Annotated in this window: 58 protein-coding genes (2 of these 58 running past the window's edge); 30 read left to right on the forward strand and 28 right to left on the reverse strand. The window is 67.6% G+C overall.

Annotation, left to right across the window (positions count from 1 at the left end; genetic code table 11):
- The 3 genes from FVP33_RS14150 to FVP33_RS14160 form a co-directional block, all read right to left on the reverse strand.
- On the reverse strand, positions 1-152 hold the start of the coding sequence (locus tag FVP33_RS14150; RefSeq protein ID WP_147784334.1) for a hypothetical protein. 244 nt of this gene lie to the left of the window's left edge; the window shows 152 of its 396 coding nt (coding positions 1-152); the start codon lies at positions 150-152; its stop codon lies off the left edge, out of view.
- 351 nt (positions 153-503) lie between these two features.
- Complete coding sequence (locus FVP33_RS14155; protein ID WP_187270725.1) at positions 504-1,220, reverse strand: DUF3800 domain-containing protein; 717 nt, start codon at positions 1,218-1,220, stop codon at positions 504-506.
- A 108-nt stretch (positions 1,221-1,328) separates the two neighbouring features.
- Positions 1,329-2,258 (reverse strand): SEC-C domain-containing protein, encoded by a 930-nt coding sequence (locus tag FVP33_RS14160; RefSeq protein WP_147784336.1) that lies wholly within the window; start codon positions 2,256-2,258, stop codon positions 1,329-1,331.
- A gap of 282 nt (positions 2,259-2,540) precedes the next feature.
- Here FVP33_RS14160 and FVP33_RS14165 point away from each other — a divergent pair, with 282 nt between their 5' ends.
- A complete protein-coding gene (locus FVP33_RS14165; RefSeq protein ID WP_187270726.1) occupies positions 2,541-2,870 on the forward strand; it encodes a helix-turn-helix domain-containing protein in 330 nt (109 codons plus the stop codon).
- On the opposite strand, the gene FVP33_RS19560 is transcribed toward FVP33_RS14165, so the two are convergent.
- The 6 genes from FVP33_RS19560 to FVP33_RS14190 all read right to left on the reverse strand — a co-directional run bounded on the left by FVP33_RS19560 (position 2,871) and on the right by FVP33_RS14190 (position 5,990).
- Positions 2,871-3,044 carry a hypothetical protein gene (locus FVP33_RS19560; protein ID WP_187270727.1) on the reverse strand — a complete coding sequence of 58 codons (174 nt, stop codon included), beginning with the start codon at positions 3,042-3,044 and terminating at the stop codon, positions 2,871-2,873.
- Positions 3,045-3,473: 429 nt separating this feature from the next.
- Entirely contained in the window at positions 3,474-4,448 is a 975-nt protein-coding gene (locus FVP33_RS14170; protein WP_147784338.1) for a tyrosine-type recombinase/integrase, read from the reverse strand.
- Between the two features lie 61 nt (positions 4,449-4,509).
- A complete protein-coding gene (locus FVP33_RS14175) occupies positions 4,510-4,854 on the reverse strand; it encodes a hypothetical protein (protein ID WP_147784339.1) in 345 nt (114 codons plus the stop codon).
- Positions 4,854-5,285: a hypothetical protein gene (locus FVP33_RS14180; RefSeq protein ID WP_147784340.1), complete on the reverse strand. Its 432-nt coding sequence runs from the start codon at positions 5,283-5,285 to the stop codon at positions 4,854-4,856. Before FVP33_RS14180 ends, FVP33_RS14175 begins: the two co-directional genes overlap by 1 nt.
- Before the next feature lie 97 nt (positions 5,286-5,382).
- The gene (locus tag FVP33_RS14185) at positions 5,383-5,628 is read right to left on the reverse strand and encodes a hypothetical protein (protein ID WP_147784341.1); all 246 of its coding nucleotides are present in this window, start codon (positions 5,626-5,628) and stop codon (positions 5,383-5,385) included.
- On the reverse strand, positions 5,625-5,990 hold the full coding sequence (locus FVP33_RS14190; protein ID WP_147784342.1) for a hypothetical protein: 366 nt from the start codon (positions 5,988-5,990) through the stop codon (positions 5,625-5,627). The genes FVP33_RS14185 and FVP33_RS14190 overlap by 4 nt, the downstream gene beginning before the upstream one ends.
- 742 nt (positions 5,991-6,732) lie before the next feature.
- Between FVP33_RS14190 and FVP33_RS14195 the strand changes: the two genes are divergently transcribed.
- The gene (locus FVP33_RS14195; protein ID WP_147784343.1) at positions 6,733-7,719 is read left to right on the forward strand and encodes an MIP/aquaporin family protein; all 987 of its coding nucleotides are present in this window, start codon (positions 6,733-6,735) and stop codon (positions 7,717-7,719) included.
- A 121-nt stretch (positions 7,720-7,840) separates the two neighbouring features.
- Here the strand turns inward: FVP33_RS14195 and FVP33_RS14200 are convergent, their stop codons facing one another.
- Positions 7,841-8,869 (reverse strand): LacI family DNA-binding transcriptional regulator, encoded by a 1,029-nt coding sequence (locus tag FVP33_RS14200; protein ID WP_147784344.1) that lies wholly within the window; start codon positions 8,867-8,869, stop codon positions 7,841-7,843.
- Positions 8,870-9,135: 266 nt separating this feature from the next.
- Here FVP33_RS14200 and FVP33_RS14205 point away from each other — a divergent pair, with 266 nt between their 5' ends.
- The 5 genes from FVP33_RS14205 (at position 9,136) to FVP33_RS14225 (ending at position 14,446) form a co-directional block, all read left to right on the forward strand.
- Positions 9,136-10,482, forward strand: coding sequence for an ABC transporter substrate-binding protein (locus tag FVP33_RS14205; protein WP_147784345.1), 1,347 nt, complete (start codon positions 9,136-9,138; stop codon positions 10,480-10,482).
- Positions 10,483-10,562: 80 nt separating this feature from the next.
- A complete protein-coding gene (locus tag FVP33_RS14210; RefSeq protein ID WP_246142346.1) occupies positions 10,563-11,396 on the forward strand; it encodes a carbohydrate ABC transporter permease in 834 nt (277 codons plus the stop codon).
- A complete protein-coding gene (locus FVP33_RS14215) occupies positions 11,396-12,220 on the forward strand; it encodes a carbohydrate ABC transporter permease (protein WP_147784347.1) in 825 nt (274 codons plus the stop codon). The genes FVP33_RS14210 and FVP33_RS14215 overlap by 1 nt, the downstream gene beginning before the upstream one ends.
- 70 nt (positions 12,221-12,290) lie before the next feature.
- Positions 12,291-13,268, forward strand: coding sequence for a glycoside hydrolase family protein (locus tag FVP33_RS14220; RefSeq protein WP_147784348.1), 978 nt, complete (start codon positions 12,291-12,293; stop codon positions 13,266-13,268).
- A complete protein-coding gene (locus FVP33_RS14225) occupies positions 13,265-14,446 on the forward strand; it encodes a serine hydrolase domain-containing protein (RefSeq protein WP_147784349.1) in 1,182 nt (393 codons plus the stop codon). The genes FVP33_RS14220 and FVP33_RS14225 overlap by 4 nt, the downstream gene beginning before the upstream one ends.
- 32 nt (positions 14,447-14,478) lie before the next feature.
- On the opposite strand, the gene FVP33_RS14230 is transcribed toward FVP33_RS14225, so the two are convergent.
- Positions 14,479-15,468, reverse strand: coding sequence for a LacI family DNA-binding transcriptional regulator (locus FVP33_RS14230; protein WP_246142347.1), 990 nt, complete (start codon positions 15,466-15,468; stop codon positions 14,479-14,481).
- A gap of 224 nt (positions 15,469-15,692) precedes the next feature.
- On the opposite strand from FVP33_RS14230, the gene FVP33_RS14240 reads away from it, so the two are divergent.
- From FVP33_RS14240 to FVP33_RS14250, 3 genes are all read left to right on the forward strand, one after another.
- On the forward strand, positions 15,693-17,567 hold the full coding sequence (locus tag FVP33_RS14240) for a glycoside hydrolase family 2 protein (protein WP_187270728.1): 1,875 nt from the start codon (positions 15,693-15,695) through the stop codon (positions 17,565-17,567).
- The gene (locus tag FVP33_RS14245) at positions 17,564-20,134 is read left to right on the forward strand and encodes a family 78 glycoside hydrolase catalytic domain (RefSeq protein WP_147784351.1); all 2,571 of its coding nucleotides are present in this window, start codon (positions 17,564-17,566) and stop codon (positions 20,132-20,134) included. The genes FVP33_RS14240 and FVP33_RS14245 overlap by 4 nt, the downstream gene beginning before the upstream one ends.
- A gap of 258 nt (positions 20,135-20,392) precedes the next feature.
- Positions 20,393-21,982, forward strand: coding sequence for an FAD-dependent monooxygenase (locus tag FVP33_RS14250; protein WP_147784352.1), 1,590 nt, complete (start codon positions 20,393-20,395; stop codon positions 21,980-21,982).
- 4 nt (positions 21,983-21,986) lie between these two features.
- Here FVP33_RS14250 and FVP33_RS14255 read toward each other — a convergent pair whose 3' ends face one another.
- Positions 21,987-24,548, reverse strand: a complete 2,562-nt coding sequence (locus FVP33_RS14255) for a cation-translocating P-type ATPase (RefSeq protein WP_222706729.1) — start codon at positions 24,546-24,548, stop codon at positions 21,987-21,989.
- A 219-nt stretch (positions 24,549-24,767) separates the two neighbouring features.
- On the opposite strand from FVP33_RS14255, the gene FVP33_RS14260 reads away from it, so the two are divergent.
- Genes FVP33_RS14260 through FVP33_RS14270 form a run of 3 tightly spaced genes read left to right on the forward strand, consistent with a single transcriptional unit; the run spans position 24,768 to position 25,949 of the window.
- Positions 24,768-25,163 carry a DUF302 domain-containing protein gene (locus FVP33_RS14260; RefSeq protein WP_187270729.1) on the forward strand — a complete coding sequence of 132 codons (396 nt, stop codon included), beginning with the start codon at positions 24,768-24,770 and terminating at the stop codon, positions 25,161-25,163.
- Positions 25,164-25,206: 43 nt separating this feature from the next.
- Positions 25,207-25,410 carry a hypothetical protein gene (locus tag FVP33_RS14265; RefSeq protein ID WP_147784353.1) on the forward strand — a complete coding sequence of 68 codons (204 nt, stop codon included), beginning with the start codon at positions 25,207-25,209 and terminating at the stop codon, positions 25,408-25,410.
- Positions 25,407-25,949 (forward strand): cysteine hydrolase family protein, encoded by a 543-nt coding sequence (locus tag FVP33_RS14270; protein WP_147784354.1) that lies wholly within the window; start codon positions 25,407-25,409, stop codon positions 25,947-25,949. Before FVP33_RS14265 ends, FVP33_RS14270 begins: the two co-directional genes overlap by 4 nt.
- Before the next feature lie 32 nt (positions 25,950-25,981).
- On the opposite strand, the gene FVP33_RS14275 is transcribed toward FVP33_RS14270, so the two are convergent.
- Together FVP33_RS14275 and FVP33_RS19565 are read right to left on the reverse strand one after the other, a co-directional pair.
- On the reverse strand, positions 25,982-26,458 hold the full coding sequence (locus tag FVP33_RS14275) for a MaoC/PaaZ C-terminal domain-containing protein (protein ID WP_147784355.1): 477 nt from the start codon (positions 26,456-26,458) through the stop codon (positions 25,982-25,984).
- Positions 26,451-26,618, reverse strand: a complete 168-nt coding sequence (locus tag FVP33_RS19565; protein ID WP_187270748.1) for a hypothetical protein — start codon at positions 26,616-26,618, stop codon at positions 26,451-26,453. The genes FVP33_RS14275 and FVP33_RS19565 overlap by 8 nt, the downstream gene beginning before the upstream one ends.
- A 357-nt stretch (positions 26,619-26,975) precedes the next feature.
- Here FVP33_RS19565 and cysK point away from each other — a divergent pair, with 357 nt between their 5' ends.
- Complete coding sequence (gene cysK / locus FVP33_RS14285) at positions 26,976-27,914, forward strand: cysteine synthase A (protein WP_147784356.1); 939 nt, start codon at positions 26,976-26,978, stop codon at positions 27,912-27,914.
- A 4-nt stretch (positions 27,915-27,918) separates the two neighbouring features.
- Complete coding sequence (gene epsC / locus FVP33_RS14290; protein ID WP_147784357.1) at positions 27,919-28,497, forward strand: serine O-acetyltransferase EpsC; 579 nt, start codon at positions 27,919-27,921, stop codon at positions 28,495-28,497.
- A gap of 8 nt (positions 28,498-28,505) precedes the next feature.
- Here epsC and FVP33_RS14295 read toward each other — a convergent pair whose 3' ends face one another.
- On the reverse strand, positions 28,506-29,411 hold the full coding sequence (locus tag FVP33_RS14295) for an EamA family transporter (RefSeq protein ID WP_246142348.1): 906 nt from the start codon (positions 29,409-29,411) through the stop codon (positions 28,506-28,508).
- Between the two features lie 73 nt (positions 29,412-29,484).
- Here FVP33_RS14295 and FVP33_RS14300 point away from each other — a divergent pair, with 73 nt between their 5' ends.
- Genes FVP33_RS14300 through FVP33_RS14310 form a run of 3 tightly spaced genes read left to right on the forward strand, consistent with a single transcriptional unit; the run spans position 29,485 to position 32,113 of the window.
- Positions 29,485-30,555 (forward strand): type III polyketide synthase, encoded by a 1,071-nt coding sequence (locus tag FVP33_RS14300; RefSeq protein WP_147784358.1) that lies wholly within the window; start codon positions 29,485-29,487, stop codon positions 30,553-30,555.
- Positions 30,552-31,088: an isoprenylcysteine carboxyl methyltransferase family protein gene (locus tag FVP33_RS14305; RefSeq protein WP_147784359.1), complete on the forward strand. Its 537-nt coding sequence runs from the start codon at positions 30,552-30,554 to the stop codon at positions 31,086-31,088. The genes FVP33_RS14300 and FVP33_RS14305 overlap by 4 nt, the downstream gene beginning before the upstream one ends.
- The gene (locus FVP33_RS14310) at positions 31,085-32,113 is read left to right on the forward strand and encodes an NAD(P)/FAD-dependent oxidoreductase (RefSeq protein WP_147784360.1); all 1,029 of its coding nucleotides are present in this window, start codon (positions 31,085-31,087) and stop codon (positions 32,111-32,113) included. Before FVP33_RS14305 ends, FVP33_RS14310 begins: the two co-directional genes overlap by 4 nt.
- Positions 32,114-32,153: 40 nt before the next feature.
- Here FVP33_RS14310 and FVP33_RS14315 read toward each other — a convergent pair whose 3' ends face one another.
- Positions 32,154-32,969: a DeoR/GlpR family DNA-binding transcription regulator gene (locus tag FVP33_RS14315; protein WP_147784361.1), complete on the reverse strand. Its 816-nt coding sequence runs from the start codon at positions 32,967-32,969 to the stop codon at positions 32,154-32,156.
- A gap of 126 nt (positions 32,970-33,095) precedes the next feature.
- Between FVP33_RS14315 and melA the strand changes: the two genes are divergently transcribed.
- Positions 33,096-34,412 (forward strand): alpha-glucosidase/alpha-galactosidase, encoded by a 1,317-nt coding sequence (gene melA, locus FVP33_RS14320; RefSeq protein WP_147784362.1) that lies wholly within the window; start codon positions 33,096-33,098, stop codon positions 34,410-34,412.
- The gene (locus tag FVP33_RS14325) at positions 34,409-35,269 is read left to right on the forward strand and encodes a class II fructose-bisphosphate aldolase (RefSeq protein WP_147784363.1); all 861 of its coding nucleotides are present in this window, start codon (positions 34,409-34,411) and stop codon (positions 35,267-35,269) included. Before melA ends, FVP33_RS14325 begins: the two co-directional genes overlap by 4 nt.
- A gap of 103 nt (positions 35,270-35,372) precedes the next feature.
- Here the strand turns inward: FVP33_RS14325 and FVP33_RS14330 are convergent, their stop codons facing one another.
- The 7 genes from FVP33_RS14330 to FVP33_RS14360 all read right to left on the reverse strand — a co-directional run bounded on the left by FVP33_RS14330 (position 35,373) and on the right by FVP33_RS14360 (position 41,805).
- The gene (locus FVP33_RS14330) at positions 35,373-36,806 is read right to left on the reverse strand and encodes an HNH endonuclease signature motif containing protein (protein ID WP_187270730.1); all 1,434 of its coding nucleotides are present in this window, start codon (positions 36,804-36,806) and stop codon (positions 35,373-35,375) included.
- Positions 36,807-36,951: 145 nt separating this feature from the next.
- On the reverse strand, positions 36,952-37,425 hold the full coding sequence (locus FVP33_RS14335) for a hypothetical protein (RefSeq protein WP_147784365.1): 474 nt from the start codon (positions 37,423-37,425) through the stop codon (positions 36,952-36,954).
- A 27-nt stretch (positions 37,426-37,452) separates the two neighbouring features.
- The gene (locus tag FVP33_RS19570; RefSeq protein ID WP_187270731.1) at positions 37,453-37,854 is read right to left on the reverse strand and encodes a type II toxin-antitoxin system VapC family toxin; all 402 of its coding nucleotides are present in this window, start codon (positions 37,852-37,854) and stop codon (positions 37,453-37,455) included.
- A gap of 92 nt (positions 37,855-37,946) precedes the next feature.
- Positions 37,947-39,125, reverse strand: coding sequence for an RNA polymerase sigma factor (locus FVP33_RS14345; protein WP_246142349.1), 1,179 nt, complete (start codon positions 39,123-39,125; stop codon positions 37,947-37,949).
- The gene (locus FVP33_RS14350; RefSeq protein ID WP_147784541.1) at positions 39,122-39,499 is read right to left on the reverse strand and encodes a YciI family protein; all 378 of its coding nucleotides are present in this window, start codon (positions 39,497-39,499) and stop codon (positions 39,122-39,124) included. The genes FVP33_RS14345 and FVP33_RS14350 overlap by 4 nt, the downstream gene beginning before the upstream one ends.
- 55 nt (positions 39,500-39,554) lie before the next feature.
- Complete coding sequence (locus tag FVP33_RS14355) at positions 39,555-40,643, reverse strand: DNA glycosylase AlkZ-like family protein (protein ID WP_147784367.1); 1,089 nt, start codon at positions 40,641-40,643, stop codon at positions 39,555-39,557.
- A gap of 94 nt (positions 40,644-40,737) precedes the next feature.
- A complete protein-coding gene (locus FVP33_RS14360; RefSeq protein WP_147784368.1) occupies positions 40,738-41,805 on the reverse strand; it encodes an amidohydrolase family protein in 1,068 nt (355 codons plus the stop codon).
- Positions 41,806-41,972: 167 nt separating this feature from the next.
- On the opposite strand from FVP33_RS14360, the gene FVP33_RS14365 reads away from it, so the two are divergent.
- Genes FVP33_RS14365 through FVP33_RS14390 form a run of 6 tightly spaced genes read left to right on the forward strand, consistent with a single transcriptional unit; the run spans position 41,973 to position 47,925 of the window.
- Positions 41,973-42,845 (forward strand): SIS domain-containing protein, encoded by an 873-nt coding sequence (locus FVP33_RS14365; RefSeq protein WP_147784369.1) that lies wholly within the window; start codon positions 41,973-41,975, stop codon positions 42,843-42,845.
- Positions 42,846-42,889: 44 nt separating this feature from the next.
- The gene (locus FVP33_RS14370; protein ID WP_147784370.1) at positions 42,890-44,224 is read left to right on the forward strand and encodes an extracellular solute-binding protein; all 1,335 of its coding nucleotides are present in this window, start codon (positions 42,890-42,892) and stop codon (positions 44,222-44,224) included.
- Entirely contained in the window at positions 44,224-45,177 is a 954-nt protein-coding gene (locus tag FVP33_RS14375; protein WP_147784371.1) for a carbohydrate ABC transporter permease, read from the forward strand. Before FVP33_RS14370 ends, FVP33_RS14375 begins: the two co-directional genes overlap by 1 nt.
- Positions 45,177-46,040 carry a carbohydrate ABC transporter permease gene (locus FVP33_RS14380; RefSeq protein ID WP_147784372.1) on the forward strand — a complete coding sequence of 288 codons (864 nt, stop codon included), beginning with the start codon at positions 45,177-45,179 and terminating at the stop codon, positions 46,038-46,040. Before FVP33_RS14375 ends, FVP33_RS14380 begins: the two co-directional genes overlap by 1 nt.
- Entirely contained in the window at positions 46,037-46,996 is a 960-nt protein-coding gene (locus tag FVP33_RS14385) for a carbohydrate kinase family protein (RefSeq protein ID WP_147784373.1), read from the forward strand. The genes FVP33_RS14380 and FVP33_RS14385 overlap by 4 nt, the downstream gene beginning before the upstream one ends.
- Complete coding sequence (locus tag FVP33_RS14390; protein WP_187270732.1) at positions 46,993-47,925, forward strand: 1-phosphofructokinase family hexose kinase; 933 nt, start codon at positions 46,993-46,995, stop codon at positions 47,923-47,925. The genes FVP33_RS14385 and FVP33_RS14390 overlap by 4 nt, the downstream gene beginning before the upstream one ends.
- Here the strand turns inward: FVP33_RS14390 and FVP33_RS14395 are convergent.
- Both FVP33_RS14395 and FVP33_RS14400 read right to left on the reverse strand, forming a co-directional pair.
- Positions 47,922-48,908, reverse strand: a complete 987-nt coding sequence (locus FVP33_RS14395; protein ID WP_147784375.1) for an NAD-dependent epimerase/dehydratase family protein — start codon at positions 48,906-48,908, stop codon at positions 47,922-47,924. The two genes, FVP33_RS14390 and FVP33_RS14395, sit on opposite strands and share 4 nt — an antisense overlap.
- Before the next feature lie 2 nt (positions 48,909-48,910).
- Positions 48,911-49,345, reverse strand: a complete 435-nt coding sequence (locus FVP33_RS14400; RefSeq protein ID WP_147784376.1) for a MarR family winged helix-turn-helix transcriptional regulator — start codon at positions 49,343-49,345, stop codon at positions 48,911-48,913.
- Positions 49,346-49,408: 63 nt separating this feature from the next.
- Here FVP33_RS14400 and FVP33_RS14405 point away from each other — a divergent pair, with 63 nt between their 5' ends.
- Complete coding sequence (locus FVP33_RS14405; protein ID WP_147784377.1) at positions 49,409-49,615, forward strand: hypothetical protein; 207 nt, start codon at positions 49,409-49,411, stop codon at positions 49,613-49,615.
- Between the two features lie 30 nt (positions 49,616-49,645).
- Here FVP33_RS14405 and FVP33_RS14410 read toward each other — a convergent pair whose 3' ends face one another.
- From FVP33_RS14410 to FVP33_RS14420, 3 genes are all read right to left on the reverse strand, one after another.
- A complete protein-coding gene (locus FVP33_RS14410) occupies positions 49,646-50,302 on the reverse strand; it encodes an HAD hydrolase-like protein (protein WP_147784378.1) in 657 nt (218 codons plus the stop codon).
- Positions 50,303-50,764: 462 nt separating this feature from the next.
- Positions 50,765-51,460: an endonuclease NucS gene (nucS, locus tag FVP33_RS14415; RefSeq protein ID WP_147784379.1), complete on the reverse strand. Its 696-nt coding sequence runs from the start codon at positions 51,458-51,460 to the stop codon at positions 50,765-50,767.
- Positions 51,461-51,469: 9 nt separating this feature from the next.
- On the reverse strand, positions 51,470-52,726 hold the full coding sequence (locus FVP33_RS14420) for an MFS transporter (protein ID WP_147784380.1): 1,257 nt from the start codon (positions 52,724-52,726) through the stop codon (positions 51,470-51,472).
- An 89-nt stretch (positions 52,727-52,815) separates the two neighbouring features.
- Between FVP33_RS14420 and FVP33_RS14425 the strand changes: the two genes are divergently transcribed.
- The 3 genes in view from FVP33_RS14425 to FVP33_RS14435 are tightly spaced (at most 52 nt apart) and all read left to right on the forward strand, a layout consistent with a single transcriptional unit that may run on beyond the window.
- A complete protein-coding gene (locus FVP33_RS14425) occupies positions 52,816-53,886 on the forward strand; it encodes a LacI family DNA-binding transcriptional regulator (protein ID WP_147784381.1) in 1,071 nt (356 codons plus the stop codon).
- A 52-nt stretch (positions 53,887-53,938) separates the two neighbouring features.
- Positions 53,939-54,844: an ABC transporter ATP-binding protein gene (locus tag FVP33_RS14430; RefSeq protein ID WP_147784382.1), complete on the forward strand. Its 906-nt coding sequence runs from the start codon at positions 53,939-53,941 to the stop codon at positions 54,842-54,844.
- Positions 54,844-55,074, forward strand: partial view of an ABC transporter permease gene (locus FVP33_RS14435; protein WP_147784383.1) — the 5' portion only. The gene runs 1,377 nt beyond the window's last position; only the first 231 of its 1,608 coding nucleotides appear in the window; it begins with the start codon at positions 54,844-54,846; its stop codon lies off the right edge, out of view. The genes FVP33_RS14430 and FVP33_RS14435 overlap by 1 nt, the downstream gene beginning before the upstream one ends.

Raw genomic sequence — 55,074 nt, forward strand, 5'->3', positions numbered from 1 at the left:
TCTTCCGACCAGGTGACCGCGCGAAACCACACGTCGGGCTTGATGCCGAACTCGAGCCGGCGCACGACCCCGATCGGGGGCACGCTCACCGGGTACCGGATGTACCACTCCACGGGATCCGCGAGCCTGAACGGATGCCAGTCGCCCACCATGCTCCAATCGATCGGAGCAGCCGGCCTCTGCAAATTCAGTCTAGGAACGAACTCCGACAGCGGACTACCCTCAATCCATGGACGACGTCGAGGTGCCAAACTGCTTCGAGTGCTTGACGCCGCTCGAAGTTGCTGGGACGGTCGAGCATCCCTACTGGTGGTGCCCGGTATGCAAGGTCGCGCACGTATCTTGACCATGTGCTCGGAAAAAGAGCACAGCGTGGGTCTAGGTTTGCTATGAACGAGGGCCCACCATGTAGCGATTTGTCAGGGGCGTCTGCTACGTTGCCAGTGCAGGAAGGAAACTTCCCGCCTTGCCGATACCCCGCCTTGTGCGGGGTATTCGTGCGTTTACGGCCAAGTGCGGGCCCGGCCGCGAGGCCACACCATGGCTGGATCGATGGCCGCCCACATCGAATCTCTCGCGAGCACAGCGCGTGGATCGCTCTCGGTTACCGTCGAACGTCGGTTGTAAAGGTAAGTCACAAGGTCTGCGGCCTGCAGCGCTCGCACCGTATGGGACTGGACGAAATCGATCGTCTGATGGATGTGGGGGAGATAGCTGCTTCGGTAGCCGTATGTACCAACGTTTCGGTACTTCGCGAAGTTACTACGGCTGACCTCTGACGTGTGGTGCTCGTCGGCAACCACCTGGATCTGTGGCTCGTCTTGGCCGCAGCACGCATCAATCCTTTCGAAGAGATGGCTGAAGGCCAGCTCGCGGGCCGGTGTGGGATTAGGGTAGCCGCGGGCTCGCTGTCCGTGAATATCGACACCCTCGACGTACACCCGCGTCCCCACCGCCTCGATCGCTAATAGAGCATCTCTGTAGATAGCAATACGGGCACGCAGAGGAATCGAGCGCCATGGCTCTTCCTGCGCGCGCATCATTGTGCTTCCGTGGAATTCGACGTCAGGGGTGAGCGACGGGAATGCTTGACGATGTTTCTCCATCACTGCATCCATCTCGCGAGTGAGTAGATCGCGCTGCCGCTCCGTACACACCGTTGCCCCGAGGAAGTAATGCGTATCGTCACGTTCAGACTCGTCGACGAAGGCGTATAGCACTCGGTAAGCATGACGCAGGTGTGGCGGAATCCCCATAGGCTGCTGTCAACACTCGCGGGCGACTCCGCCAACCGGAGCTCCTGTGCTCAAGCGCGCGCGAGCCTGAAGTCACGGGCAAGCGCGTCGGCCGTGGCAGCTATCGAAGCGCTTTCCGCTGCCGCACCAGCATCGGCTCTTCTTCGACTGCTTGGGCCGGACCATAATGCCAACGGGATGATTCGGGTCGGTCCCCTGGGAGAGCGTTGCGCCAGATGCGGCGATGCAGTTGTGCTGCTCATCGAACCCGACGTGGTCAGGAAACGACATCACACCAGTTGGATCCGTTACGTGATAGTCGGTTGTGATCTCGAACGAGCGATCGATTGTCACGCTGTGAACATCGCCGCTTATCGTCGGGTGGGTGAGCGCGGTAGACGCCATATCCGCGACAACGCGGTCGCGAACGAACCGAGCAGGCTTGCCCTGTGCGACCAACTCGAGAAGATCATCCAGTCGGGGACCGAATGAGGCGTCGTCACCAACGGTGATAATCACGCCCGGGTTTGGGGCACCGGGGGAGGGTTCGAGTGAGTCGTACCTCGAACTGAACGCGGGCGCCGCAATGAGGGCATCGGGGGCAGTCCCGTGAAGGTCTCGATAATTGCTGAATGTGCTGCACGAGACTAAGGGATTGACTCTGGTCCCTCTGCCGATTGCCGTCACGATGAGAGAAAATCGTTTGTCTCGCGGGTTGAGTCGCGCAATGTCGAGTTCCGAGAACCGGCTATCGAGAGCACCGCGGATGCCTTTCAAGAACTCGGTGATGTCACCCTCGACCGTTCTGTAGAGTTCGCAAAAAAGCCGCATCAGCTCTTGGTTCATGGGTTTGTGTGCGAAGTGCGCGAGGCCGGCATAGCCCACGACCATGGTGAGGTCCGAGGGCATGTGCAGGATGATCGTCTTGTTCTGCTCGTTTGGGAGTGACGCGGGACCCGTAAGTCTCCGGTCTGCAACATGCACAAAATATGTCGACGTGGCTACGACGGTGACGAGGGTCATAGACCGAATCTAACCGTGATCGACTGCTCAGCGGCGGCGCTGTATGCAGCGGACACATCATGCAGAGAAGGAGGCGGATTCAATCCACACCCTTCGCGGTGGGACCGGTAAAACCGGCTTCACAGACGCGATGACCTCATTGGTACTGAGGTCACCCCGAGGAGTGCGTGCACAGCTCGCGCACCTCGGCCGCCAAGGGCGTCATTCTGGCTGACACCCATCGCACAACCCGCAGGGGCCTAAGGATTGCTGAGACCCCACGAGACTGTCGGGATGGAATCTATGGAAGACATCGTCCGCAGGATCGTCCGCGAAGAGATCGAGGCCGCCTTCGACACGTCGGCGGTGCGTGTGGAACGGCAGGTGATCGCCATCAACCCGCAGGCGCACTACTCAGTTGCGAAAGCTGCAGAGCTGCTGGACGTGTCGAGGGCCTGGGTCTACACGCGCATCCAGAGCGGCGAGATTCGCGTTGTCGAGCTTGGCGGCGGCCAGGCGAAGCAGCGCATCAGTACGGTCGAACTGCAGCGATACCTCGATCGGCGAGCGTATGGCGGAGTGAAGCACGTCGGCGATCCGCTCGACGCCTTCCGGGAAATCAGGGTGCCGTAGCTATCGGTTGCGCGCTTCGATCACGCGTTGCTCGAGCTCGTCTACGGATGGGCCGCCGGCGCGATGCGCGGCTTCGGCTTGGGCGCGGGGTGTGAGCTTCCGTGCGTCGCGGAGCCCTGCGGTGAGGATCCGGCGCGCTTCGGCCATGTGGGGGTCCATCACGATGTTTGTCATGGCTGCACTCTAGGAATACCCATCGACGAGGGCCACACCCCAGTGCGGGTGTGACCCTTCGCTTGCCCTCGGGATACATGAGTTTCTCGGTCGGGTGCCAAGGCTCACTATGCTCCTGCACATGACATCGAATTCGAGAAGCGCGTCGTTCGACGGCGGACCGCTGGACGGCCAAGAGCGATCCGTGAGAGTCGACGGCAACGGCAACGCCCCCGTCACGCAGGAGGGCGCCCGGCCCGGGTACGTGTACAGACTGATTGTCTCTTCGGGTGGTTCTCTGAGCTACTCCCACGATCGCGACCGCAGGGGGCGTTGAGCTAGACGACTCTCGATTTCGGCGGACGGGCCGCCAGCGAGGTGCGCGGCTTCGACCCGTGAGCGTGGCCGCGTCGAGGAGCCCCTGCGCGCCCGATTGCGGTTTCATAGGGCTCAGGGGGCATTTAGTGTCACCCCGTCCGGCAGGGTCCGCTTTGCCCGGTTCGAATGGGTGCGAACCGCAATGGTCGAGAGCATGCCAACGGTGTCGGTCATTTGCTGATCGGTCACCTCCAGGTACAGCTGCGTGGTCGCGAGGGACGCGTGGCCGAGCATCTCCTGAATGATTCGGATCGATGCGCCCTTCTCAAGGAGTTGGGTGGCGTAGAAATGCCTCAGCGAATGGCCCGTGATTCGTGGGTCGCTGATGCCGGCGCGTCGAATTGCTTTCGAGATGGCGTCCGACGCGGATGCCATCAGCAAATGCCCTTGACCGTTCGGGAATTTGTTGTTCTTGTAGGGCGAGGGGAACCACCACCCTGACTTCGGATACCGGTCAGCGAGGGCCAGCAAAGCAGGATGCAGAGCGACGGTGTGCTCTACGCCGCCCTTTCGAAGCGAGTACAAGGTCCCGGCTTCCCAGTCGATGTTCTCGCCCTTGATCTTGACGATCTCGCCCAGGCGCAGGCCTGACAGGGCGGCGATCATGATGAGGTCGCGGGTGCGGGAGTAGGCGCCTGAGTCCAGGATGGCCTCGACCTGCGCCGGTCGAAATGGGCGAGCTTTTCTGCGCGGCAGTTTCACCTTCGGGACGGTCGCCGCGGGGTTGTCAGGTCGGTATCCCTCGTCCTGCATCCACGCGAAGAACCCTTGGAAGTAGGAACGCTCGCTCTGCTTGGTCCCCCCGGCCAAGGGGGCACCCGTCCTGAAGTGCGGTCGGGTCATCATCTGGAGGATCTCGCCCTTCGTGACGCGCAGGGGTGAACTCCCAGAGCGCGCAGCAAGCATCAGCAGACACTCTTCTCGGTTCGCGATTGTCTTCTCCGACATGTTCGCTGCTCGTTGGTGCATGGCAAACTCGCGAAGGATCTCGCGCCAGTCCTGTGCGCGCTCCATGCCGTGGGTGCCTTCCTGCAATTGGATCGTCATCGGTCAGTCCTCACTTGACGCTGTGGGCCCGGCCTGTTTGCAGACCGGGCCCTGTGGATTGCTACTCGGCGATCCGAGTGGCGAGAGCGGTCGGGGGCACGATCGCCTTATTGAGTTCGTTCACGTAGAGAGCGTTCAGGTTCAGCTCGGCGGCCATGTAGCCCGCCTGGATCGGGGTGAGCTCGTCCCCTCGACCTAAGTCGACGCTCAGGGCCCAGAACGGGTAGGTTGCCGCGCTGATCACGAGGTCGATCCACATCGGCCATTCGACGCTGGTCGGCTCGGGCCAGGATCTCGACGCTCTGGTGTGAAGGTTCGCTTCGACTGACCCCTCAGCATGGGTGTCAGCGATCCCGTCGCAGCCATCGATCGGGCAGGTGATGCGAGGGCGCTCGAGTTCGGCCATCACTTCGCCGCCTTGTTGAGGAGCTCGGCCACGTTGAGGGCAGTGATGATCTCCTGAATCATCACGCGCGCCTGGTCGAGTCCGATCGATCCTCCGGAACCAACGAAATCGATTTGCCATGAGCCGTCTGCGCTGTCGTCGTCGAGGAGGATGCTCGGCGCACCGGACCACGGCATCGTCACCTCGCTGTACGACTCGGGACTACCGTCGATTGCGTCAGTGCCGCGAACGGGCGCGTGGGCCTCGCCGACGCCGTTAGCGGCATCGAGCGCATCCGCGGCGGCAAACAGGGTGAACGCCGCCCCTCGCGCCGTGTCGGCCGCCTCGATGAGGACTCCGTCCTCGTTTCCGATCCAGAGATTGATGGCTGGCGATCCCGTCGCGCTGTCATCGATCTCGAAGGTCGCGGGGGTGGTTGATACTATCGACATGTTTCTATTCCTTTGTGTAGGGATGTGAACTACCGCCCTCGACCTGTTGACGCAGGTCGGGGGCTTCTTTCTTAGGGCCGGCCGGAGGGCCGAACAATTACCGGGGATTGATATGTCCGCGATCCGGATCTTCATCAAGTTCAGGATCAAACTCGCAGAGCTTCGCGTAATCAATCAACTCCATCGCGAGCTCAAGGGCTGCAAGGGCCGTCAATGAGACAGTGGTTTCCTTGCGATCGCGTTGGACTGTCTGAAGGTAGACCACGCGCACCACCTGGCCAGAAACGGATTCAGCACCGACGGCGACATGCGCAACTCCGTCGATGGCTGCGATCGCACTCACTGCGCTGCACTACCTGTCGTGTCTGCCGTCGACGCGACCCACATGTCGCCATCCCTGACGAGTCGCATCTTGTTGCCAGGCTCGATCTCGTTCTCAGTGATGAATGACTTCGACGTGATGATGCCCTGACTTGGGGCATCTGCGACACGGAAAGCCGCGGGGTCATCCTGACTGGATTCTCGGAGGCCGATCCGCTTCGTTTCCGGGTCCCAGAGCAGCTGCACGAATTTGGTATCCATGTCGGCCAGCATGCGTTTCGCAGCCGCGTTGAGGATGAGCCGGCCGCCGCTGACCACGCGGAGAGTGGCTATGCCGCGACCGTCTTGGTTCGAGCGGGTGGGTTCGTGCAATTCGAAGATCATGAGTTCACACTAATACACACAGATCGTGTGTCAAGCATTTGAATTATGTTTCTGAATTCTTGGGGCGGGCATGACTCCCCTGATACTTCGGGTGATACTGCCGCCACTGCACATGTGTGCGCTCACGGTCCTTAGATGCCCTTCGGCCCACACGATCGCCGCGATGCTTGGCCGCGAATGCACTGCGATGCACCCATGTGCTCGTGTGTCGGGGAGAGTTCAAGTCCCCCCTCGCGCACAACAGGAACAACAGGGCTCGTTGCGAAACTGAAGTGATTTGGTTGCGGAACTGGTCCGAAAATGAAAGGCCACCGGTTTTCCGGTGGCCTTTCGTCGTTGAAGATGCCGTTCTTGAACGGTGGGTCGCGGTTTTGCACCTGTCTATGCGTGAAGATTCGCCGAAACCGTCAGCATCGTCGCAATGAACTGGTGGGCGGCCAGGCCGCGGGGACGACGGGTGGTCGGATCGCCGCCACACGCGAAAGTGCCAATCGCGTTGGTCCCCGGCGTCAATCCGGTGTGTGACCCACATCGGGGCACGTCAACGAGTCAATCAGACCGACAGCAGTCCGCTGCAGAAGCTACCTTTCGGCTCGGATTCTTCGGTCGACATCGACAGCCATTGCGTGTGCGCAAAGATTGCGGTACGCCTTGCGTTTTGCTGGGAGGCGGCCTAGCATTCGAGATCAAAAGGACACGCTTTGCATGCGTGCCCGTACCTGTTCACTAGTGGAGGTGCGGCATGACTGACGAATCGATCCCCGTCCTATTCCGGGGTTCCCGCTTGAAGAGGCGGGGTGGTCTCTGGGGCGAGTGTCTGGCCGAGTTCCTCGGGACCTTTGTGCTTATCAGCTTCGGCGACGGTGTTGTAGCGATGGCGGTCGCCGCGCTGCCAGGGTCGGGGCGGACGCAGGGTCCGACAACGTTCTTCCTCGGTACCGGCGACTGGCTGTTGATCACCTGGGGGTGGGCGTTCGCGGTTGTGTTCGGCGTGTACATCGCTGGCGGTGTCAGCGGCGCCCACCTGAATCCCGCGATCACACTCGCGTTCGCGATCAGGCGGAAGTTCGCCTGGGTGAAGGTCCTGCCGTATATGGCGTCCCAGCTGATCGGGGCGTTCGCCGGTGCTGCGCTGGTGCTGCTGGTGTACATCAGCGCGATCAACGCGTTCGACACGGCGAGCAAGGGGGCGAAGGTGAACGGACACACCCTGGCGTCGTTCTCGATCTTCGCGACCTTCCCCGCGCCGTACTTTAACGGCAACATGTGGTGGCCACTGATCGACCAGATCGTGGGAACCATGTTCCTGGTGCTGATTGTGGTCGCTGTCATCGATTTGCGGAATACGGCGGTGCAATCAAATCTTGGCCCGCTCATCATCGGATTTGCGGTTGCCGCGATCGGGATCTCGTTTGGCGCGAACGCCGGCTACGCCATCAACCCGGCGCGTGACCTCGGGCCTCGGCTTCTCGCGTGGATCGCAGGGTGGGGAAACCTCGCGGTGCCAGGAGACGGCACATGGTTCAGTGCCTACATGTGGGTGCCGATCCTTGGCCCGCTGATCGGCGGCATCATCGGCGTCCTCGTCTACGACCTGTTCATCGGTGACGTGCTGCACGCGCGACAACTGCGTGCTCTGGCCGACGGCGGCGGACACGCGGCTGAGCGGCAGGAGCCGGTCGATGCCCGCCCGCCGGGCCCGGACACGCCGGAGAGAGCCAGCCGGTGACGGACGCACTCGCTGGCCCTACGGGGCCTCGGCAGGTGTTTCGTGGCCCGGCCCCAGACCTCTGGACATAGAGCGTTGGGTGTCGGGCGAACGACGGCACTCGATAGTGCGCCGCCTCGTGTCACCCCTGCGGGACCTCCGCAATGGAACGTCGTCTCACTACCGGCATGGGAATGAGCACCTGCCCCGCGTCCTGACCGGACAGCAGCAGTTCCACTGCGCGTCGCCCCATCTCTTCGTGAGGAAGCCCGACCGTGGTGAGCCCGGGTCGAAGGTACGCCGCCAGTTCGTCATTGTCGAACGAGACGATCGACACATCATCGGGGACCGAGAGCCCTGCCTCGCCCAGAGCCTGGTAGGCGCCAAAGGCGATCCGGTCGTTCATACACACCAGCGCGCGCACGTCGTTGCCTCGTTCGAGCAGGGCCTTCGTCGAGCGGTATCCGTCTTCCGGCTCCCAGAGCCAGATTGATTCCTCGGCGAAGAATTCAAGGTCATTCGCGGCCATCGCGCTGCGAATTCCCGCGACGCGCCTGGCCACGGTTGCGGAGCGAAAGACTTCACGCTCGACCTCATCGTTCTGCCCGATGAGGGCAATCCCAGATCGATGTCCGGCATCGACGAGCAGTTGAACGGCGCTGCGCCCGCCTTCCTCCTCATCGGGGAGGACCGAGGTGTGATAGCGCGCGTTCGTCGCGTTCAACATGACGACCGAGGTGCCAGCGGGGAGATCCGGGATGAAAAGTTCGCGCGCGCGCATCGTCGCGAAGATTATGCCGTCAACCTGGCGATCGAGCACGGCAGCGATCGCCTCTGCCTCCCGGGCGGGCTCGCCGCCAGTTTCCAGCACGAGCATCACATGGCCGGCCTCTTCCGCTGCCTCTAGCGCGCCCTTGATGAGCCCGGACGCGAATCGGGTCGTCGCCACGACGTCCGAGATGAAGCCAATCGTGAGGGTCTTGTCGGTGCGCAAGCCGCGAGCGGCCACGTTGGGGCGGTAGCCGAGCTGTTGGGCCGCGGCGTTCACCCGGTCGTGGGCATCTTGCGACAGCCTGGTGTCGGGCCGCCCGTTGAGAATCATCGAAGCTGCAGTTTGCGACAGCCCCGCGAGGCGCGCGACATCCGCCAAGGTCACCCGCTTGGCCGCCATTGGCCCCCTCTTTCTGTGCGACGGTAGCCACCGCGCTGATCGTCTGCCTGCCCGGTGACCTACTAGAGAACGATTCCGCCCGTTAGCGATAATGCTAAACCGTTTAAGCGTTCGCAGTTACCCAGTGCAGGATCCATAACAAAACTTGACAAGCAGGGACCGTTGGGGAGAGCATACAGTTGCTAAACCCATTTAGCACGCCACGTTCTCCCTCCGGGAAGTTGGCACAGCATCCCTGCATCAACAGACGACAAAGGAGTCAACCTATGAGCACATTCATTCGCGCCCCGCGCGCAGTCGTGCTAGCGGCCGCCGCGGCGGTGACGCTGCTCGCACTGGCGGGCTGCGCTCCAGGAAGTTCAAACGCCTCCCAGGGTCAGAGTGGGAGCGTCAGTACTGCGCTCACGACGAAGAAGGTCACACTCAAGATTCAGGACGAGACGGGCTTCCCCGTCACGTCGAATCTGGCGGCGGAGTTCACGAAGCAGCATCCCAACGTGAAGTTCAAGATCGTGCGCGACAGTTTCCAGAACCTGTTGGCGAACTCGCCCCGACTCATGGCAAGCGCCGACGCCCCCGACCTCATCCGGCTCTCGACCCTGGGTTCGACGGTGAAGGACGGCCTGGTGACGAATCTCGATCCGTATTTCAAAGCGTATGGATGGGACAAGTTCTCTGCCGGGCAGCTGGCCTCCGCCCGGATGACCACGGCCGGGGTGCGAGGCGAGGGTTCCCTTTGGCAGTTCGGCCTCGGCTATAGCGTGACCGGTATCTACATGAACCAGAAGCTCGCGGATAAGGTCGGAATCACCTCCGTGCCTGCCACCATCGACGAGCTCGAGGCCGACCTGCAGAAGGCGAAGACCGCGGGGGTGCTCCCCGTGCAGACCGGCATGCAGGATGGCGTCGGGACCTTCGTGCTGCAGGCGTTGATCAATCAGTACGGCGACAAGGCGAAACTCATCGACTGGATGTTCAACAAGCCCGGCGCCACGTTCGACACTCCGGCCTCGCTCAAGGGCGCGACCAAATTCCAGGACTGGGCGACCAAGGGCTACCTGCCGACCGACGTCAACGCCATCAACTACACGACGATGGTGGCGAACTTCACGGCCGGTCAAGGGCTCTTCATGTGGGACGGTAACTGGGATGCTGCCAACGTGCAGAAGGCCCTCGGCAAGGGCGGTGCACAGTTCTTCCTGATGCCGCCGACAACCAAGGGTGGCAAGTACGTGGCCATGGGTGCCGGCAACACATTCGCCATTCCGTCGAAATCGAAGAATCACGACACCACGGCGTACTTCCTCAACTGGATCGCGACCAACAGCAAAGCACGGCAGATCGTGGTCGACATCACCGGCGCCTCACCGGGCGGCGACCCGGCCCAGAAGCTGCCGACGGTGGAAAAGGGTTCGCTAATCGAGACCGCGCTCGCGATGTCGGCCTCCGTCGGAAAGGACGACGGATTCACTGACTTCATCGCCAACACGACGTCGGGCATCTACCAGGGCGCCTTGCAGCCGGACGAGCAGCTCCTACTCACGGACAAGATCACTCCGGACGCGTTCACGAAGGCAATTCAGGCCTTCTACGAGAAGGACCTGGCGGGCTAGTGACTCTCGCCAGACCGCGCCGCGCTACCCGGGGGACCTCTCGGGTGGCGCGGCGCGCGCTACTGACCGGTTGGCTGTTCTTGCTCCCGGCAGTTGTCGCCTATTGCCTCTTTGTGCTCTACCCGTTGCTGACGGCCGTGCAGTACTCGTTCTACAAATGGAACGGCATCGGGGCCTCCACCTGGGTCGGCTTGTACAACTACCTGCAGATCTTCACTGACCCGACGCTCCTCGCCCCCATCGGGAATGCATTAGTACTCATCATCTATTTCACGATCATTCCGGTCGTCAGCGGCCTCATCCTCGCCACGTTGATCCGAAACATGCGGCAGAACGCGTTCTCGAGTGCCGCTCGCACCATCCTCTTTCTTCCCCAGATCGTTCCTCTGGTGGCGGCGGGAATCGCTTGGTCATGGATGTATGCACAAACCGGAACCATCAACTCGATCCTCAACACGGTGGGCCTCGGCTTCCTGTCCCGCTCGTGGCTCGCCGACTTCGGCACGGCCCTGCCGGCAGTTGGCCTCATCGGCTCGTGGGTTCTCACCGGACTGTGCACGGTCTTGCTGCTGACCGGCATGGGAAAGATCGATCCGTCGCTCTACGAAGCGGCACGGATTGACGGAGCCGGATGGTTTCGAATGTTCGGCGCAGTCACCCTGCCCGGCGTTCGCCAGGAGATCGTCGTTCTGGTGACGATCACGATCATCTCAGCGCTGAGCAGCTTCGACATCATTTACACGACAACCAAGGGCGGACCAGGCACGACCACGCTCGTTCCCGGCATTTCCATCTTCCGACTCGCGTTCGTGCAGGGCCAGGTGGGGCTCGCGTCGGCGCTGGGAATCGTTCTGCTCATTCTCGTCCTCGCGGTCGTCCTCCCCGTTCAGCGAATAGCCCGAGAGAGGGACTGATGGTTACCAGCAAATCCGAGGTCCTTGTGGGACGCATCATCTTGATCGTCGTCCTCGTCCTCACGCTACTGCCCCTCCTCGGCATGCTTTCCGCAGCGCTTCAATCACCGGATCGGCTCCCAACGGGCCTCGCCTGGCCGACCAACCCTCACTGGGAGAACTTCGTCACCGCCTTCACCGTGGGCCACGTCTGGGTCTTGCTGGGATCGAGCCTTCTGATCGTGGTCGTCGTGGTTCCGGTCAGCTTGCTTTTCGCAACGCTCGCCGGCTACGCCCTGGGCAATCTTCGAGTTCGCGGCGGGCGGGTTGTGCTTGTCGCGATGGTGCTCGGATTGACGATCCCCTTCGAGGCGATCATCATTCCGCTCTACTACCAGATCACGTCATACGGCCTGCTGAACACTCAGTGGGCGATCATTCTTCCCCTGATCGGGCTCTACATGCCATTCGGCGTGTTTTGGATGCGCGCCCACTTCATCGGCGTTCCCCGCGAATTGTCTGAGGCGGCCCGGGTTGATGGGGCAGGAGTTCTGCAGGAGTTCCGACGCATCCAAATCCCGCTTGCACGACCGGCCCTGTCCGCGCTTGGGATCCTGCTCTTCCTCTGGACCTGGAACCAGTTTCTCTTGCCGCTGGTTCTCGTCGACGATCCGGACAAGCGCACCATGGCGGGAGCCTTGGGGGCGTTCCAGGGGCAATACATCGACGCCCTGCCGCTGCTGTTCGCAGCGGCGCTGATCGTGATGTTGCCGACGATCATCATCTACGTGATCTTCCAGCGCCAGTTCATCGGAGCACTGCTGCAGGGTGCCGTCAAAGGCTAGGCACCGGCAGCGGCAGCGTCCGTCAGATACGAGGCCTGCATTCTCAATCACACGACCCGAGAAGGACGGCATGACATTTTCGTTGGAACATCATTGGGTGTGGGACTTCTGGCTCGCCGACGACGGCGAGCGGTTCCACATGTACTACCTTCATGCACCCAAGTCGCTCGGTGACCAGCAATTGCGTCACCGTAACGCCCAGATCGGTCACGCCACGTCGCTCGACCTGGCGACCTGGACCGACCACGGCGTGGTGATTCGGGCAGGCGGGCCCGGGGAGTTCGACGAGACGGCGACGTGGACCGGAAGCGTCGTCCATGGCCCCGACGGCGTCTGGCGCATGTTCTATACGGGCGCTCGATTCCTCTCAGAGACTTCCAACGCGAACGTGGAGACCGTCGGCGTCGCCACCTCTGCCGATCTGCACACCTGGGTGAAGTCTCCTGGCCCGATCGCCAAGGCAGACCCGCGCTGGTACGAGACCCTTGGCACGTCCGACTGGCCCGAAGAGGCCTGGCGGGACCCGTGGGTGTTCGCCGATCCGAACGGGGACGGCTGGCACATGCTCGTCACGGCACGCGCGAATCGCGGCGACGTCGATGAGCGCGGCGTAGTCGGTCACGCCACATCGTCGGACCTGGAGCGGTGGGAGGTCCAACCGCCGATGAGCGAGCCCGGGGCGGGGTTCGCACACCTCGAGGTTCCCCAGATCGCGACCGTCGACGACCGCCTCCTTCTTCTCTTTTCCTGCGACAGCGGCGCACTCTCCAGTGTGCGCAGGAAGAAGGGTGACACGGGCGGCATTTGGGCGCTGGCGCCCGATTCGCTTCTGGGGCCATACGCGGTGGGACGCGCCGAACTCATAGCACCGGAGTCGCTCTACAGCGGGCGAGTCATTCGGGACCGTCACGGTGAGTGGGTTCTGCTCGCCTTCGAGAACACCTCTGAAGGCGGCGACTTCGTCGGAACACTCGGGGATCCCCTCCGTTTTGCGTGGCGAAACGGCGGCCCGTCCATCCAACTCGCAGCAAAGGCAGGCACCTCGTGATCACGACTGTATTCGGCACGGCCGCGCCCGGTTTCGAGTCCGTTCGGTCGGCGTTCGAATCCGCCTTCGACGGGAAGCCCGACATGGGAGCGGCACTCAGCATTCGGCATCGAGGCCGGACTGTCGTAGACCTCTGGGGCGGCGTGGCTGACGAGCGTACCGGCGAGGCCTGGACAGGCGACACTCCGAGTGTCATCTTCTCCTGCACCAAGGGTCTTTCCGCCATCCTCGCGGCACGGCTGGTGCAAGAGGGGCGCCTCGACTACCAGGCCGCCGTGACCGACTACTGGCCCGAGTTCGGTGCAGCAGGAAAAGAAGCGGTGAGGGTGAAAGACCTGCTGGCCCATCGCTCCGGCCTCTCGGCGCCGCGGGAGATACTCACGACGGCCGACGTCGTCGATTGGTCGACGGTGACCTCTTATCTTGCGGCTCAGGCGCCGCTCTGGGAGCCGGATTCCGGCTGGGCGTACCATGCGATCACCCACGGCTGGCTGATCGGCGAAGTGGTCCGGCGAATCACCGGGCTGACTGTTGGCGAGTACTTCGAACAGTCCGTTGCGGGCCCCCTCGACGCAGACGCCTGGATCGGTCTGCCCGCCGCGCTGTCGATCAGTGTCGCGCACATGCAGGTCGGATCGACCCTCGCTGAGTTGGTCCTGAACCAGGCCGAGGCCCGACGGCCGGGCCGTGTCGATTGGTCGGAGCGGGCCATGACCCTGGGCGAGGCCTTCCCTGCGGCCCTCGTGGGTGATGCCGTCGGCTTCAACGATCCTCGAGTACAGGAAGCGGAGATTCCCGGGGCCGGAGGAATCTCGAGCGCGCGCGCTCTGGCGAAAATCTGGTCCGCGACAGTCCACGAGACCGAAGGAGTCCGCCTTCTGGATGACCCCACTCTGAGAGAAGCCACCCAGGTGCAGAGCGAGGGACCTCCGGTCCTGGATGTTCCAGGACCCTGGCCGCGGTGGGGCATGGGCTTCCAGCTCGACTCAGAGGCGCGGCGGTATCTCACTCCATCCGGATTCGGCCATGACGGCGCCGGTGGACAGGTCGCTTTCGCCGACCCGGCCCTGGGTGTCGGCTTCGCGTTCCTCACCAATCTGATGGAGGGGATCGATGATTTCCGCGGGACGGCCATCATCGATGCCCTTCGCGCCGTGTTGCGGCCCGGGTCCGACTGAGGGGGCCGTCGGCTCTGCGGGTTCCTGCGCATTCACGGTCTCGAGGGCGCGCTGCTCTCCCGAAGGATCAACGCGTGGGGGGCGATCACCAGGGCGGCGGACTCCGCCGTGCCCGAGAGCTTGCGTTCGACGAGCCCCAGGGCCGTGCGTGCGATGAAACGCTTGTCGGGGCTGATGGTGGTCAGTGATGGTGTGCTGAACGCGCCGTCCTCGATGTCGTCGAAGCCGACGACGGCCACGTCGTGCGGCACCCGTACGCCGCGGGTGGCGAGGGTGCGCAGCGCGCCGAGGGCCAGAGGGTCGGAGAAGCAGAACACGGCATCCGGCGGATCCGGGCGGTCGAGCAGGCGCGCCATCGCCGCCGCCCCGTCGGCACGGCGGAACCTGTCGACGTGCTCCACGATTGACTCCGATTCGCCCAGCCCGGCATCCCGGAGCGCGTCGTGGTAACCGGCGAGGCGCTGCGAGCTCGAGCCGTGGTCGGTGCCCTTCGTGCCGATGGCGGCGATGCGGCGCCTGCCGGACTCGAAGAGGTGCCTCACCGCTTGCCGTGACGCCAGGCGGTTGTCGATCATGACGTGGTCGAAGCGCGGGAACGGATTCTCGCCCAGGAAGACGAGGGGGCGATCGTCCGAAATCGCGTCGAGATGCGCCGGCGTGAGCGCGAGCGGACTGATGACGAGGGCGTCGAAGAGTGAACCGTACTCGGTGCGGTCGATGAGGTAGCGCTCTCGCTCCAGATCGCCGTCGGTCTGGTCGATGACCACGGTGAGGCCGCGCGAGGCTCCCTCTTCGACGAAGGCCCGAGTCAGCTCGGCAAAGTACGGGGTGTCGAGCTCCGGCAGAACGAGCCCGATCAACCCGGACCGGCCGCGCTTGAGGCTGCGGGCCAGTTCGCTCGGCCGATAATCCAGATCGGCGATCGCCTGCAGCACCCGGGCCCTCGTCGCTTCGGCGACGTGGGCGTAACCGTTGACCACATTGCTGACCGTGCGCACGGACACGCCTGCTGCCCTGGCCACGTCTCGCCGACTGCCCATCACGCCCTCCGGTACAACTCTATATTGCATCGAGGCAAACGCCGCGCTACCGTGGAGTCACAGTTTGCCTCGAGGCAAAGAGGATTCGGGAGAACTCCACCGTGCAGCTGACCCTGTGCAACTTCCAGAGCACGGCGGTCAACCAGTACGACCTCCTGTTCATGGACATCCTCCTCATCACCATCCCCCCGCTCGTGCTCTAGGGGATGACCAGCTCCACCCCAACGAAAGGCAACTCCGTGGCTCTGCCCATTCCGAAGCCGGAATACCCCCGACCGCAGCTCGTCCGCCCGGACTGGCTGAACCTCAACGGACTCTGGCAGTTCGAGATCGACCACGGAGACTCCGGGATCGATCGCGGACTTCGGGGGCGCGAACTGGACGGCCAGATCGTGGTTCCATTCGCCCCGGAGTCCCGCGCCTCCGGGGTCGAGAACACCGACTTCCTGCACGCGGTCTGGTACCGCCGCCAGGTGCGCATCCCCGAACACTGGGCGGGGCGTGACGTTCTGCTCCACTTCGGGGCGGTCGACCACGACGCGACGGTCTGGGTGAACGACATCGAGGTGACGCGCCATCGGGGCGGATTCAGCTCCTTCACCGCGACGCTCGCCGGAATCGCGATCGCCGGCGACGAGATCACGATCGTCGTGCGCGCGCGCGACACCCCGACGGATGCGCAGGCCCGAGGCAAGCAGTCCACCTGGTACAAGAACACCGGCTGCAACTACACGCGCACCACCGGGATCTGGCAGACGGTGTGGCTGGAGCCGGTGGCGCCGGCCCACATCCGATCGCTCAACATCGTTCCGCAGCGCGCAGACAGCAGCTTCCTCGTCACCGCCGACGTCGCCCACCTGGCGGACGGCCTGCGGCTCGAGGCGACGCTGACGGACGACCGCGGAGAGGTCGCCTCCGCGAGCGTGGCCGCCGACGACCTTGCGCCGCATCTCACCCTGGCGGTGCCGGCAGATCGCGTGCGGCTCTGGGGACCGGAGGACCCGCACCTCTACGGCCTCACGGTTCGGCTCGTCTCCGACGAGGGGGTGGTCGACGAGGTCGAGTCGTACGCGGGGTTGCGCTCCGTCGCCATCAGCGGCAACCGCATCCTGCTGAACGGCGAGCCCGTGTTCCAGCGACTCGTGCTCGACCAGGGCTATTGGCCGGACACCCTGATGACCTCGCCCGACGACGCGGCCCTGCTGCGCGACATCCAACTGTCGATGGCGGCCGGCTTCAACGGCGCCCGGCTGCACCAGAAGGTGTTCGAGGAGCGCTTCTACTACCACGCCGATCGGCTCGGCTACCTCGTCTGGGGCGAGTTCGGCGACTGGGGAGTCTCGGGCCGCGGGCCGGAGGGCGACAACCAGCAGCCGACGGCCTCGTTCATCGGCCAGTGGCTCGAGGTGGTCACCCGGGACCGCAGCCACCCGTCCATCATCGGCTGGTGCCCGCTCAACGAGACACACCAGCTGCTGCACGACAGGGTGACCCAGCTCGACGACGTGACGGAGGCCATGTACCTGGCCACCAAGGCCGCCGATCCCACCCGCCCGGTGATCGACGCCTCCGGCTACTCGCATCGGGTGCGGGGAGCGGACGTCTACGACTCCCATTCCTACGAGCAGGACCCCGACGCCTTTCGCGCCCAGCAGTCCGGGCTCGGGGACGGCCGCCCGTACCTCAACGACCACGACGGGGTCCCGATCTCCTACGGCTACTCCGGGCAACCGTATTTCGTCTCGGAGTACGGCGGCATCTGGTGGAACGCCGCCCGCCTGGCCGAGGAGCAGGAGTATTCCGACGATCCCCACCGCGACACGTCGTGGGGCTACGGGCAGCGAGTCGACAGTCTCGAGGCCTGGCACGAGAGATTCGCGGGACTCACCCGCGTGCTGCTCGACGACGCCGGGATGTTCGGCTACTGCTACACGCAGCTCACCGACACGTTCCAGGAGGAGAACGGAATCTACGACTTCGACCGCAACCCCAAGTTCGACATCGAGCGCATCCGCGCCGTGCAGATCGCGCCGGCCGCGTACGAAAGCACCGCCGACACCAGTCAGGTGGGAGAAGCATGACCGCCACCGTCACGTCCGTCACGGTCGAGCTGCGAACGGACAGCGACGATGTCGCGATCTCGACGCCGCGTCTGAGCTGGACCACCGCCTCGACCACCGGCGAGTGGACCCAGGTCGGTGCCGAGATCGAACTCGACGGCGAGCACCTCTCGGCCGTCGACGGTCGCGATTCCGTGCTCGTCGCGTGGCCGTTCGCGCCGATCGTGCCGCGGTCCCGGCACGCCGTGCGCGTGCGAGTCACCGGAAACGACGGGGTGGTGTCCGAATGGAGCGAACCGCGCGAGTTTGTCGCCGCGTTCCTGGCCGACGGCGAGTGGGTGGCACCCCTGGTCGGTCTGGCCTCGCCGGAGCGTGTCGCTCAGCCTGCCCTGTTGCGCACCGAGTTCATGATCGCGGCCCCGCTCGTGCGGGCGACGCTGTACGCGACCGCGCACGGTGCGTACCAGGTGCAGATCAACGGCCGGGAGGTCGACGACCAGATCCTCAAGCCGGGCTGGACGCCGTATCCGCGTCGCCTCATCCACGAGAGCACCGACGTCACCGCGCTGATCGCGGTCGGCGCGAACGCGATCGGCGTGCAGATCGCCGGTGCCTGGTACACCGAGCGCTACGGCTTCCGCGTGACATCGCCCCCGTTCTATGGCGAGCAACCCGCGGCGGCGCTGCAGTTGGCGATCGAGTACGCCGACGGGTCCACCGACAGGATCGTGACCGGGCCGGACTGGCGGGCGACCGGAGAGGGACCCATCGTCGCGTCCGGCATCTACGACGGCGAGTCCCACGACGCACGTCGCGAGCAGGATGGATGGGCGCAGGCCGGCTTCGATGACGGCGGCTGGCACGCGGTCCGTCTCGACTCCGACCCGATGCCGGTGCCCACGGCCAGGACCTCGCCGGCGGTTCGCGCGATCGAGGAACGCGCGGTCGAGGAGGAGCTCGTCTCGGCGTCTGGCCAGCGCATCCTCGACTTCGGACAGAATCTCGTCGGACGGCTGCGCATCCGCGTCCGCGGAGAGGCCGGGACCGTCGTGACACTGCGACACGCCGAGGTGCTCGAGCACGGAGAACTCGGCGTTCGACCGCTTCGCCTTGCCAAGGCCACCGACACGTACACCCTCCGGGGTGTGGACGAGGAGGTCTGGGAACCGGCCTTCACCTTCCACGGTTTCCGCTACGCGCAGGTGACCGGCCTGCCAGAGCCGATCGACGGCGACGACGTGACCGCTGTCGTGATCCACAGCGACATGCGTCGCACCGGATGGTTCGAGAGTTCGCACGAGATGCTCAACCGCCTGCACGAGAACGTGGTCTGGGGCATACGAGGCAACTTCCTCTATCTGCCCACCGACTGTCCCCAGCGGGACGAGCGCCTGGGCTGGACTGGCGACATCCAGGTCTTCGCTCCCACGGCCAGCTTCGTCTACGACACGAACGCGTTCCTCACGTCGTGGTCGGTCGATCTCGCGATGGAGCAGGACGCGGCCGGCGGGGGCATCGTGCCGTTCGTCATCCCCGACGTGCTGCACGACGCCGCCACGCCAGCCGCGGCCTGGGGCGATGCGGCGACGGTCGTGCCGACCGTGCTGCACGAGCGGTTCGGCGACATCGGAGTGCTGGAGACGCAGTTCGACAGCATGCGAGGGTGGGCGGACTGCCTCCTCGCGCTCGCCGGAGACCGGATGCTGTGGGAGGGCGGCTTCCAATTCGGAGACTGGCTCGATCCCACCGCGCCGCCGCACGACGCGGCCCTGGCCAAGACCGACCCGCACATCGTCGCGAGCGCCTACCTGTACCGGTCGGTCGATTTCACCGCCCGGGCAGCTGCGATCCTGGGCCGGCACGCCGACGCCGAACGCTACGCGGCGCTCGCCGAGAGGGTGCGTGCGGCGTTCCTGAGCGAGTACGTCACCGAGACCGGGCGCATGATGTCCGACGCGCAGACGGCGTACGCCCTGGCGATCGTCTTCGGGCTGTCCGGATCGAGCGCACAGCGCGCCGGGATGGGGCAACGGCTCGCCGAACTGGTCAGCGAGAACGGGTACCGCATTGGAACCGGTTTCGTCGGGACCCCGCTGATCGCCGATGCGCTGACCGCGACCGGCCACCTGGACGTCGCCGGGCGGCTGCTCACCCAGACGGAGAACCCGTCCTGGCTGTACCCGGTGACCATGGGGGCGACCACCATCTGGGAGCGCTGGGACAGCATGCTCGAGGACGGTTCGATCAACCCCGGCGAGATGACGTCGTTCAACCACTACGCGCTGGGCGCCGTGGCCGACTGGCTCCATCGCACCGTTGCGGGCCTCGCGCCGGCCGCACCGGGTTACCGCGTCATCCGCATCGCGCCCCAGCCGCTCGCCGAGCTCGACCACGCGACCGCGAGCCTCGACACCCCGTATGGTCCGGCTCGCGTGGCCTGGCGTCGTGAGGGCGACCGCGTGGTGGTGGAGGCCGAGGTGCCGGCCAACACCACGGCAGAGGTCATTCTGCCGGGGCGCGAGCCGATCGCGGTGGGCTCGGGCGCCCATACCTGGACGGTGGACTCCGCGCCGCCGTCAGGGTCGTAGCTGCTCGGATGCGTACCGACTCGGGGGAATGTCGTGCACGGAGGTGAACACTCGAGGGGCACGACCGGAACCGAGAAGTCGTGCCACGGAATGAGGTGGATGGTGCCGATGTGAAACGGGACTGATCGTCGGGCCGATAGTCGACGTCGTGGTGGATGTGCTCGTCGGAGTAGACCTCACTCGCCCGCTGACCGGTCGGATCGCCGGGCCGTCGGGACGGGCGTGTCCATCCATGCCCTGGCGGTCTAGGGTGACGGAATGGCAAAGCTCGACGAGGCGACTGTTGACGTGCTGATCGTGGGCGCCGGCCCCACGGGACTGGCGCTCGCCGGCGAGCTTCACGCCCGTGGCGTGAGCTTCCGGATCATCGACCGGGCGCCCACCGCGGTGCACGAGTCGCGCGCTCTCGCGATCCAGGCCCGCACGCTCGAGGTACTCGCCCGTCACGGCGCGAGCGAAGAGCTCGTCGCCGCCGGCGACACCGCCGCCGTTCTCGTGATGCACTTCTCGAACCGCACGACCGAGCTGAAGCTCTTCGGCGAGGGGGCGGGCGAGACCGCCTTCCCGTACCTGCTCTTTCTCTCGCAGGCCGAGACGGAGAGGATTCTCGCCCGTCGCCTCACCGAGTCCGGGGTCGTGATCGAGCGTGGTGTGGAGCTGGTCGGGCTCGACCAGAGTGGGGGCGACGTCACCTGCACGCTTCGCGGTGAGTCCGGCGAATGGCGAGTGCGAAGCCGCTACGTGGTGGGATGCGACGGCGCCCACAGCGTCGTGCGGCACGCGAGCGGGATCGGTTTTTCCGGCTCGGCCTTTCCGCAGACCTTTGTTCTCGCCGATGTCGAGGCGGACGGACTTCCGGTCGGACTCCTGCACGCGTTCCCGGCCCGGGAGGGGATGCTCTTCCTCTTTCCGCTGGGCTCGCCGGCCACCTGGCGGATCCTGGTCATGGTGCCGCCGGGCCTCAAGCTCGGAGAGCCGTCGCTGGCGTCCGTTCAGGCGATGGTCGACCCGTACACCGGCGGTCGGGTGAGGCTCCACGATCCCGTCTGGCTGACGAACTTCTCCGTGCAGAGCCGTCGGGCCGACCGCTTTCGAGCGGGCCGGGTGTTCCTCGCGGGTGATGCCGCCCACATCCACAGCCCGGCCGGGGCGCAGGGGATGAACACCGGGATCCAGGATGCCGTGAACCTCGGCTGGAAACTCGCCCTCGTGACGTCGGGGCTCGCGCGCGACGACCTCCTCGACAGCTACGAGGCCGAACGGCTGCCGGTCGCCAGGTCGGTTCTTCGAACGACCAACCGCGCCTTCCGGGTGGCCACGTCGACGAACGGGCTCATGCGGTTCTTCCGACCGCGGGTGGCGGCCGTGGCTGTGCCCCTCGTCATTCGGATACCCGCCTTGCGCCGGCTCGGCTTTCGAGCGATCTCGCAGTTGGGCATTCGATACCCTGGGAGCCCGCTCTCCGTCGCGGGGCGTCCGCCGCTCAGAGGCGGACCGCGCCCCGGTGATCGTCTGCCTGACTCGGGCATCGTCGTCAACGGCGTCCCCACGACGATTCAGCGGAGCCTGTCCTCGACGCACTTCCAGCTGGTGCTCTGCGGCCCGCTGACGGGATGGGGCGATCGACGGGAATTCGATGCGCTCTGGGGGCGGGTGGTGCGCACCGCCCGGCTGAGTGCCGGAGCCGAGCGGGACGTGTGGGTGGATTCGACCAGGGGGGCGCTGCGCCGGCTGGGCCTCGGCGAGGGGGAGACTGCGCACTACCTCGTGCGGCCGGACGGGTACATCGGCTACGGCGCGCGGGGCACGGACCTCCGCGGGCTCGAGGCATACCTCCGCGCCCTGTAGCTGGCTACGTCGCGCGCGAGCGGCCCGCAACGACCTTGTAGATCTCGAACCAGACGACCCCGGCGACGCCGGCGCCGATGGCGACGGCCCAGTCGCTCGGTCCGATCGGTCCGAGGTTGAAGGCCGCCCGAAACGGCGGGACGAGCAGCACTGTCAGGAGCAGGGCGCTCCCTCCCAGCAGAATCCACTTCAGGGTGCGATTGAGGCGCTCCCGGAACGTGCGCCAGACGGGGAGCGTCCATGACCGGTTCACCAGGATGAGCGCGAGGTTGCCGGTGACCAGCGTGGCGAAGGTCACCGAGCGCACGACATCATCCGGTCGGTTCCCCAGCACCGCCCACAGGTACACGGCCAGCACGGCGAGCAGGGCGAACACGCCCTGCAGCACGGCGATCGTGAGTACGCGACGGCCGAAGAGCGGTTCGCCGAGGCCCCGTGGTTTCTGCTCCATCACCATCGGGTCGATCTGCTCGGATTCGAACACGACGGAACACGCCGGGTCGATGATCAGTTCGAGGAAGGCGATGAGAACGGGAAGGAGCACGAGCGGCCAGTCCGCGACGAACACCGGAATGAGCGACATTCCCACGATGGGCAGGTGCACCGCGATGGTGTACGACATCGCCTTGCGGAGGTTGTCGAAGATGCCGCGTCCCTGGCGGATGCCGCCCACGATCGAGGCGAAGTCGTCGTCGGTGATGACGAGCGCTGCCGACTCCCTGGCGACATCCGTACCGCGGGCACCCATGGCGATCCCGATGTCCGCCGCACGCAGGGCCGGCGCGTCATTCACGCCGTCGCCGGTCATGCCGACGACCTCCCCGTTGGACTTGAGTGCCCGGATGAGTTGCAGCTTCTGTTGCGGAACCATGCGGGCGAAGACGCTGACGGTGCGAATGCGGTGAGCGAGTTCCGTGTCGCTCATCGTGCGCAGTTCGGGGCCGGTGATGCAGCCGCCTTCGGCGTCGAGACCGATCTCGCGCGCGATCGCCAACGCGGTGCCGGGAAAGTCGCCCGTGATCATCACCGTGCGCACCCCGGCCCGCGCGCACTCGGCGACCGCCTGTGCGACTCCCGGCCGCACCGGATCGTGCAGTGCGGCGAGCCCGATGAACTCGAAGTCGAAATCGTGCTGATCGGAGGGAAGGCCGCCCTCGGCGCGGAGGGCCGCCCGGGCGACGGCGAGCACGCGTTGCCCCTGGGCCGTCGCGGCGTCGACGAGGGTGGTGAGCCTGGCCACCGCGGTCTCATCGAAGTGGCACAGGTCGGCGATCGACTCCGGAGCGCCCTTCGCCGCGACGACGAAGTCGGAGCCGGACGGGGAACGCCAGACGTGGGAGAGAGCGAGCAGCTCCTCGGAGAGGGGGTACTCCCGCACCAGCTCCCAGCCCGCATGGGAGCGCTCGGTGGCGGGCAGGTAGGTGTCTGCCAGATCCTCGAAAGCCTGGTCCATGGGATCGAACGGATCGAGAGGAGAGGCGAGTCGTCCGAACTCGACGATCGGATGGAACTCCGCGGGCAGGGGCCGCCCATCGAGCGCGTGAGTGGAGCCGTCGACCAGGAGTTCCCGAACGGTCATGCTGTTCATGGTGAGCGTGCCGGTCTTGTCGACACAGACCACGGTCGCCGAACCGAGAGTCTCGATGACCGGCGTGCGCCGGGTGAGCACGTGCTTCTGGGACATCCGCCAGGCACCGAGCGCCAGGAAGATGGTGAGGACGACGGGGAATTCCTCGGGGAGAATCGCCATGGCGGTGGCGATTCCCGCGAGGATGCCCTGAAGCCAGACCCCGCGAGTGAGGCCGTAGATCACGGCGACGGCAACCGCGACGACGAGACCCAGCACGGCGATCACCCGCACGAGTCGATCGACCTCCCGCTGGAGGGGGGTGCGTTCCTGCGGGATCGTTCGCAGCGCCGAGCCGATTCGGCCCAGCTCGGTGTTCGCCGCCGTGCCCTTCACGAGCGCAATCGCCCGCCCCTTCACCACTAGCGTCCCCGAGAAGACCCATGGCGTAGCGTCCCCGCCCGGCTCCCCCATCGCTTCGTCGTCCGGGTCCCCGCTGCCGACCGTCTTGCGCACCGGAACGGATTCACCGGTAAGTGCGGACTCGTCGACGGACACGTTGACGCCGTCCACGAGCACGGCATCCGCGGGCACCCGATCGCCCTCCACCAACAGCACGACATCGCCGCGCACGACGTCGCGGCCGGCGATGCGTACCTGCTGGCCGTCGCGGATGACGAGCGCCCGCGGAGAGGAGAGGTCACGCAGGGCCGCCAGCGCGTTCTCGGTCTTGTGCTCCTGATAGATCGAGATCCCGATGACCACCACCACGAAGGACATCAGGATCGCACCGTCGAGGGGCTCGGCCAGGACAAAGTTGAGCGTGCCCGCTCCGAGCAGCAGCAGCAGCATGGGCTGCCGCACGATTTCCCAGGCCTGCTGCAGGAGGTTTCGAGGCTTCGCGGTGGGAAGTTCGTTGGGGCCATCGGTGCGAAGGCGTTCAAGCGCCTCCGCCTGCGAGAGACCCGTCGGACGCACCTGCGGCACCGATTGCGACACGATGCCCTCCTCAGCGGTCTGCGCGTCACCGGCCGGAGGGCGGGCGCGCCTCGACTACAAGGCCAGTATCACCCATGAGGGAGCGGGGCGTCGGGTCACGGGACGGGAAGACATGCGCTCGACCGCTGGGACCCAGTCTGGCCGCCGCCCGAGTCGACCGCGTACTGTGGCAGCGTGTCCCGTTGGGCGCGTGCTTTCGTGCTTTCGAAGGAGAAGATCTTGGGTTACGGAATGAGCCTCACCCTCGCGGGGACGTTCGACGACGCCGTGGCGTCGGTGCGCGAGGCGCTCGCGCGGCAGGGCTTCGGCATTGTCAGCGAGATCGACATGCAGCAGACGCTGCGCAACAAGCTCGGCGTGGAGATCGGTCGCAACCTGATCCTCGGCGCCTGCAACCCGAGCCTCGCCCACCTCGCACTCGAGGCGGAGCCATCGATCGGGCTGCTGCTGCCCTGCAACGTTGTCGTCCGCAGCGCCGAGGGGGGAATCGTGGTCGAGATGATCGACCCGCGGATCATGGCGGAACTCGCGGAGAACCCCGAGATGACGCGGGTGGCCGGTGATGTCCGGGAGAAGCTTTCGGCGGCACTCGAGTCCCTGCGCTCGAAGGCATAGCGCCGTGAGTCCGGCGGTGTCCGTGTCCCGGGAGCAGCGTCGGATGGATCGAGGCGCGGGCGGTGCCGCGCCGGTCGATCCGAGCGTCCAGCGCCTCGTCGGATTCACCAACGGTGTCGTGGCGATCGCGATAACCCTTGTCGCCCTGATCGTGACGGTGCTCTTCCCCGCCACCAGCCTCTACCCGCTGGTGCTGATCGTGCTCGCGCGCCCGATCAAGTGGCTCGCGCTGAGGGGGGCTCCGTGACGACGGCGCTACTCGTCATCGACATCCAGAACGACTACTTTCCGGGCGGCGCATACCCGCTCGTGGGGAGCGAGGCGGCCGCCGAGGTCGGCCACCGCATCCTCGCCGACGCCCGGTCGGCCGGGATGCCCGTCGTGCACTTCCGGCACGTCTCGCGCGAAGCGGATGCGACGTTCTTTCTGCCGGGCACGAGCGGGGCGGAGATCCATCCCCTCCTGGCGCCCGCGCCGGGGGAACGCGTGCTCACCAAGTCGCTGCCCAACGCCTTCGTCGACACCGCCCTGGAGTCACTCCTGCGGGAGGGTGGCATCGACGGCCTGGTGGTCGTGGGGATGATGAGCAGCATGTGCGTGGACGCCACGACGAGGGCGGCGCTCGACCTGGGCCTCGACGTCACGGTCGTGCACGACGCGTGCGCGGCACCCGACCTCGAATTCGAGGGAATCGGCCTGCCGGGCAGCGTGGTGCACGCGGCGTTCATGGCCGCGCTGCGGGACGCGGGGGCCGTGGTCGTCGCATCGACCGAACTCCGGGCGTAGTTTCTCCGGCGCGGTTTCTCGGGCGCGCGCCCTCAGCGCGGTGTCAGGGTTGCGTCGCGGCGGAACACGACCATGCAGGCCACAAGACGCTGCCTCTCCTCACCGTCGGCGGTCAGGGTGCGGCTCTCCACCGTGACGATGCCCCGATCGGGTCGCGACCGGCTCGGCGTGATCTGGGTGATCGCCGCCTCGGCATGGAGCACGTCCCCGGGGCGCGTCGCCGTCGGCCAGGAGAGCTCGGCACCGGCGCCGATCAGCCCGTCGGCGAACGGCAGGCCGCTCGTCACGAGCAGGTTCATCGTGATGGCGGCCGTGTGCCAGCCGCTCGCCGCCAACCCTCCGAAGAACGTGCCGGTGGCCGCCTCGGCGTCGAGGTGGAAGACCTGCGGGTCGAACTGCGCGCCGAAGGCCAGGATCGCCGGCTCACTGACGACGTAGTCGGCCGTGCGATACGAGTCCCCGACGTGGAGATCGTCGAGGTACAGGCCGCGCGCCTCGGTGTCAGCCATGCGCCGCCGCCTCGTCCCGTCCCTCGGCCAACCACTCCAACGCGGCAACGGTGAGGTGGGAGACCCCGCGCTCGACGGTGCCGGCCGTTCGATGTTCGGCGAAGCCGAGTTCCGGGTGGGCGTGCAGGTCTCGATAGAGACTCTCAAGATCGGTAGTCATGGCCAGATGATAACGCCGGGGTGACGCACGAACCTATGGGCGTGGACCGCCTCGGCGAGCGAGCGCCCACACCATCGCCGGTGCGGCGCCCGCCCGCCCGCCCGACTCGCGCTTCTCCGGAGGTTTCGGCCACGGCATCCGAAATTCGCCCCGACACGCCGCCCGGCCCGCATCACGGCGCGAAAGCTCCGGAGATACGCGGGGTGCTGGCGAGTGAGACGCCGGCAAATGCAGGGCCGACCGGCGGGCCGACCGGCAGGCCCGACCGGCAGGGCCGACCATCAGGGGCCGGGACCGCATGACACCGCTCCGGGCAAGGCCGAGTACCGTATACCTGTACCCGAGAAGGAGCGAAAAATGGCGACCCGCATCTACAACGACATCACCGAGATCTTCGGCAACACGCCCCTCGTGCGACTCAACCGAGTGGCCGACGGCCTCGGCGCGACTGTGCTCGCCAAGCTCGAGTTCTACAACCCCTCCGCGAGTGTGAAGGACCGTCTCGGGGTGGCCATCGTCGACGCCGCCGAGGCCTCCGGTGCCCTCGCGCCCGGCGGAACGATAGTGGAGAGCACGAGCGGCAACACCGGCATCGCCCTCGCGATGATCGGGGCCGCCCGCGGCTACCGGGTCATCCTCACGATGCCCGAGACGATGAGCCGGGAGCGCCGGATGCTGCTGCGCGCGTACGGCGCGGAGCTCGTTCTCACCCCGGGGGCCGGTGGCATGAGCGCCGCGGTCGTCGCGGCGCGGGACATCGTCGCCAACACGCCGGGGGCCGTCTTCGCCGACCAGTTCGCCAATCCGGCCAACCCGGCCATCCATCACGCCACCACGGGGCCCGAGATCTGGCGGGACACCGAGGGCGCGGTCGACATCTTCGTCGCCGGCATCGGAACGGGCGGAACCCTCACCGGCGCCGGCGAGTTCCTCAAGGAGCAGAAGGCCGACCTGCAGGTGATCGGCGTCGAACCGCGGGAATCGGCCATCCTCAACGGCGGGGCACCTGGGCCGCACAAGATCCAGGGCATCGGGGCCAACTTCGTGCCCGAGATTCTCGACCGCGACGTCTACGACGAGATCATCGACGTGAACATCGCCCAGTCGGTGGCGATGGCTCGTCGTCTCGCGGCGGAGGAGGGCATCCTGGCCGGCATTTCGTCCGGAGCGACCGTGCAGGCGGCGCTCGAGGTTGCCGCTCGCCCCGCGAACGCGGGCAAGACCATCGTGGTGATCGTGGCGAGCTTCGGTGAGAGGTACCTCTCCACCGTGCTCTACGAAGACCTCGCGGACTGACCGGGTGGCCTTCTCTCGACTGCGGGAGGACATCGCCGCGGCTCGAGCGCACGATCCGGCGGCGGATTCGAACGCCGAGGTGTTCCTCGCCTATTCCGGCCTGCACGCCATCTGGGGCCACCGCGTCGCGAACTGGCTCTGGCGACGGCGGCTCCGCCTGGCGGCGCGGGTCTACTCGCAGCTGGTGCGCTTCGCCACGGGGGTGGAGATCCACCCGGGCGCGACCCTGGGGCGCCGGCTGTTCATCGACCACGGAATGGGCGTGGTGATCGGCGAGACCGCGGTGGTCGGCGACGACGTGGTGATCTACCACGGCGTCACGCTCGGCGGCACGAGTTCCCGACGCGAGATCCGTCACCCCCGCATCGGCGACGGCGTCGTCATCGGTGCCGGTGCGAGCGTGCTCGGCGCGATCAGCATCGGCGATCGTTCGATCGTGGGGGCCAACGCCGTCGTCGTCCGGGATGCCCCCGCCGACTCGGTGATCACCGGCATTCCCGCCCGCGCGCGGCCCAGGGTCGCCACCTCGCCGGCCGGTCCGCTGCACCCGGACACCTATACCGACCCCGCGATCTACATCTAGAGCCGCGCCTAGAGCTCGTCGACCGGGTTCGGCAGGGTGTCGCCTCCCGGTGTGCGGGAGGCGGTGCGCACCGCCCCGATGCTCGCCGCGATCACCAGCGCGATCGCGACGACGCCGACCACCGTGAGCGTCTGCCCGAGAAGCAGGAGGCCGGCGATCGTCGCCATCGCCGGCGACAGGCTCATGAGGATGGCGAAGGTCGCCGACGGCAGCCGACGAAGTGCCACCAGCTCGAGGGCGTATGGGATGGTGGAGGAGAGCATGGCCACGGCCGCGCCGAGCAGCAGGATGTCCGGCCGGAACATGGCCGGACCCGCCGAGGCGATGCCGAGCGGCAGGGCCAGAATCGCTCCGATGGTCATCGCGATCGCGAGCCCGTCGAGTCGCGGGAACCGCCCGCCGGTGCGCGCGGAGAGCAGGATGTAGCCGGCCCACACGGCGGCGGCGGTGAACGCGAAGACGAGCCCGAGCGGGTCGAGCGATCCGAAGCTGCCCTGCCCGAGCAGGGCCACCCCCGCGAAGGCCAGCACCGCCCAGAGCCAGCTCACCGCGCGGCGACTCATCACCACCGAGAGCACGAGCGGACCGAGCACCTCGATCGTGACCGTCGCGCCGAGCGGGATGCGGGCGATCGCCTCGTAGAAGAGGGCATTCATGCTGGCGAGGGCCACGCCGAAGGCGATCGCCGTGAGCCAGTCGTTGCGGCCGTGGCCGCGAAACCGCGGACGGGCGACGGCCAGCAGCACGATCGCGGAGAAGCCGAGCCGCAGGGCCACCATGCCGAGCGCTCCGGTGGTGGGGAAGAGCAGCACGGCGAGGGAGGCGCCCACGTCCTGGCAGACGAGGCCGATCACCACGAGTCCGACGGCGCCGATCGGGCGCGCGGCCGGTCGACTCGTGGATGCGGGGGTCACACTGCAACGTTAGGGGCGAAATCGATTCGGGCCGACACTCGGGACGACGCTCGGAACGTGTTACCGTCGCGGGATGGCCCGCATCGCTGCTGTAGCCCCGGCGCTCCCGGCTCACCTGTACACGCAGGCGGAGATCACCGACACGATCGTGCCGATGGTCACCTCCGACCCGGGCAAGCAGGCGGTGATGCGTCGGCTGCACGGCGCGAGCAGGGTCGACACCCGCCATCTCGTGATGCCGATCGAGCGCTACCTCGATCCGACCACCTTCACCCAGTCGAACGGTATGTTCATCGAGGTCGCCGCCGACCTGACCGAGCGCGCGCTTCGGGACGCCCTCGACCTCGCCGGGCTCGCGCCGGCCGACATCGACTACGTCATGTTCACCTCGGTCACCGGCATCTCGGCGCCGTCCATCGACGCGCTGCTCGTGGCCAGGCTGGGCCTGCGCACCGACGTGAAACGGGTGCCCATGTACGGCCTCGGATGCGTGGCCGGTGCCGCGGGAATCGCCCGCGTCAACGACTACCTGGTCGGGCATCCGAACGACGTCGGCGTCCTGCTCGCCGTCGAGCTCTGCTCGCTCACCTTCCAGCGCGACGACGACTCGATGGCCAACCTCGTGGCGACCGGGTTGTTCGGCGACGGCGCGGCTGCCGTGGTGATGGTGGGCGACGAACGGGCGAAGCGGATGCCCGTGACCGGCCCGGACGTGATCGACGCGAGGAGCCAGCTCTACCCGGACACCGAATCCGTGATCGGCTTCAACGCCAGCGAGACGGGCTTCCGCATCATCCTGACCGCGCAGGTGTCCGAGGTGATCGAGGCGAACTTCGGCCGGGACGTCGCCGGGTTCCTCGGCGACAACGACCTGACGGTGGCCGACATCGACAGCTGGATCGCCCACCCGGGCGGGCCCCGGGTGCTCGAGCAGTTCCAGTCGTCGCTGGGGCTCGCGGATGGCGCGTTCGACAACAGCTGGAGCTCGCTCTCCCGGGTGGGCAACCTCTCGTCGGCGTCGGTGCTGCACATCCTCTCGGAGGAGCTCGCCGCCGGGACGCAGATCGCGGGCGACGACACCGTCGTGTTCGCGCTCGGCCCAGGGGTGAGCGCCGAACTCGTGCTGCTGAGGTGGCCGTCATGATCTGGTTCCTCGTGCTGATTCTCGCCACCGGCGCCGAGCGCATCGCCGAGGTGGTGATCTCGAACCGCAACGCTGCGTGGGCGTTCGCGCGCGGCGGCCGGGAGTACGGCCAGCGTCACTACCCGTACATGGTCGTGCTGCACACCGGCTTCCTGCTCGCCTGTCTTGCCGAGGTGTTCCTCGGCCACCGGCCGTTCATTCTCTGGCTCGGCTGGCCGATGCTCGCGATCGCACTCGCCTGTCAGGGCCTGCGGTACTGGTGCATCGGCACGCTCGGCCGGCAGTGGAACTCGCGCATCGTGGTGGTTCCGGGCCTCGGCCGGGTCACCCGCGGCCCGTACCGGTTCCTCAGTCACCCCAACTACGTGGTCGTGATCGCGGAGGGCATCGCGCTGCCGCTCGTGCACACGGCCTGGATCACGGCCGCCGCGTTCACGGTGCTCAACGCGATCCTGCTGTTCGGGTTCCGCATCCCGACCGAGGAGCGCGCACTCGCCGCCCTCGAGAAGATCAGCGTGACGCCTCCGTCATGACCGAGGACTTCGACGTCACAGTGGTCGGTGCCGGTCCGGTCGGACTGGCGGCGGCGATCGAGGCGCGGATGCTGGGGCTCACGGTGGCGGTGATCGAACCGCGTGCCCCCGCGATCGACAAGGCCTGCGGCGAGGGACTCATGCCGGGGGCGCTGCCGGCGCTCGCGCGGCTCGGGGTCGACCCGGCCGGCCATCCGCTCAGCGGGGTGAGCTATCGCAGCGGCACGACCCGGGTCGACCATCTCTTCGGCGGCGCCGGGGGCAGGGGCGTGCGGCGGACGATTCTGCACTCCGCCCTGTCGGCGCGGGCGGCGGAGCTCGGCGTCCTCGTCGTGTCCGGCCGGGTGGATTCCCTCGAGCAGGACGACACCGGCGTCACGGCCGGCGGAATCCGGTCCCGCTATCTGCTCGGGGCGGATGGACTGCACTCCACGGTGCGGAGGCTCACCCGGCTGGAGCGGCCGGTCGCCCAGAAGACTCGCCGGTTCGGACTGCGGCGGCACTATTCGATGGCCCCGGAGGGCGACCTCATCGAGGTCTATTGGACCAAGACCGTGGAGGCGTACGTCACCCCGGTGGGCGACGACCTGGTCGGCATCGCGATGCTCGGCCCGCAGGGTACCAACTTCGAGCGGGCGCTCGCCGAGATCCCCGAACTCGCGGCGCGGGTGGCCGGTCGGCGCCCGGCGAGCGACCTGCGCGGCGCTGGCCCGTTCCGCCAGCGCACCACCGCGCGCTCCCTCGGCCGGGTGATGCTGGTCGGCGACGCGTCCGGCTATGTCGACGCGATCACGGGGGAGGGCATCCGGGTGGGCCTGGCCCAGGCCCGGGCGGCGATCGACTGCGTGGATGCGGATGACCCGGGCCGGTATGAGAGGGAGTGGTCGAGGCGCACGCGTGACTTCCGGCTTCTCACCGCGGGGCTCGTCGCTGCGGCCAACTCCCCGCTGCGGGCCGGGATCGTTCCGACGGCCGCAGCCCTGCCCGGGCTCTTCGGGGCCGTGGTGGACCGGCTCGCCCGCTGACGGTTCGGTCGGCCATGGTCGGGACAAGCCCGAGAAGGGGTCAGTCCACCTCGACCACGTGGATCACGACCCCCGTCGCTGCGATGCGTTCCAGCTCCTCCGGGTCCGCGCTTGAATCGGTGATGAGCTCGTGGATCTGGTCGAGTCCGGCCACCTTCGCCAGCGTGATGCGTCCCACCTTCGACCCGTCGGCCACCACGAGCACGCGCTCGGCATGCGTGACCATGGCGAGGTTGGTCTTCGCCTCGGTCTCGTCGTGGGTGGTCGCGCCGACCAGGGCGCTGATGCCGTCGGTGCCGAGGATCGCCGTGCCGACATTGATTGCGTTGAAGGTGTTCTCGGCGAGCGAGCCCACAAGCTCGAAGGAGTTGGAGCGGATGAGCCCACCGGTCATGAGCACCTTGAGGTTGGGGCGCGAGGCGAACTCCATGGCCGTGGTGAGCGAGTTGGTCACGATGGTGAGCTCGGACCGGTTGGCGAGAGCCTTGGCGACCTCCGCCGTGGTGGATCCCCCGCTCAGCGCGATCGCGTAGCGTCCGGTCGGGATGAGCTGGGCGGCCTTGAGGGCGATCAGTTGCTTGGCGCGCCGAAACTGGGAGTCCTTGAGCCGCACCGGCAGCTCGGACTGGCTGCCGATGGCCCGGGCGCCGCCATGGGTGCGGGCGAGCAGTCCCTGCGCTTCGAGGTCGGCGAGGTCGCGGCGGATGGTGGCGGCCGAGGCGCCGAGCGCCTCGGAGAGCGCGGAGAGCGACACCGTGTCGTCGCGGCCCAGCAGTTCGAGGATCGAGACCATGCGCTGCGACCGCTTGGACGAGGCGGCTCGCGGAACGAGGAAACCCGGTGCTGCGAGACTCATCCGTTGTCCTTCATCGGCTGTTCTACATCGGCTGATTTGCGTCAATCGCTCAGGAATTCTGACCACTTCGACGAAAAAGAGATCGAAAACTTGCGCGGTTTGATCATACAAGTCGATGATCGCTCTATGACAACGGTTACCTTCATTGGCGCGGGAAGCGTCGTTTTCACCCGCCAACTGGTTGCCGATCTGCTCGGATTCGCCGAACTCGCCGACGCGACGCTCGTGCTGCACGACGTGGATGCTGCGCGGCTCGCGGTGGCGGAGGGCACCGCCCGCCAGGTCAATGAGAGGCTCGGTGCCCGCGCCACGATCTCCTCCACCCTCGACCGCCGGGCTGCCCTCGAGGGCGCGGACTTCGTGATCAACACCATCCAGGTGGGCGGCATCGACGCCACCCGCAAGGACCTCGAGATCCCGGCTCGCTACGGCCTCAACCAGACCATCGGTGACACCACCGGAATCGGCGGCGTGTTCCGGGGCCTGCGCACCTTCCCCGTGCTGAGCGAGCTCACCGCGGACATCCGCCGCTACTGCCCGGACGCCTGGCTGCTCAACTACACCAACCCGATGGCGATGAACATCTGGTGGGCCTCCGTGGCGGCCCCCGAGGTGAAGGCCGTCGGTCTCTGCCACAGCGTCTACTGGACCGTGCACGACCTCGGCGAGTTGATCGGGGTGCCGATCGAGGAGACCCGCTATCGCGCGGCCGGAGTGAACCACCAGGCCTGGCTCCTCGAGTGGACGCGCGACGGTGAGGACCTGTATCCGCTGCTGCGCGAGAAGATCCTGAGCGATGATGGCCTGTCGCGCCGCGTTCGGGTGGAGATCTTCCGTCGGCTGGGCTTCTACCCGACCGAGACGAGCGAGCACTCGTCCGAGTACCTGCCCTGGTTCCTGCGTTCGGCCGAGCAGATTGAGCGCTATCGCCTGCGGCCGCTCGAGTACATCGGCATCAGCGAGGAGAACGTGGCCGAGTTCGAGCAGGCCAAGCGGTCCCTCGCCGACGGCACCCCCCTCGTGCTCGAGCAGAACGCGGTTGAATATGCCCCGCAGGTGATCCACTCGATGGTCACCGGCACGCCGAGGGTCATCCACGCGAACGTGGTCAATGACGGCCTGATCGACAACCTCCCACAGGGCGCCGTGGTGGAGGTGCCGACCACGGTGGATGCCTCGGGCCTCGCGCCGCACGCGATCGGGGCGTTGCCCGTGCAGTGCGCCGCCCTCAACCGCCCGTACCTCTCGGTGGCGGAGCTCACGATCGAGGCCGCACGCACCGGCGATCCCCGGCTGATCCGGCAGGCCGTGCTCATGGACCCGAACGCCAACTCCAGCCTCACCCCCGAGCAGATCTGGGAACTCTGCAACGACCTCGTCACGGCCCACGGCGCTCTGCTGCCCGAGCCCCTGCGGGAGCTCATCCCCGCGGACGCGCTGTGACGCTCGCACCCACCGCCACTCTCATGGCCGCTGCGGTCGCGCGCCGCGGTGCGGTGCCGAGCTTCAACGTGATCTCGCTCGAGCACGCGGAGGCCATCGTCGCCGGAGCCGACCTGGCCGGCGTGGGGGTGTTGCTGCAGCTGAGCGAGAACGCGGTGCGCTACCACGGCGGGCTGCGACCGATGGTGGCGGCCTGCCGGGAGCTCGCGGCCTGTGCGCGGTCACCCATCGGCATCCACCTCGACCACTTCGAGTCGGCGGCACTCATCGACGAGGCGATCTCGCTCGGGCCACGGTCCGGCTCGGGCTTCGGCCTCGGATCCCTCATGGTGGACGCGTCGACCGAGCCGTATGAGCAGAATGTCGCCCTCACGGCATCCGCGGTCGCTCGCGGTCACGCCGCCGGTTACTGGATCGAGGCCGAGCTGGGCGAGGTGGGAGGCAAGGACGGCGCACACGCGCCGGGGGCGCGCACCGACCCGCTCGAGGCGAGCCGGTTCGTCTCGGCCACGGGCGTCGATGGTCTCGCCGTGGCGGTCGGGAGTTCGCACGCGATGACGGAGCAGACCGCATCGCTCGATCTCGACCTCATCGCGAGGCTCGCCGACGCCGTATCGGTGCCGCTCGTGCTGCACGGCTCGTCCGGTGTGCCGGATGCGGTGCTGCGGGGGGCGATCGCCGCTGGCATCCGCAAGGTGAATGTGGGCACCGGACTCAATGTCGCGTTCACCGCCGAGGTGCGCGCCGTGCTCGCCGCCCAGCCGAACCTGACCGACCCGCGACGCTACCTCGCCCCGGCCCGTGATCGGGTGAGCGAGCTGGTTGCCCACCTGTGCGAGGTCATCGCCGGCCAGTGATGGCGGCGCCGCGCCGGAGGGCTGCGAGCTCGATGATTGCGTGCCCGGCGCCCACCGGAGGCTGGCGAGGGTGCTCCGAGGGGGGAATGCACGCGCGCTGCCGCTACGCGAGCCGGGAGGCATAGAGGTCTCGAAGGGCGGCGCTCTTGGAGGGCATCGGCCGTGGCGTCTGCTCGGGGTCGACGCTCGCGGGCGGGATGAGCCAGTAGCCGGCTTCGTCGTGCGCGATCTCCCACCCGTTGTTGTGCACGAGCATGTGGTGATGTCGGCACAGCAGCACCCCGCGTTCGAGATCGGTCTGGCCGTGGTCGCGATGCCAGTGGTCGATGTGGTGCGCTTCGCACCAGCTTGGTGGTCGGTCGCAGCCGTGGAAGCGGCATCCGCCATCGCGAGCGGCAAGCGCGACTCGTTGTCGGGCGGTGTAGAGCCGCTGTTCGCGGCCGACGTCGAGGGCGTTGCCGGCGGAGTCGAAGGAGATGGCTACCGCGCCGTGCGCGCACGCGAGTCGTTCGACCGTGGCGAGGGAGACCGGGGAGGCGATGCCTTCGAGGTGACCTGCTCCGACGCCGGTTTCGAGCGCCCGGGCGGTGACGAGCACTCGCACCGAGGGCGAACGGGATCCGACGATTCGGCGGCCGGCGGGGGTGTCGCCGTCACAGGCGAGGCGCAACAGGTCGGTGAAGGTGTCGTGCACGTACTGGTCGACCGTCCGGCCGTCGCCCCGGGCGCCACCGGAGGCGGCATCCGCCCAGGCGCGGTCCTCGGCGCCGAGGAAGCTGACGTTGCCTCGGCGGGGAGCGGTGACGCGGTCGTAGAGGTCGTCCCAGAAGGCGGCGGCCTCGAGGTCGGGATCGACGATGTATCGGCTGAGCCCGTTTGCTCGCCGAACCCGGCGGATCGAGCGCTCGTCGCGCAGTTGTTGTTCGCGTCGGGCCACTCCATCGCCATCGAGGTCGTCGCGCAGTCGGCGCGCGCGCGTGAGCAGCTCGTCGGCATGCAGCGCGGGCGCCTCGGCGAGGAGCGCCTGCACCGCGACGGTCAGCAACTCGCTGGTGACCAGCGCAGATGGGACCCCGAGACCGGTGCGGATGGCGCCTGCGGCATCCACCGAGAGGGAACCGGATACCACCGCACTCCCGACAGCCAGGAGCCAGGGATCGGGCAGGTCATCGATCTGCACATCGGAACAGAGCACGGAATTGGCCTCGTGCACCAGGGTGCCGACCGCGACGAGTGTCGAGGCGTCCCGAGTGGTTGAGCCGGCGGTGTGTTGCAGGAGACTCTCGGCGGTGCGGAAGCCCAGGCGCTGCGCGAGTCCGTCGTACCCGAGTTCCCGGCGCGAGCGATGTGCGATCTCGCCGGCGATGACGGACGCCGAGGCGTCGAGCGCACGGCGCGCCTCGGCGAGGATGCGCTGAGCGTCAAGCAGGCGATCGTCGTCTACAGCGCGGACCGCGGTTGCAGCTGTCGGAAGCGCACACGCGGCCGACCGAATCGCGGTGAGCGATTCGGTGAACGTGTCTTCGAGAACTGCCATACAGACAGTTTCCCAGTGTCGAACATAAATGTGAATAGATCTCGAAAACTGGTGGACAACCGGCGAATCCGGGGGTCTGTGGAGGAGAGGACAGCGCCTGTGCAGAGGAAGAGGAAGGTGGAGAAGGTGCCGAGCCGATCCCGAATCAGCGACCGCCCGGCACGCCCGGGTCGATCGCGAACTGCCCGGGCAGCAGCGAGTAGGTGCGCGCATGGGCCAGCCGCGCCTGCGAGGTCATGTAGCCGACCACCAGCCGCGGCGCGGTCACCGTGGTGGTCTCGGTCAGCACGGTCTGCCCATCCACGAGACCGGCCACTGTGGTCGTGAGGAGGGAGCATCCCGGCGCTGCGCGCACGGTGCCGACCATCGAGGTCTCCGAGCTGCGGAGCATTCGGGCCGGGAAGCGGATCGAGTAGCGGAACGGGCCGAGCCGAGGGCGCTCGACGACGCGCCAGTCCGACCAGGCACCGTCGTCGTCCGATCCTGTCGCGACCACCTCGGCGGACACCACGTAGGGATGCAGGCCGCGGTGCCGCGTGAGATCCATCAGGAAGTCGATAACGGCCGGCGGGTCGGCCGAAATGGTCGTTGTTGTCAACTCGAATGTCTGCGCTGCCACGAGCTCATTATGGAGCTGATCCCGGGCTCATCCCGCCAGAAGCGCCTCGAAGGGCGCGAGCGCGACGATGCCCTCGACCTGCCGCGCGAGGTTCGCGTCCAGGGTGACGAACGCATCCGCCTGAAGCTGGGCCACCGCAAGGTATTCGGCGTCGCCGATGTCGTCCCAGTCGAGCTGGCCGGCGACGCGCCACGCGACCCCGCGCGAGACCCGATCGCCGAGCAGGCGGATGCCCATGGTCGTGATGCCGTCGAGGATCGCCTTCGCCTCCCCCTCGGTCAGCTCGCCCCGGCGCACGGCGCGGTAGAGCAGGGAGAGCGCCTGGCTCTGCAGTGACTTCGGCGCCACAAGGTGATGCTCGGCGGGCACGGCTAATCGTTCGCGGGCGAGGCGGATCGCGGTGAGGGCGTCGATCGCGTAGCGCGTCATGACGCCAGTGTGCCCGGCACCGCCGACAGTGTGCCCGGAGGGGCCCACAGTCGCCCGGCACCGCCGACTGCCGATCGCAGCGCCAACCGCCGTCATCGTGGCGCGCCGGCCCGCGCGACCAGGTACGCCCGCACCTCCGGCTCGGTCGTCAGGCTGATCGCCTTCGCATACGCCTCGGCAGCCTCATCCGCTCGCCCCAGCTCCGCCAGCAGGTGCGCCCGCACGGCCCAGAACGGCTGAAAGACCGGCGAACCGAGCGCATCGAGCGACGCGAGCCCGGCGAGGGGACCGTCGATCCGGGCGGTGACCGCGGCGAGTGAGACCGTCGCGCCCAGTGTCGGCGCGACCCGCAGAAGCGCCGCGTGCAGGCTCCGCAGCGTCGGCCAGTCCGTGGCGCCGGTCGCTGCCCGGGCACAGTGCGCGGACTGGATGGCGGCCTCGAGCTGGAAGCGTCCGATGCGGCCGTAGGCATGCGCCCGGTTGAGCAGCGCCTCGCCGCGGGCGATGAGGGCGTGGTCCCACAGGGTGGTGTCCTGCTCGTCGAGCGGCACCAGCATCCCGCGGCTGAGGCGCGCCGGGGCGCGGGCGATCGAGAGCGAGAGCAGCGCGGCGAGCCCGAGGGTTTCCGGGTCGGGCAGGAGGGTTGCCAGAAGCGAGGCGAGCGAGAGTGCCTCGAGCGCGAGGGAGTCGCGCACCGTCGTGTCGGAGACCAGTTGCCACTCGATCGCATACGCGCCGTAGACCGCCTCCAGCACCGCGGGCAGTCTGGTCGGCATGTCGTCTCGCGCGGGGACCACGAAGGGGATTCTCGCATCCCGGATCCGCCGCTTCGCCCGCACCAGCCGCTGCGCCATCGTGGCTGTCGGCATCGCGTAGGCGGCGGCGATCGCGGAGGCTTCGAACCCCAGCACCACCTGCAGCATGAGCGGGCTGCGCACCGCGGCGTCGATGGCCGGATGCGCGCAGACGAACATCAGCTCGAGACGCTTGTCCGGGATGCGGTCCGGGTCGTCGACCACGGTCTCGACCGGCTCCGGCACGGGTCGACGTCGCTTCAGCTCATCGAGCCAGCGGTTCTTCGCCACCGTCACGAGCCAGCCCTCCGGGTTGTCGGGGATGCCGGCCGCTGGCCAGGTGCGCAGGGCACGCTCGAAGGCGTCGGCGAGGGCATCCTCGGCGGCAGGGATGTCGCCGGTGCGGGCGGCGAGTACGGCGAGCAGTCGTCCGTAGGACGACCGTGCCACCTCCTCCGCCCGCGCCGCGGCGGTCACGCCGCCTGGTTCCACTGTCCCCCCGCGAAGTAGACGGCCGTCGGGCGCACCTCGATGGTTCCCCACTGCGCGGCCGGGCACTTCTCGGCCCAGGCGAGGGCGGCATCCAGGTCGGGCACATCGATCAGGAACACTCCGCCAAGCTGTTCCTTCGTGTCGGCGAACGGACCGTCCTGCACCTCCAGGCTGCCGTTGCGCAGCGTCACCGTGGTGGATGCCGCGACCGGTTGCAGCACGTCGGCGCCGAGCAGTACGCCCGCCGCGTCGAGCGACTTGGCGTAGCGGTCGAAGGCGGCCCGGGCCTCGGCGATCGCCTCGGCGGGCGCCTCGGCCCCGCCGGCCTCGGAGTAGTTGAGGAGGAGTGAGTAGCGCATCATGGATCCTTTCTCGTGAGTGTTGCTGTCATAGAGGTGACGACGCGGGGAGGCGTCAATCGACAGCGCCCCGCACTACTCGCAGCCGCAGCCAGGAGGCGAGGGCCTCGATCTCGGCGTCGACCGCCGCCCGGGTCGCGCGATCGAACGGCTCGTCCTCGTGCACCCGGTGCACGACGAACGTGCCGGAGTCGCGGTCGGACCGCGCATCCACCTTGCCGATCAACCGGTCGCCGTGCAGGATCGGAAGCGCGAACTGGCCCCAGATGCGGCTCTCGGCCGGCTTGTACATCTCGAGCGCGTAGTCGAAATCGAACAGCCTGACCACGCGCTGCTGATCGGTCATCAGCCGATCGAAGGGGGAGAGCAGGGCGGTGCGTCCCTCGAACCGCCGGTCGAGCTGGGCCGGATCCACCCGCCACTTGCCTGGCACACCCTCGATGATGGCGGGCTCGCCGACCGAGGCGACACCGTGCAGCTCGGTCGGGGAGACGGCGATGCTGTCGCGCATGATGCCGCAGGCGGCGAGCAGCCGTTCGCTGCGGATGCGCCGAGCCTCGTCGGCCGGCACCTCCGGCGCCTCGGGGAACACCCGCTCGGCGAGGTCCCAGATGCGCAAGCGTCCGACGCGGCCCACGACCGCGAGCCTGCCGGTCATGTGCAGGCACTCGAGCATCTGGGTGACGTTGCGATTGTTGGTCCAGCCGGTCGACGGCCAGGGGGCCACGGCCTCGTCCGGGAGGTCTCGCGACGTCTTCGGTCCCTCGTCGGCGATGCGGTCGAGGATGCTCCGGGCGAAGTCCTCGTTCGCCTCGATCCAGCCGCGGGTGCCGCTGCGATCCGCCCAGGTGCGCATGCCGGCGAGGAAGAGTCCGAGGTCGGACATCGGCCGCAGCATCCAGCCGCGCTCGAAGAGCAGCCCCTGGCTGAGCGCGCGCTCGGTGTCGACCGCTCGGTAGGACGACCCGAGGCGGGACCAGCAGACGTGGTCGGCGGCGGGCGCGACGGTGGTGGTGAGCTCCACCCGCAGCATGGCGAGATCGTGCACCATCCCCAGCAGGTCGTCGGGCCGCTCGGCGGAGAGCAAGGCGGCCCGCACCGCGATCTGCCTGGCCTGCTGCCGAGTCACCCTGTGCGCCGTCACGCCACCACCGTATTCCCTGCGTCGCCGGAGCCGAAGGAAAAGCACGTCGCCGCGTGCGGAGTGGGCGGGGCAGGGCCCGGAGCGTTCGCCGCTCTCAGAACCCAAGCACGCGCAGGGCGTTGCCGCGGTAGATCGCCTCGAGCTGCGCATCCGAGAGGTGCAGCGCCGAGACCGTCCAGCGGCCCTGCGGCGGGATCGGCGACTCCGGCGCGTATTCGAAGGCCTCGTCTCGGGACTCGAGAAAACGGAAGTGCAGCTCGTACTGCTCGCTCGTGATGGGGTAGATGTCGGTGCCGAAGAGCACGCGGTCGGGGAAGCGCTCGATCAGCTCGCGGAACCGCCGGGGCTGGCGGCCGAGCTCGGCCATCCGCCCGGCGATGTCGATGCTGAAGTGAGGCGCCGCGGCCAGCAGTCGTTCGACCCGGTCGAGATCCTCGGCGGCGCAGCCGGCATGGGCACCGATGTAGCGCGTGCCCGGAGTGGCGACGACGAGGGTCGCGAGGGCGTCGAGAAGGCGCTCGAACGTCGGATGCCGGTCGGTGTCGCCGAACCACCAGTCCTGCTGCTGCAGCAGCTCGTCGAGTCTTTCGTTGTTCTCGTCCGCCGGCTCGAAGAACGCCCTCGGGTCGGCCACGTGGATGAGCACCGGCAGCCCGAGCTCCCCCGCGTGGGCCAGCACGCGCACCACGCGGTCGTCATCCGGCAGCACGAGGGCACCGGAGGCGTCGCGCACGGTGAGACCCAGGTTCTTCCACACCTTGAGGCCCTTCGCGCCGCGTGCCGCGCTGTCGTCGAGGGAGTCGCGGAGCATCCGCTCGCCGTCCGGTTGGACGAGCAGCGCCCAGTCGAGCTGGCAGAAGGTGAGGAAGCGGCCGGGATGTGCGCGGTCGTAGCGGTCGAGGTTGGCCTCGAGCTCGTCGCCCCACATTCCGTCGAGGCTCACGATCGTCTCCACGTTGCGCGCGTCCATGAGCGCGAGCAGAGCGGCGACGTCTCCGCTCATCCATTCGCCGTCGCTGAGCCAGCGACCGAGGTGATTGTGGATGTCGATGGCGGGGAACCGCGCGCGGGGCACCTCCGTCACCCGCCTGGTCAGCTGCGACCGCGGCGTCCACTCGGTGAGACGGAGGTCGGCGAGGGCTGCCCAGTCGGGAGAATCCATTTTCCGACCCTGTCATAGCCCGATCGTGCCCGCACCTTCACGCCGTCAAACGCTCAGAGAAACTGATCGGTTCAGCCCGTTTTCTTGTCATATGAACAGTCCGGCACCCACGATGGGGGAACCGAGGCGCGCGGCGCCACAGCGTAGGCAGAGGACCAGTGCACCAGATGAGCATCACGTCGGCAGAGATCGCCAGCCAACCCACCGTGTGGGCGCAGGCGCTTCTCGAACAGGACCGCTCGGCCTTCGGGCTGGCCGGAGAGCGAGTGCTCTTCCTGGGCTGCGGAACCTCGGCCTTCGTCGCCGAGTCGCTCGCGGTGCTTCGGGAGCGGGCCGGGCTCGGCGAGACGGATGCCGCCTACGCCTCGGAGTGGACCCCCGGCCGCCGCTACGACCGGGTGGTCGCCATCACCCGCTCCGGCAGCACGAGCGAGGTGCTCGCCGCGCTCGCCCTCGTCGACGCCGGCACCCCGACCGCGGCCATCACCGCGGTCACCCACGAGGCGGTGCACGCGCTCGTGGACAGCACCCTCGTGCTCGGCTTCGCCGACGAGGAATCCGTCGTCCAGACGCGATTCCCCTCTGCACTGCTCATTCTCGCGCGTCAGGCCTACGGCTACGACGTGACCGGGGTGTCGGAGGCCGCGGCCGCCGCGATCGCCGAGCCGCTCGGCATCGAGGTGGCCGACTTCGACCACTTCGTCTACCTCGGATCAGGCTGGACCTACGGGCTCGCCCAGGAGGCCGCGCTCAAGGTACGCGAGGCCGCGCAGGCCTGGTCGGAGTCCTACCCCCTTCTCGACTACCGTCACGGACCGATCGCGGTTGCCCACCCCGGATCGCTGGTCTGGATCTTCGGGGCCGTCGAACCCGACCTCATCGCGGACATCGAGGCGACCGGCGCCACGGTGCGGTCGGATGCCTCCGACCCGCTCGTGCAGCTTGTGCAGGCCCAGCGGCTCGCGGTGGCGCTCGCCGAGAGCCGCGGCCTCGACCCGGACAAGCCGCGCCACCTCACCAGGTCGGTCATCCTGCCCTGATCCTTTTCCCCCGTTCGGCACCACCACTCCAGAGGAGCACGTCGATGGTCAGCAGAATCTTCAGTTCGAACAGCGGGGTTCGCCGCTGGATTGCCGGCTCCGCGGCGCTGCTCGTGGGCGTCGCTCTCCTGTCGGGATGCTCCGGCCAGTCCGGGGGGTCGGCCACGCTCGACAAGAAGGCCAAGGTCAGCCTCACGGTGTGGACCGGCCAGGAAGAGGGCGCGGAGAAGCTCCTCGAGAAGCTCGCCGCCAAGTTCGAGAAGCTGCACCCGAACGTCTCGCTGAACCTGTCACCCGGCGCCTCCTCCACCGAGGATCTGTTGCAGAAGCTCTCCGCGAGCTTCGCGGGGGGCAACTACCCGGACATGTCGTACTCCTTCGGTTCGTGGACGAGCCAGCTCGAGTCATCCGACCGCACCCTCGACATCACCAAGCAGGTCGCCGATCCGAGCGTGAAGTGGTCGGAATTCTCGAAGGCGGCGCAGGAGACGGCCCGGCCCACCGGCAAGAAGACGATCGGGTTCCCGGCGATCGTTGACAACCTCGCCCTGCTCTACAACAAGACGGTCTTCGACAACGCGGGGGTCGCCTACCCCACCAACGACTGGACCTGGGATGACTTCCGGGCCGCCGCGAAGAAGCTCACCGACAAGTCCAAGCACATCTACGGCTACGCGTATTCGGTCTCCGGAAGCGAGGAGACCACCTGGCAGCTCTGGCCGCACCTCTGGCAGAACGGCGGCGCCATCCTCTCCAAGGACGGCACGAAGTCCGCCTTCAACAGCGAGGCCGGCGTCAAGTCGGTGAACTTCCTGCGGGACATGGCGATCACCGACAAGAGCGTCTACCTCGACCAGACCGACACCAAGTTCGGCCAGCTGTTCGCGAGCGACGACATCGGCATGATCACCTCGGGTCCGTGGCAGCTCTACGACCTCGGCGTCGCGAAGACGAGGTACGGGGTCACCTACCTGCCGGGCACGAACGGCAACCACGCCACCGTGTCCGGGCCGGATGTCTGGGCCCTCTTCGACCACAAGGACGCGAACCGGGCCTACTGGACGTACGAGTGGGCCAAGTACCTCACCGACCCCGCGCAGGACCTGCAGTGGAACGTGGCGATCGGCAACCTCCCGCTGCGGTCGAGCGAGGCGGACAGCCCCGAGTTCGCGGCGCAGGTGAAGGCCAACCCCGGGCTCGACGTGATGGCGGCCAACTCGGCGAACGCCACGACGGCCCGCCCGACCGTGGCCGGGTACGTCGGACTCTCCGCCGCGATCGGCGACGCGGTGAGCCAGGTGCTGCAGGGCCAGGGCACCGCAGACGCGGCGCTCACGACCGCCGCCGCCAAGGCAGACAAAGCCCTGAAGGCCAAGTAGTGACCGCCGTCGTCGATCGGGTCTCGACCGGGCCCGGCCCGACCGTGCCCCGGCCGGAGGCGCGTGACTCGAAGAAGCGACGGCGCCTGCTCGAGAGCCTGGAGGGCTGGGGCTTCGTGGCTCCCGCGCTGGTCATCGTGCTCGGGCTCTCGATCTTTCCGGCGATCTGGGCCTTCTTCCTCTCCCTGGAGAAGTGGAACGGGTTCAGCGAACCGGTCAACGTCGGGTTCGCGAACTACCAACAGATGGTGGGAGACACCGAGCTGCAGGATGCCCTCGGGCACACCATCCTCTACGTGGTGCTCTTCGTGCCCACCTCGGTGGGACTCGGCCTGTTCCTCGCCGTGGCGCTCAACCGCAACATCCGGTTCATCGGGATCTACCGCACGGCGATCTTCATCCCCTTCGTCGCCTCGGCGGCGGTCACCGGCATCCTCACCACCTACCTGTTCAATCCCCAGTTCGGACTCTTCAACAACATCCTGCGTGTGCTCGGCCTGCCCCAGCAGGGCTGGCTCGAAGACCCGGCCCAGGCGATGGTCGTGATCACGATCATGTCGCTCTGGGGGCAGGCCGCCTTCACCACCGTGATCTACCTCGCCGCCCTGCAGGACATGCCGGGCGAGCTCATGGAGGCCGCCCGCATCGACGGCGCCAACAAGTGGCAGGTGTTCTGGCAGGTGGTGTGGCCGCAACTCACGCCGGTGACGGTCTTCGCCACCATCTGGCAGGTGATCGGCGCCATCCAGCTGTTCGACCTCGTCTACACGACCACGAGGGGCGGACCGCTCAATGCGACGCAGACGATCGTCTACTACCTCTGGCAGACGGCCTTCCAGAAGCTCGACTTCGGCTTCGGATCGGCGATCGCCTACGGACTCTTCGCGCTGACCCTCCTGATCACGATCGGCGTGGTCATCTACTCGCGACGCACCAAGATCGAGGCCTTCTGATGACCGCCATCGCCGAAGCACCAGCCCGGCTGCCCGTCCGCAAGCGTCGCCCGCTGCCCTTCAGCGGCTGGCACTTCTTCCTGCTGCCGGTGGGCGTGCTCTTCGCGATCCCGTTCGTGCAGATGTTCCTCACCTCGGTGACCCCCGCGTCGGAGATCAACAAGTTCCCGCCCCGCTTCATCCCCTCGGCCATCAGTCTCGACGGCTACGCGTCGCTGTTCGGCACGTCGGACATCCTGCTCTGGCTCGGCAACACGCTCATCGTCTCGAGCTCGGCGATCGCCTCCCACCTCGTGCTGTGCTCTCTGGCCGGCTACGGATTCGCCCGGCTGAAGTTCCGCGGGCGGCACTTCGGCTTCTTCGCGGTGCTGGCCACGATCATGATCCCCACCCAGCTGCTCATGATCCCCACCTACATCCTGTTCTCTCGGGTGGGCCTCATCGACAGCCTCGGGGCGGCGATCGTGCCCTGGCTCGCCTCGGCGTTCGGCATCTTCCTGATGCGGCAGTTCTTCCTCTCGCTGCCCGCCGAGCTCGAGGAGGCCGCGATGATCGACGGCTGCACGCGGCTGCAGGTGTTCTTCCGCGTGATCCTTCCGCTCGCGAAGCCGGCGCTCGCCACGCTCGCCATCTTCACCCTGCTCGGCTCATGGAACGACCTGGTCTGGCCGCTCATCGCGATCAACAACGACCACGCCTTCACGCTGCAGCTCGGCCTCGCCAACTTCCAGGGCACGCGGCGAACGCAGTGGTCGCTGCTCATGGCGGGTAACGTCGTTGCCACGCTTCCGCTCATCCTGTTCTTCGTGTTCGCCCAGAAGCAATTCATCGCCACGATGACCTTCTCCGGACTCAAGGGATGAGCGCGATCGAAGAGAACGGTAACCCCATGCGAGTGCTCGTCGCCGGCGACGCCAACGTCGACCTCGTGCTGCGCGGCGACGTCGTGCCGCGATTCGGCCAGGCCGAGCAGTTGCTCGACTCGGTGGACCTCACCCTCGGCAGCTCGGCCGGGATCGTCGCTCACGGTCTCGCGAGGCTCGGCGTCCCCACCCGACTCGCCGCCCGAGTCGGCGACGACGAGTTCGGCCGGCTCACCCTCGGCTGGCTCGCGGGCGCCGGGGTCGACACCTCGACGGTCGCCGTCGATCCGATCCTGCCGACGGGACTCTCGGTGATCCTCTCGGCTCCGGCCGACCGCTCGATCCTCACCCTGCTCGGCTCGATCCCCACGCTCACCGGCGACGACGTGCTCGTCGCGAGCGCCGGCTGCTCGCACGTGCACTTCGCGTCCTACTTTCTGCTCGCCGGGCTCGCGGCCGAACTGCCGGAGGTGCTCGCGGAGCTTCGGGCGCGCGGCATCACGACGAGCCTCGACACCAACTGGGACCCCGCCGAGCAGTGGGCGGGCCTCGGCTCGGTGCTCCCACTCGTCGACTTCCTCCTGCCGAACCTCGAGGAGCTGCGCGCAATCGCGCTCTCCCTCGGTGGGCGGGCCGGCGATTCCGATGAGGAGTGCGCCCGCTTCCTCGCCGCGCTGGGCCCGATAGTCGTGGTGAAGGCAGGACGAAACGGCGGATGGTCGGTGGGCCACGGCGGCGCCGTCGTGTCCGCCGCCGGGCTGGTGCTCGATGCGGTGGACACCACGGGAGCCGGCGACAGCTTCGACGCGGGCTATCTCGCGGCCGTGGCATCCGGCGTGCCGCACGAGGCAGACCGGCTGCGCTGGGCGACGGTCGCCGGGTCGCTCTCGACCAGGGCGGCAGGCGGTTCCACCGCACAGCCCGACCGCTCCGAACTGCTGTCCCACCTGGCGTGATCACCCTTCTCGCGCTCGGCCCGTCGGTGGACGTCACCTACCTCGTCGACGAGTTCTTCGAGGGTGGCACCTTCCGCCCGACCGGCGTCTATCGGGCCGCGGGCGGCAAGGCCGTCAACGCCGCCCGGGCCGCCGTCACCATGGGGGCCGATGTCGCGGTGGTGGCTCCACTCGGCGGTGCCTCCGGCCAATTCGCGCTCGACGACGCCGTCGCGGCGGGCATCCCGCTGATGCCGGTGTGGGCGACCGCCGACACTCGAACCTGCATCTCCATCTCCTCGGCCGCGAGTGGGCTGCTCACCGAGCTCTACGAGCAGCCGTCCGCGATCACCGGGGACGAGCTGGCGCGACTGCACGAGGTCACGGACACTTTGCTCGTCGAGCGCCCGGGGTGGTTCGCGATCTCGGGCGGGGTCCCGGCATCCGTCCCCGTCGGCGGTCTCGCCGCCCTCATCGACCTCGCCCACTCGCGGGGCATCCGCGTGGCCGTCGACAGTCACGGCCCGGCGCTCGCGGCCGCCCTGTCGACCAGGCCGGAGTTGCTCAAGATCAACCGGGCCGAGGCGGCCGAGGCCCTGGGAATCGAGCCGCAAGCCGACCTGTTCGACAGCGCCTTCGGAATGGCGGAGCGCCTTCGTGGAATCACCGGCGGCACCGTCGTGATCACGGATGGCGTGGCCGGGTCGTACGCGGTCGACGAGCGGGGACGCCACCGAGCCGAGTGGTCGGGCGACTTCGGGCGGTATCCGGTGGGCAGCGGCGACAGCTACCTCGGCGGGTTGCTCGCGTCCCTGGACGCGGGCGGAACCCTCGCGGACGCGCTCAGACTCGCGGCGGGCTGTGCCACCGCGAACGCCCTCGTGCCGGGCGCCGGGCGATTCGCCAAGGTCGACGCCCTGGCGATCGCCGACGAGGTCGTCGTCTCCTAGCCTGCCGCCGAGACCAGCCGGTCGTACAGCTCGTTGAGGCGCGGGTCGACCACCTGGTGCAGCGGATGCTCGTCGTGCCAGTCGATGATCTCTCGCGCACCGAGCGCGAACGGGGTCGTCGCGACGTAGCCGGGAACGAGCGACTTGAGCTTGCTGTTGTCGAAGATCACGGAGTGGCTCCGATCGCCGAGGTGGCCCCCGGACTGGTCGGGATCCGCTGCCGCGAGCGCGTCCGATGTCACGTGCACGATCTTCGCTTCGACTCCGGCCGCGGTGGCCATGGCCTCGGCGATCTGCGTCCAGGTGAGCACCTCGTCCGAGGTGATGTGCACGCTCTCGCCGATCGCCTGCTGGTTGCCGAGCAGGCCGACGAAGCCCTTGGCGAAGTCGCGGCTGTGGGTGAGCACCCAGAGCGAGGTGCCGTCCCCGTGCAGCACGATGGGCACGCCGCGGCGCAGCCGGTCGATCGCGGTCCAGCCGCCGGCGAGAGGGATGCTCGCCGCATCGTAGGTATGCGACGGTCGCACGATCGTGGTGGGGAATCCGGTGTCGCGATAGGCCGCGACGAGCAGGTCCTCGCAGGCGATCTTGTCGCGGGAGTACTGCCAGAACGGATTACGCAGGGGCGTCGACTCGGTGATCGGCAGGCGGGCCGGGGGCTTCTGGTACGCCGAGGCCGAGGAGATGAAGACATACTGGCCGATCCGGCCGGAGAAGAGGTCGATGTCCTGCTGTACGTGAGCGGTGCCGAAGGCGACGAAATCGACGACGATGTCGAACTCGAGGCGGCCCAGCGCGTCCCGAACCGAGTCGGCATCCCGCACATCGGCCTGCAGGGCCCGCGCGCCGGCCGGCACGGTGTGCAGCGAACTCAGACCGCGATTGAGGAGAGTGACGTCGAGGCCCTGGCGCACCGCGAGTTCGCTGGCCTCCGAGCTGATGGTTCCGGTACCGCCGATGAACAGGACTCTGGGAGCAGACATCCTTACACCGTTGCCGCTGCGATGAGTTTCGTCAAGTCGTCGCGGATGCGTTCGAGGTCTGCCACCGGCATCCCGAGCCGTTCCACGATCTGGCCGGGCACCTTTTCCGCCTCGCTGCGCAGCGCCGCCCCGGCCGGGGTCAGCTGCACGGCGAGGGCGCGCTCATCGCTCGTGCTGCGGGCGCGGGTGACGAGCCCGGCTGCCTCGAGCCGCTTGAGCAGGGGCGAGAGGGTTGCCGGCTCGAGAAGCAGCGTCGCGCCGATGTCGGTGACCGTGCGCGGGCTCCGTTCCCAGAGCGCGAGCATCACGAGGTACTGCGGATGCGTGAGGCCGAGGGGCTGCAGCACCGGGCGGTAGAGGGCGATCACACTCCGGGACGCGGCGGCGAGGGCGAAACAGACCTGGCGGTCGAGGGCGAGGACATCGGGGCTGGCCATGCATTGAGCATAGTTGAGTAATGCAGAGTACACTTATGATTAGTGTACTAAGGAGTTCGGACAATGGCGAAAAGGCTTCCCTGGTGGGACCGGTTGAATGGCGCGCTCGTGCCCTACATCGGGCCGCCGCCGCTCGGACCGTACAACGAGGCCCCGTTGCCGGCAACCGGCCCCAAGCCGTGCCCGATGTGCGGCCGCCCGATGGCCGAGCACGACATCGAACGGCGCGAGGGTCGGCCCACCCAGATCCACTGCCCGACCGCGGCCTGAGTCCACGCCGGACCTTGCGGGCTGCCGGTGCTATCCGAGCAGCAGCGCGCTGAGCTGTTCGGCCGTCTTCGCCACGGCAAAGGTTCCGACCTCTTCCACCTTCGAGCCGTAACCCCATTTCACGAGGATCGTCGGCACCCCGTGCTCGGCGGCGCCCTCCACGTCGTGTTTGCGGTCGCCCACCATGATGGGGTTCGTGATGTCCGCGCCGAGGTGGCGCAGGCGCAGGAGCGCCTCCTCCACGACATCCGCCTTCCGGCTGCGCACCTCATCCGCCGAGGCGCCGGTGATCACATCGAAGTACTTCGTCAGGTCGAAGTGGTTCAGCATGGTGATGGCCGGCAGCTCGGGCTTCGAGGTCGCCAGGGAGAGCTTGAGCGGGCTCTCGGCGATTCGCTTGAGCACCGCGGGGATTCCCGGGTAGACCTTGCTGTCGAACACGCCGTTCTGCAGGTAGCGGCTGCGGTACACCTCGAGCGCGCGCGCCGACTCCTCGGGGGTCATGAAGGCGAGATCGCGGAACGAGTCGAGGATGGGCGGCCCCACGTAGGCGAGAAGTTCGGCGGGGGTGGGGATGGGGCGACCCAGCTGGGCGAAGGTCCAGGAGAGCGTCTCGGTGATGCCCGGAGCCGAATCGAGGATCGTCCCGTCGAGGTCGAACAGGATGCAGGTCCATTTCGTGGTCACTGTCCCAAGCCTAGGCGGCTCGGTCGGCTGCTTCCGTTGTGCAGGACGCGGCTGGGTGCGGTGTCGTGTTGGCGGACTCTGGTTGTGCAGGACGCGGTTTGGGGTGCGGTGTCCCGCGGGCGGACGCTGGTTGTGCAGGACGCGGTTTGGGGTGCGGTGTCCCGCGGGCGGACTCTGGTTGTGCAGGACGCCCAGATGCCACCACGGTGTCCTGCACAACTGGAGTGTGTGGGGTGGGCGCAGGGAGGCGCGTGTCCTGCACAACCGCCCCCCCGAAACCGAGGTGTCCTGCACAACTGGAGTGTGTGGGGTGGGCGCAGGGGAGGCGCGTGTCCTGCGCAACCCGCGTGTCCTGCGCAACCCGCGTGTCCTGCACAACCGTGTGCCCCCGCGAAACCGCGGTGTGACAGGTCAGTGTCCTGCACAACTGGAGTGTGTGGGGTGTGGGGGCGGGCGACCGGCTCAGAAGAGGCGCGAGTCGCTGTCGTCCAGACCGCGCATCGCGTCGTAGTCGAGTACGAGGCAACGGATGCCTCGGTCCTCGGCGAGGGTGCGCGCCTGAGGCTTGATCTCCTGGGCGGCGAAGACGCCGGCGACCGGGGCGAGGTGGGGGTCGCGGTTCATCAGCTCGAGGTAGCGGGTGAGCTGCTCTACTCCGTCGATGTCGCCGCGCCGCTTGATCTCGATCGCCACCGAGCGGCCGTCCGCGTCCCGCGCGAGGATGTCGACCGGGCCGATCGCAGTCATGTACTCGCGGCGCACCAGCCGGTGGCCGTCCCCGACGAGCTCGATCTGCTCGGCGAGGAGCTTCTGGAGGTGGGCCTCCACGCCATCCTTCTGCAGCCCGGGGTCGATTCCGAGCTCGTGCGCGCTGTCGTGCAGGATCTCATGGATCGAGATCACGAGGAGGTCCGCCGTCTTCGCCTGGCTGATCTTCCAGATCTCGGCGACCCCGGCATCCGCCTGGTCGGCATCGGGCTCGATGGTCGACACCGTGCACGGCGGGCTCATCCAGTTGAGCGGCTTGTAGCTCAGGGAGTCGGAGTGCACGAGCACGCTGCCGTCCGCCTTCAGCAGCAGCAGGCGGGTGGCGAGCGGGAGGTGCGCGCTGAGCCGACCGGCGTAATCGACGGAGCAACGGGCTATGACAAGACGCACCCGACGAGCCTAACCGGCGCTGCGCGCCCCGTGCGACTCGCGCGCGGCCCCGGACGCGAACCCCGCCACTGCCACGAGCACGAGCACGACGAGCAGGGCGTGCAGCAAGCCGAAGTGCTCGCCGAGGAACCCGATGAGCGGGGGGCCGACGAGGAAGGCGAAGTACCCGATGGTCGCCACCGCGCTCACCCGGGCGGCTGCCGTCTTGGGATCGTCGGCCGCGGCGGACATCCCCACGGGGAAGCCCAACGCGGATCCGAGACCCCAGAGCACGACGCCGGCGATCGCGACCCACTCGTTGGGCACGAAGATGAAGATCACGAGGCCGAGGCCCGTCAGGGCGGACGACCAGCGGAGCACCGGCACCCGGCCGAAGCGGTCGAGCAGTTTCACGCCCGCGAGCCGACCGATCGTCATGGCGCTCACGAAGACGCCGAACACGATGGCGCCGGTCGTGTTGTTCACGCCGTGCCCGTCGACCATGGCGAGCGCGAGCCAGTCGTTGGCCGAGCCCTCGGTGAATGCCATCCCCAGCACGATGAGCCCGATGATGAGGGTGCGCGGGTCGCCCCAGATGCTCAGTCGTCCGCGCCAGCTCTTGGAGTGGTCGTCATCCGGTACAGGCTCGGCGTCGTCCTCCACGATGTGCTCGGACTGCATGAACCGCACCGCCGTGATCGCCGCCGTCGCGATGATGAGCGCGACGATTCCGGTGTGCACCGCGATCGGAAGGTGAACGAGCTCCGCGAGGGCGCCGAGTCCGGCCCCCACCATCGTGCCGAAACTGAAGAAGGCGTGGAAGATCGGCATGATGGCCCGCCCGAGAACCCGCTCGTTGGCGGCGCCGATCACGTTCATCGACACGTCGGTGATGCCGAAACACGCCCCGAAGACGGCGAGGCCGATGAAGGTCAGCACGTAGTTGGGGCCGACAGTCGCGCCCAGCCCGGCGACGGCGAAGCCGATCGAGGCGATCGTGAGGCAGGAGGCGATGGTGAGCCGAGCGCCGAATCGGGCGATGATGTGGCTGGAGCCGAGGAGCCCGATGATCGACCCGGCGGCGATGCCGAAGATGAGCACGGCCATCTGGAGCGTCGACGCGTGCAGCGAGTCGCGAACGGCCGGAACGCGGGACACCCAACTGGCAATCGCGAGACCGCAGAGCCCGAAGACGACGAAGATCGCGTTGCGCCAGGCCACCACCTGGCCACGGCTGAGACCCCCGGCGTACGTGATGCGCTGGGCTGGCCGAGTGGGTTGAGGCATGAGGTTCCAGTGTCAGGTCGGTGCGGGCGGAGCCGGGAGAATCGGTGTGAATCGACTCAATCGAATCGATTCGACTAAGCTACCAAGGCATGAGCGGCAAAGCAACCACCGGGCCGGCGAGCGGGCGCCCCAATCTGGCCGCGGTGGCACGACTCGCCGGGGTCTCGGCCTCCACCGCCTCCCTCGCGTTCAGCGGGGCCGGACCGGTGTCCGCCGCGACCCGGGCCAGGGTGCTCGCCGCCGCCGAACGCCTCGACTACGCGGGCCCCGACCCGCGCGCCCAATCGCTGCGGCGAGGCCGATCCGGAATCATCGGGGTGGTCATCGAGGACCGGTTGAGGGACGCGTTCCGGGATCCGATCAACATCGCAATGCTCGACGGCCTCGCCGACGAGACCGGCCCGCTCGGCAATGGCCTGCTCCTGCTCACGGACACGGGCGATGGGTCCGCGACGATCGCGACCGCGCCCGTGGACGGCGTCGTGCTGATCGGATGCAGCACCCGCCTCGCGGAGAAGGTGGCGGTGTTCCGGCAGCGCGGCGTCGCCCTCGTCGCGATCGAGGCCGAACCCATGGCGGGGGTTCTCGCGATCGACCTCGACAATCGGGAGGCGTCGCACCGGCTCGCGCGGCACCTCGAGCAACTCGGGCACGACCGCGTCGGGATGGTCACCCTGCCCCTGGACGACGTGAGGAGTCGCGGCGAGCTCACCGTCGCCCGCGAGCGCGAGAGCACGGGATTCGTCGCCTCTGAACGGATGCGCGGCGTGCGCGAGGTGTTCCCGAACGCGGTGGGCTGGGTCGCCGCCGGCAGCTTCATCGAGGAGGGGGTGCTCGCCGGACTCGCCCTGCTGGCGGATCCAGAGACCCGTCCCACCGCGATCATCGCTCAGAGCGACCTGCTCGCCGTCGGCGTGATCCGGGCGGCGGAGCAGCTCGGAATCGCCATCCCCCGGGAGTTGAGTGTCGTCGGCTTCGATGGCGTGCGCGTCGACGGGATCGCGCCGCTCGACCTCACGACGATGCGCCAACCGGCGGTCGAGAAGGGGCGGGCCGCCGGCCGAGGGCTGATCGAGATGCTCGCCGGTCGGCCGGGCGAGCCGGTCTCGTTCAGGAGCGAGTTCCACCCCGGAAACACCACGGCGCCGCCCCGGGTCTAGACCGACATTCTGATGATTCACAAAGTTGTGAATTAAGCGTAGTGTCCCGGTCATGAAGGCAACAATCGAGGCCTCTGGCCTCGCGAAGAACTTCGGGCGGGTTCGCGCCCTGGACGGGCTCGAACTCTCGGTGGCGGAGGGCGAGGTGCACGGCTTCCTCGGCCCGAACGGGGCGGGCAAGTCCACGACCCTGCGCATCCTGCTCGGCCTGATCAAGGCGACGAGCGGCGGCGTGACCGTGTTCGGACTCGACCCCTGGGCGGATGCCGTGCGCGCGCACCGGGACATCGCCTACGTGCCGGGGGACGTCAACCTCTGGCCCAGCCTCACCGGTGGCGAGGCGATCGACCTGCTCACCTCGCTGCGCGGGGGTGCCGACCCTGCCCTGCGCGCCCGCCTCATCCGGGACTTCGACTTCGATCCCCGCAAGAAGGGGCGCAGCTACTCCAAGGGCAACCGGCAGAAGGTGGCGCTCATCGCGGCCTTCGCCCGACCGGCGAGGCTCTACGTGCTCGACGAGCCGACGAGCGGACTCGACCCCGTGATGGAGGCCGCGTTCCGGGGCGAGATCGACCGGGTGAAGGCGCAGGGCGCCACCGTGCTGCTGTCGAGCCACATCCTGAGTGAGGTGGAGGAGCTCTGCGACCGGGTCACCATCATCCGCGCGGGCAAGACCGTGGAGACGGGCACCCTCACCGAGCTCCGCCACCTCACCCGCACGAGTTTCCGCGTGACCACCCTCACCGATGCGGCGGCGATGACCGCGATCGCGGGCGTGCACGACGTGCGGCGCGAGGCCGACCACCTCGTCTTCGATGCGGACACGGATGCCCTGCGCCCGGTGCTGCAGGAGCTCGCGGCCATCGGCGTGGCCGGCCTCACCGTGTCGCCGCCGTCGCTCGAGGAGCTTTTCCTGCGGCACTACGGCGACGAGCGCGCGAGAGAGGTCGCGAACTGATGGTCCGGCTGCTTCGCGCCCAGGCGCGGCGGGATCGGTGGCAGCTCGCCAGCTGGATCCTCGGGATCGGCGTGCTCGCCATCGGAAGCGCGGCGGCCGTCGTGCAGGAGTTCGGCGACACAACGCAGCGCGCGGCACTGCTCATGCTGGCCTCCGGCAATCCGGCCCTGCTCGCGGTGCGCGGAACCCCGGACGGACTCTCCACCGGCTCCGTCATCTTCTTCGAGATC

Source organism: Lacisediminihabitans profunda, from assembly GCF_008040105.1.
GTDB classification, from domain to species: domain Bacteria; phylum Actinomycetota; class Actinomycetes; order Actinomycetales; family Microbacteriaceae; genus Lacisediminihabitans; species Lacisediminihabitans profunda.

Coding starts and splice junctions, on each gene's coding strand:
- FVP33_RS14370 (WP_147784370.1), top strand. CDS start 42,890: ATGGTCAGCAGAATCTTCAGTTCGAACAGCGGGGTTCGCCGCTGGATT.
- FVP33_RS14195 (WP_147784343.1), top strand. CDS start 6,733: ATGACTGACGAATCGATCCCCGTCCTATTCCGGGGTTCCCGCTTGAAG.
- melA (WP_147784362.1), top strand. CDS start 33,096: ATGACAACGGTTACCTTCATTGGCGCGGGAAGCGTCGTTTTCACCCGC.
- FVP33_RS14190 (WP_147784342.1), bottom strand. CDS start 5,990: ATGATCTTCGAATTGCACGAACCCACCCGCTCGAACCAAGACGGTCGC.
- FVP33_RS14200 (WP_147784344.1), bottom strand. CDS start 8,869: ATGGCGGCCAAGCGGGTGACCTTGGCGGATGTCGCGCGCCTCGCGGGG.
- FVP33_RS14250 (WP_147784352.1), top strand. CDS start 20,393: ATGGCAAAGCTCGACGAGGCGACTGTTGACGTGCTGATCGTGGGCGCC.
- FVP33_RS14425 (WP_147784381.1), top strand. CDS start 52,816: ATGAGCGGCAAAGCAACCACCGGGCCGGCGAGCGGGCGCCCCAATCTG.
- FVP33_RS14220 (WP_147784348.1), top strand. CDS start 12,291: ATGACATTTTCGTTGGAACATCATTGGGTGTGGGACTTCTGGCTCGCC.
- FVP33_RS14175 (WP_147784339.1), bottom strand. CDS start 4,854: ATGGCCGAACTCGAGCGCCCTCGCATCACCTGCCCGATCGATGGCTGC.
- FVP33_RS14170 (WP_147784338.1), bottom strand. CDS start 4,448: ATGACGATCCAATTGCAGGAAGGCACCCACGGCATGGAGCGCGCACAG.
- FVP33_RS14330 (WP_187270730.1), bottom strand. CDS start 36,806: ATGGCAGTTCTCGAAGACACGTTCACCGAATCGCTCACCGCGATTCGG.
- FVP33_RS14300 (WP_147784358.1), top strand. CDS start 29,485: ATGGCCCGCATCGCTGCTGTAGCCCCGGCGCTCCCGGCTCACCTGTAC.
- FVP33_RS14395 (WP_147784375.1), bottom strand. CDS start 48,908: ATGTCTGCTCCCAGAGTCCTGTTCATCGGCGGTACCGGAACCATCAGC.
- FVP33_RS14305 (WP_147784359.1), top strand. CDS start 30,552: ATGATCTGGTTCCTCGTGCTGATTCTCGCCACCGGCGCCGAGCGCATC.
- FVP33_RS14180 (WP_147784340.1), bottom strand. CDS start 5,285: ATGTCGATAGTATCAACCACCCCCGCGACCTTCGAGATCGATGACAGC.
- FVP33_RS14385 (WP_147784373.1), top strand. CDS start 46,037: ATGAGCGCGATCGAAGAGAACGGTAACCCCATGCGAGTGCTCGTCGCC.
- FVP33_RS14215 (WP_147784347.1), top strand. CDS start 11,396: ATGGTTACCAGCAAATCCGAGGTCCTTGTGGGACGCATCATCTTGATC.
- FVP33_RS14430 (WP_147784382.1), top strand. CDS start 53,939: ATGAAGGCAACAATCGAGGCCTCTGGCCTCGCGAAGAACTTCGGGCGG.
- FVP33_RS19560 (WP_187270727.1), bottom strand. CDS start 3,044: ATGACAAACATCGTGATGGACCCCCACATGGCCGAAGCGCGCCGGATC.
- FVP33_RS14360 (WP_147784368.1), bottom strand. CDS start 41,805: ATGGATTCTCCCGACTGGGCAGCCCTCGCCGACCTCCGTCTCACCGAG.
- FVP33_RS14315 (WP_147784361.1), bottom strand. CDS start 32,969: ATGAGTCTCGCAGCACCGGGTTTCCTCGTTCCGCGAGCCGCCTCGTCC.
- cysK (WP_147784356.1), top strand. CDS start 26,976: ATGGCGACCCGCATCTACAACGACATCACCGAGATCTTCGGCAACACG.
- FVP33_RS14420 (WP_147784380.1), bottom strand. CDS start 52,726: ATGCCTCAACCCACTCGGCCAGCCCAGCGCATCACGTACGCCGGGGGT.
- FVP33_RS14400 (WP_147784376.1), bottom strand. CDS start 49,345: ATGGCCAGCCCCGATGTCCTCGCCCTCGACCGCCAGGTCTGTTTCGCC.
- FVP33_RS19570 (WP_187270731.1), bottom strand. CDS start 37,854: ATGACGCGCTACGCGATCGACGCCCTCACCGCGATCCGCCTCGCCCGC.
- FVP33_RS14240 (WP_187270728.1), top strand. CDS start 15,693: ATGACCAGCTCCACCCCAACGAAAGGCAACTCCGTGGCTCTGCCCATT.
- FVP33_RS14275 (WP_147784355.1), bottom strand. CDS start 26,458: ATGGCTGACACCGAGGCGCGCGGCCTGTACCTCGACGATCTCCACGTC.
- FVP33_RS14380 (WP_147784372.1), top strand. CDS start 45,177: ATGACCGCCATCGCCGAAGCACCAGCCCGGCTGCCCGTCCGCAAGCGT.
- FVP33_RS14205 (WP_147784345.1), top strand. CDS start 9,136: ATGAGCACATTCATTCGCGCCCCGCGCGCAGTCGTGCTAGCGGCCGCC.
- FVP33_RS14310 (WP_147784360.1), top strand. CDS start 31,085: ATGACCGAGGACTTCGACGTCACAGTGGTCGGTGCCGGTCCGGTCGGA.
- FVP33_RS19565 (WP_187270748.1), bottom strand. CDS start 26,618: ATGACTACCGATCTTGAGAGTCTCTATCGAGACCTGCACGCCCACCCG.
- FVP33_RS14245 (WP_147784351.1), top strand. CDS start 17,564: ATGACCGCCACCGTCACGTCCGTCACGGTCGAGCTGCGAACGGACAGC.
- FVP33_RS14350 (WP_147784541.1), bottom strand. CDS start 39,499: ATGCGCTACTCACTCCTCCTCAACTACTCCGAGGCCGGCGGGGCCGAG.
- FVP33_RS14265 (WP_147784353.1), top strand. CDS start 25,207: ATGGATCGAGGCGCGGGCGGTGCCGCGCCGGTCGATCCGAGCGTCCAG.
- FVP33_RS14405 (WP_147784377.1), top strand. CDS start 49,409: ATGGCGAAAAGGCTTCCCTGGTGGGACCGGTTGAATGGCGCGCTCGTG.
- FVP33_RS14160 (WP_147784336.1), bottom strand. CDS start 2,258: ATGACCCTCGTCACCGTCGTAGCCACGTCGACATATTTTGTGCATGTT.
- FVP33_RS14365 (WP_147784369.1), top strand. CDS start 41,973: ATGAGCATCACGTCGGCAGAGATCGCCAGCCAACCCACCGTGTGGGCG.
- FVP33_RS14165 (WP_187270726.1), top strand. CDS start 2,541: ATGGAAGACATCGTCCGCAGGATCGTCCGCGAAGAGATCGAGGCCGCC.